This is a genomic window from Methylocystis sp. ATCC 49242 (genome assembly GCF_000188155.2).
Classification (GTDB): Bacteria; Pseudomonadota; Alphaproteobacteria; order Rhizobiales; family Beijerinckiaceae; genus Methylocystis.
On sequence record NZ_KE124774.1, the window covers coordinates 1,687,312 to 1,742,978 of the forward strand.

Annotated in this window: 58 protein-coding genes, 1 tRNA gene and 6 pseudogenes (2 of these 65 only partly in view); 35 read left to right on the plus strand and 30 right to left on the minus strand. The window is 61.0% G+C overall.

Annotated elements, in window-relative coordinates:
• The 12 genes and pseudogenes from MET49242_RS10400 to MET49242_RS24925 form a co-directional block, all read right to left on the minus strand.
• Positions 1–601, minus strand: the 5' portion of a protein-coding gene (locus MET49242_RS10400) for an IS5 family transposase (protein WP_036279258.1). The gene continues 212 nt to the left of window position 1, outside the view; the window shows 601 of its 813 coding nt (coding positions 1–601); the start codon lies at positions 599–601; its stop codon lies beyond the left edge, outside the window.
• Between the two features lie 117 nt (positions 602–718).
• Positions 719–1,531: pseudogene (locus MET49242_RS10405) on the minus strand (IS3 family transposase); the annotation flags it as partial.
• 17 nt (positions 1,532–1,548) lie between these two features.
• Positions 1,549–2,735, minus strand: a protein-coding gene (locus MET49242_RS10410; protein WP_371212548.1) for an IS3 family transposase whose coding sequence is annotated in 2 segments (ribosomal slippage) — positions 1,549–2,483 and positions 2,483–2,735 — 1,188 coding nt in all. Because the reading frame shifts where the segments join, the coding sequence is not laid out codon by codon here.
• Positions 2,736–2,795: 60 nt separating this feature from the next.
• A complete protein-coding gene (locus MET49242_RS10420; protein ID WP_036282797.1) occupies positions 2,796–3,005 on the minus strand; it encodes a hypothetical protein in 210 nt (69 codons plus the stop codon).
• Positions 3,006–3,198: 193 nt separating this feature from the next.
• The gene (locus tag MET49242_RS24195) at positions 3,199–3,774 is read right to left on the minus strand and encodes a phospholipase D-like domain-containing protein (RefSeq protein ID WP_158497282.1); all 576 of its coding nucleotides are present in this window, start codon (positions 3,772–3,774) and stop codon (positions 3,199–3,201) included.
• Positions 3,737–6,322, minus strand: coding sequence for a DEAD/DEAH box helicase (locus tag MET49242_RS10430; protein WP_158497283.1), 2,586 nt, complete (start codon positions 6,320–6,322; stop codon positions 3,737–3,739). The genes MET49242_RS24195 and MET49242_RS10430 overlap by 38 nt, the downstream gene beginning before the upstream one ends.
• Before the next feature lie 74 nt (positions 6,323–6,396).
• Complete coding sequence (locus tag MET49242_RS10435) at positions 6,397–6,714, minus strand: hypothetical protein (protein ID WP_144259565.1); 318 nt, start codon at positions 6,712–6,714, stop codon at positions 6,397–6,399.
• 18 nt (positions 6,715–6,732) lie between these two features.
• Positions 6,733–7,545: an IS5 family transposase gene (locus MET49242_RS10440; RefSeq protein ID WP_036279258.1), complete on the minus strand. Its 813-nt coding sequence runs from the start codon at positions 7,543–7,545 to the stop codon at positions 6,733–6,735.
• Positions 7,546–7,563: 18 nt separating this feature from the next.
• Positions 7,564–7,758, minus strand: coding sequence for a hypothetical protein (locus MET49242_RS10445; RefSeq protein WP_036282802.1), 195 nt, complete (start codon positions 7,756–7,758; stop codon positions 7,564–7,566).
• 59 nt (positions 7,759–7,817) lie between these two features.
• A protein-coding gene (locus MET49242_RS24200; protein WP_144259518.1) for an IS5 family transposase occupies positions 7,818–8,652 on the minus strand; the annotation gives its coding sequence in 2 pieces (ribosomal slippage) (positions 7,818–8,265 and positions 8,264–8,652; 837 coding nt in all).
• A gap of 121 nt (positions 8,653–8,773) precedes the next feature.
• Positions 8,774–9,076 (minus strand): hypothetical protein, encoded by a 303-nt coding sequence (locus tag MET49242_RS10460; RefSeq protein WP_036282803.1) that lies wholly within the window; start codon positions 9,074–9,076, stop codon positions 8,774–8,776.
• 354 nt (positions 9,077–9,430) lie between these two features.
• Positions 9,431–9,766, minus strand: a complete 336-nt coding sequence (locus MET49242_RS24925) for a tyrosine-type recombinase/integrase (protein WP_144259566.1) — start codon at positions 9,764–9,766, stop codon at positions 9,431–9,433.
• A gap of 25 nt (positions 9,767–9,791) precedes the next feature.
• Between MET49242_RS24925 and istA (MET49242_RS10470) the strand changes: the two genes are divergently transcribed.
• From istA (MET49242_RS10470) to MET49242_RS24205, 3 genes and pseudogenes are all read left to right on the plus strand, one after another.
• The gene (istA, locus tag MET49242_RS10470; protein WP_051134120.1) at positions 9,792–11,330 is read left to right on the plus strand and encodes an IS21 family transposase; all 1,539 of its coding nucleotides are present in this window, start codon (positions 9,792–9,794) and stop codon (positions 11,328–11,330) included.
• Positions 11,327–12,169 (plus strand): IS21-like element helper ATPase IstB, encoded by an 843-nt coding sequence (istB, locus tag MET49242_RS10475; RefSeq protein WP_036282401.1) that lies wholly within the window; start codon positions 11,327–11,329, stop codon positions 12,167–12,169. The genes istA (MET49242_RS10470) and istB (MET49242_RS10475) overlap by 4 nt, the downstream gene beginning before the upstream one ends.
• 301 nt (positions 12,170–12,470) lie before the next feature.
• A pseudogene (locus MET49242_RS24205) lies at positions 12,471–13,315 on the plus strand (IS5 family transposase).
• A gap of 344 nt (positions 13,316–13,659) precedes the next feature.
• Here MET49242_RS24205 and MET49242_RS24930 read toward each other — a convergent pair.
• Entirely contained in the window at positions 13,660–13,881 is a 222-nt protein-coding gene (locus MET49242_RS24930; RefSeq protein WP_144259568.1) for a hypothetical protein, read from the minus strand.
• 58 nt (positions 13,882–13,939) lie between these two features.
• Here MET49242_RS24930 and MET49242_RS10490 point away from each other — a divergent pair, with 58 nt between their 5' ends.
• From MET49242_RS10490 to istB (MET49242_RS10520), 7 genes and pseudogenes are all read left to right on the plus strand, one after another.
• Positions 13,940–14,752, plus strand: coding sequence for an IS5 family transposase (locus MET49242_RS10490; RefSeq protein WP_036279258.1), 813 nt, complete (start codon positions 13,940–13,942; stop codon positions 14,750–14,752).
• 136 nt (positions 14,753–14,888) lie between these two features.
• Positions 14,889–15,137, plus strand: a complete 249-nt coding sequence (locus MET49242_RS10495) for a hypothetical protein (RefSeq protein ID WP_144259569.1) — start codon at positions 14,889–14,891, stop codon at positions 15,135–15,137.
• 788 nt (positions 15,138–15,925) lie between these two features.
• Complete coding sequence (locus MET49242_RS10500; RefSeq protein ID WP_227967846.1) at positions 15,926–17,953, plus strand: methanol/ethanol family PQQ-dependent dehydrogenase; 2,028 nt, start codon at positions 15,926–15,928, stop codon at positions 17,951–17,953.
• 194 nt (positions 17,954–18,147) lie between these two features.
• Positions 18,148–19,686 carry an IS21 family transposase gene (gene istA / locus MET49242_RS10505; RefSeq protein WP_051134121.1) on the plus strand — a complete coding sequence of 513 codons (1,539 nt, stop codon included), beginning with the start codon at positions 18,148–18,150 and terminating at the stop codon, positions 19,684–19,686.
• Positions 19,683–20,525: an IS21-like element helper ATPase IstB gene (gene istB, locus MET49242_RS10510; RefSeq protein WP_036282811.1), complete on the plus strand. Its 843-nt coding sequence runs from the start codon at positions 19,683–19,685 to the stop codon at positions 20,523–20,525. Before istA (MET49242_RS10505) ends, istB (MET49242_RS10510) begins: the two co-directional genes overlap by 4 nt.
• 132 nt (positions 20,526–20,657) lie before the next feature.
• Positions 20,658–21,200: pseudogene (locus MET49242_RS10515) on the plus strand (IS21 family transposase); the annotation flags it as partial.
• Between the two features lie 14 nt (positions 21,201–21,214).
• On the plus strand, positions 21,215–21,943 hold the full coding sequence (istB, locus tag MET49242_RS10520) for an IS21-like element helper ATPase IstB (protein WP_036282815.1): 729 nt from the start codon (positions 21,215–21,217) through the stop codon (positions 21,941–21,943).
• A gap of 388 nt (positions 21,944–22,331) precedes the next feature.
• Here the strand turns inward: istB (MET49242_RS10520) and istB (MET49242_RS10525) are convergent, their stop codons facing one another.
• Positions 22,332–23,174, minus strand: coding sequence for an IS21-like element helper ATPase IstB (gene istB / locus MET49242_RS10525; RefSeq protein ID WP_036282401.1), 843 nt, complete (start codon positions 23,172–23,174; stop codon positions 22,332–22,334).
• Complete coding sequence (istA, locus tag MET49242_RS10530; RefSeq protein ID WP_051134086.1) at positions 23,171–24,709, minus strand: IS21 family transposase; 1,539 nt, start codon at positions 24,707–24,709, stop codon at positions 23,171–23,173. The genes istB (MET49242_RS10525) and istA (MET49242_RS10530) overlap by 4 nt, the downstream gene beginning before the upstream one ends.
• A 228-nt stretch (positions 24,710–24,937) precedes the next feature.
• On the opposite strand from istA (MET49242_RS10530), the gene MET49242_RS10535 reads away from it, so the two are divergent.
• Positions 24,938–26,233 carry a glycoside hydrolase gene (locus MET49242_RS10535; RefSeq protein WP_036287673.1) on the plus strand — a complete coding sequence of 432 codons (1,296 nt, stop codon included), beginning with the start codon at positions 24,938–24,940 and terminating at the stop codon, positions 26,231–26,233.
• Positions 26,234–26,622: 389 nt separating this feature from the next.
• Here MET49242_RS10535 and MET49242_RS10540 read toward each other — a convergent pair whose 3' ends face one another.
• The gene (locus tag MET49242_RS10540; RefSeq protein WP_202804163.1) at positions 26,623–27,537 is read right to left on the minus strand and encodes a M55 family metallopeptidase; all 915 of its coding nucleotides are present in this window, start codon (positions 27,535–27,537) and stop codon (positions 26,623–26,625) included.
• A gap of 226 nt (positions 27,538–27,763) precedes the next feature.
• On the opposite strand from MET49242_RS10540, the pseudogene MET49242_RS24210 reads away from it, so the two are divergent.
• From MET49242_RS24210 to MET49242_RS24935, 5 genes and pseudogenes are all read left to right on the plus strand, one after another.
• A pseudogene (locus MET49242_RS24210) lies at positions 27,764–28,686 on the plus strand (IS3 family transposase); the annotation flags it as partial.
• Between the two features lie 239 nt (positions 28,687–28,925).
• On the plus strand, positions 28,926–29,666 hold the full coding sequence (locus MET49242_RS10550) for a DUF4239 domain-containing protein (RefSeq protein WP_036282816.1): 741 nt from the start codon (positions 28,926–28,928) through the stop codon (positions 29,664–29,666).
• 295 nt (positions 29,667–29,961) lie between these two features.
• The gene (locus tag MET49242_RS23325; RefSeq protein ID WP_158497284.1) at positions 29,962–32,019 is read left to right on the plus strand and encodes a carbohydrate porin; all 2,058 of its coding nucleotides are present in this window, start codon (positions 29,962–29,964) and stop codon (positions 32,017–32,019) included.
• 36 nt (positions 32,020–32,055) lie between these two features.
• Positions 32,056–32,262 (plus strand): annotated as a pseudogene (locus tag MET49242_RS10560) (IS4 family transposase); the annotation flags it as partial.
• A 295-nt stretch (positions 32,263–32,557) separates the two neighbouring features.
• Positions 32,558–33,115 (plus strand): hypothetical protein, encoded by a 558-nt coding sequence (locus tag MET49242_RS24935; protein WP_144259570.1) that lies wholly within the window; start codon positions 32,558–32,560, stop codon positions 33,113–33,115.
• A 21-nt stretch (positions 33,116–33,136) separates the two neighbouring features.
• Here the strand turns inward: MET49242_RS24935 and MET49242_RS10570 are convergent, their stop codons facing one another.
• Positions 33,137–33,412: a hypothetical protein gene (locus MET49242_RS10570; protein ID WP_036282821.1), complete on the minus strand. Its 276-nt coding sequence runs from the start codon at positions 33,410–33,412 to the stop codon at positions 33,137–33,139.
• A 1,069-nt stretch (positions 33,413–34,481) separates the two neighbouring features.
• Between MET49242_RS10570 and MET49242_RS10575 the strand changes: the two genes are divergently transcribed.
• Complete coding sequence (locus tag MET49242_RS10575) at positions 34,482–34,805, plus strand: hypothetical protein (protein ID WP_144259571.1); 324 nt, start codon at positions 34,482–34,484, stop codon at positions 34,803–34,805.
• A gap of 233 nt (positions 34,806–35,038) precedes the next feature.
• Here MET49242_RS10575 and MET49242_RS10580 read toward each other — a convergent pair whose 3' ends face one another.
• Together MET49242_RS10580 and MET49242_RS10585 are read right to left on the minus strand one after the other, a co-directional pair.
• Entirely contained in the window at positions 35,039–36,229 is a 1,191-nt protein-coding gene (locus MET49242_RS10580) for a site-specific integrase (protein ID WP_036282826.1), read from the minus strand.
• On the minus strand, positions 36,226–36,876 hold the full coding sequence (locus tag MET49242_RS10585) for a hypothetical protein (RefSeq protein WP_036282828.1): 651 nt from the start codon (positions 36,874–36,876) through the stop codon (positions 36,226–36,228). Before MET49242_RS10585 ends, MET49242_RS10580 begins: the two co-directional genes overlap by 4 nt.
• Before the next feature lie 145 nt (positions 36,877–37,021).
• On the opposite strand from MET49242_RS10585, the gene MET49242_RS10590 reads away from it, so the two are divergent.
• The 4 genes from MET49242_RS10590 (at position 37,022) to MET49242_RS10605 (ending at position 39,875) form a co-directional block, all read left to right on the plus strand.
• Complete coding sequence (locus MET49242_RS10590; RefSeq protein WP_051134123.1) at positions 37,022–37,252, plus strand: helix-turn-helix domain-containing protein; 231 nt, start codon at positions 37,022–37,024, stop codon at positions 37,250–37,252.
• Positions 37,253–37,369: 117 nt separating this feature from the next.
• Complete coding sequence (locus MET49242_RS10595; protein WP_144259572.1) at positions 37,370–37,630, plus strand: hypothetical protein; 261 nt, start codon at positions 37,370–37,372, stop codon at positions 37,628–37,630.
• A 110-nt stretch (positions 37,631–37,740) separates the two neighbouring features.
• Positions 37,741–38,511: a toprim domain-containing protein gene (locus tag MET49242_RS10600; RefSeq protein WP_158497285.1), complete on the plus strand. Its 771-nt coding sequence runs from the start codon at positions 37,741–37,743 to the stop codon at positions 38,509–38,511.
• Positions 38,512–38,534: 23 nt separating this feature from the next.
• On the plus strand, positions 38,535–39,875 hold the full coding sequence (locus MET49242_RS10605; protein ID WP_210162335.1) for a primase-helicase family protein: 1,341 nt from the start codon (positions 38,535–38,537) through the stop codon (positions 39,873–39,875).
• 135 nt (positions 39,876–40,010) lie between these two features.
• Here the strand turns inward: MET49242_RS10605 and MET49242_RS24940 are convergent, their stop codons facing one another.
• The 4 genes and pseudogenes from MET49242_RS24940 to MET49242_RS24955 form a co-directional block, all read right to left on the minus strand.
• Entirely contained in the window at positions 40,011–40,523 is a 513-nt protein-coding gene (locus MET49242_RS24940) for a hypothetical protein (protein WP_144259574.1), read from the minus strand.
• Positions 40,523–41,086, minus strand: coding sequence for a helix-turn-helix transcriptional regulator (locus MET49242_RS24945; RefSeq protein ID WP_144259575.1), 564 nt, complete (start codon positions 41,084–41,086; stop codon positions 40,523–40,525). The genes MET49242_RS24940 and MET49242_RS24945 overlap by 1 nt, the downstream gene beginning before the upstream one ends.
• 479 nt (positions 41,087–41,565) lie before the next feature.
• A pseudogene (locus MET49242_RS24950) lies at positions 41,566–41,673 on the minus strand (IS1595 family transposase); the annotation flags it as partial.
• 805 nt (positions 41,674–42,478) lie between these two features.
• Positions 42,479–43,024 carry a hypothetical protein gene (locus MET49242_RS24955; RefSeq protein WP_144259576.1) on the minus strand — a complete coding sequence of 182 codons (546 nt, stop codon included), beginning with the start codon at positions 43,022–43,024 and terminating at the stop codon, positions 42,479–42,481.
• Between the two features lie 18 nt (positions 43,025–43,042).
• Here MET49242_RS24955 and MET49242_RS24960 point away from each other — a divergent pair, with 18 nt between their 5' ends.
• Positions 43,043–43,240, plus strand: coding sequence for a hypothetical protein (locus MET49242_RS24960; protein ID WP_144259577.1), 198 nt, complete (start codon positions 43,043–43,045; stop codon positions 43,238–43,240).
• Between the two features lie 247 nt (positions 43,241–43,487).
• A complete protein-coding gene (locus MET49242_RS10625; protein WP_144259578.1) occupies positions 43,488–44,204 on the plus strand; it encodes a hypothetical protein in 717 nt (238 codons plus the stop codon).
• On the opposite strand, the gene MET49242_RS10630 is transcribed toward MET49242_RS10625, so the two are convergent.
• Together MET49242_RS10630 and MET49242_RS24965 are read right to left on the minus strand one after the other, a co-directional pair.
• Positions 44,120–44,932, minus strand: coding sequence for an IS5 family transposase (locus MET49242_RS10630; RefSeq protein WP_036279258.1), 813 nt, complete (start codon positions 44,930–44,932; stop codon positions 44,120–44,122). The genes MET49242_RS10625 and MET49242_RS10630 overlap by 85 nt on opposite strands.
• A gap of 58 nt (positions 44,933–44,990) precedes the next feature.
• On the minus strand, positions 44,991–45,227 hold the full coding sequence (locus MET49242_RS24965; RefSeq protein WP_144259579.1) for a hypothetical protein: 237 nt from the start codon (positions 45,225–45,227) through the stop codon (positions 44,991–44,993).
• 282 nt (positions 45,228–45,509) lie between these two features.
• On the opposite strand from MET49242_RS24965, the gene MET49242_RS10640 reads away from it, so the two are divergent.
• The 8 genes from MET49242_RS10640 (at position 45,510) to MET49242_RS10675 (ending at position 49,619) form a co-directional block, all read left to right on the plus strand.
• Complete coding sequence (locus tag MET49242_RS10640; RefSeq protein WP_036282838.1) at positions 45,510–45,854, plus strand: hypothetical protein; 345 nt, start codon at positions 45,510–45,512, stop codon at positions 45,852–45,854.
• 13 nt (positions 45,855–45,867) lie between these two features.
• Positions 45,868–46,488, plus strand: a complete 621-nt coding sequence (locus tag MET49242_RS10645; protein ID WP_144259580.1) for a hypothetical protein — start codon at positions 45,868–45,870, stop codon at positions 46,486–46,488.
• 134 nt (positions 46,489–46,622) lie between these two features.
• Complete coding sequence (locus MET49242_RS10650) at positions 46,623–46,916, plus strand: hypothetical protein (protein WP_144259581.1); 294 nt, start codon at positions 46,623–46,625, stop codon at positions 46,914–46,916.
• The gene (locus MET49242_RS10655) at positions 46,913–47,452 is read left to right on the plus strand and encodes an HK97 gp10 family phage protein (RefSeq protein ID WP_051134127.1); all 540 of its coding nucleotides are present in this window, start codon (positions 46,913–46,915) and stop codon (positions 47,450–47,452) included. Before MET49242_RS10650 ends, MET49242_RS10655 begins: the two co-directional genes overlap by 4 nt.
• A gap of 18 nt (positions 47,453–47,470) precedes the next feature.
• Positions 47,471–47,902, plus strand: coding sequence for a hypothetical protein (locus MET49242_RS23335; RefSeq protein ID WP_144259582.1), 432 nt, complete (start codon positions 47,471–47,473; stop codon positions 47,900–47,902).
• A gap of 327 nt (positions 47,903–48,229) precedes the next feature.
• Complete coding sequence (locus tag MET49242_RS10665; RefSeq protein WP_144259583.1) at positions 48,230–48,568, plus strand: hypothetical protein; 339 nt, start codon at positions 48,230–48,232, stop codon at positions 48,566–48,568.
• Positions 48,562–48,870, plus strand: a complete 309-nt coding sequence (locus MET49242_RS10670) for a hypothetical protein (RefSeq protein WP_036282846.1) — start codon at positions 48,562–48,564, stop codon at positions 48,868–48,870. Before MET49242_RS10665 ends, MET49242_RS10670 begins: the two co-directional genes overlap by 7 nt.
• Positions 48,871–49,346: 476 nt before the next feature.
• On the plus strand, positions 49,347–49,619 hold the full coding sequence (locus MET49242_RS10675) for a hypothetical protein (RefSeq protein ID WP_036282848.1): 273 nt from the start codon (positions 49,347–49,349) through the stop codon (positions 49,617–49,619).
• Positions 49,620–49,736: 117 nt separating this feature from the next.
• On the opposite strand, the gene MET49242_RS10680 is transcribed toward MET49242_RS10675, so the two are convergent.
• Positions 49,737–50,036, minus strand: a complete 300-nt coding sequence (locus MET49242_RS10680; protein WP_036282850.1) for a putative quinol monooxygenase — start codon at positions 50,034–50,036, stop codon at positions 49,737–49,739.
• An 87-nt stretch (positions 50,037–50,123) separates the two neighbouring features.
• On the opposite strand from MET49242_RS10680, the gene MET49242_RS10685 reads away from it, so the two are divergent.
• Positions 50,124–50,507: a hypothetical protein gene (locus MET49242_RS10685; RefSeq protein ID WP_036282852.1), complete on the plus strand. Its 384-nt coding sequence runs from the start codon at positions 50,124–50,126 to the stop codon at positions 50,505–50,507.
• A 439-nt stretch (positions 50,508–50,946) separates the two neighbouring features.
• On the opposite strand, the gene MET49242_RS10690 is transcribed toward MET49242_RS10685, so the two are convergent.
• Positions 50,947–51,020: transfer RNA gene (locus tag MET49242_RS10690), tRNA-Gln, on the minus strand.
• A 340-nt stretch (positions 51,021–51,360) separates the two neighbouring features.
• Between MET49242_RS10690 and MET49242_RS10695 the strand changes: the two genes are divergently transcribed.
• From MET49242_RS10695 to MET49242_RS10705, 3 genes are read left to right on the plus strand one after another with little or no spacing between them, the layout of a single operon-like run.
• Entirely contained in the window at positions 51,361–52,401 is a 1,041-nt protein-coding gene (locus tag MET49242_RS10695; RefSeq protein ID WP_051134129.1) for a Ppx/GppA phosphatase family protein, read from the plus strand.
• Between the two features lie 52 nt (positions 52,402–52,453).
• Complete coding sequence (locus MET49242_RS10700; RefSeq protein WP_244430787.1) at positions 52,454–53,743, plus strand: divergent polysaccharide deacetylase family protein; 1,290 nt, start codon at positions 52,454–52,456, stop codon at positions 53,741–53,743.
• A complete protein-coding gene (locus tag MET49242_RS10705) occupies positions 53,740–54,246 on the plus strand; it encodes an RNA pyrophosphohydrolase (RefSeq protein WP_036282853.1) in 507 nt (168 codons plus the stop codon). Before MET49242_RS10700 ends, MET49242_RS10705 begins: the two co-directional genes overlap by 4 nt.
• A gap of 9 nt (positions 54,247–54,255) precedes the next feature.
• On the opposite strand, the gene MET49242_RS10710 is transcribed toward MET49242_RS10705, so the two are convergent.
• From MET49242_RS10710 to MET49242_RS25530, 3 genes are all read right to left on the minus strand, one after another.
• Positions 54,256–54,924 carry a CatA-like O-acetyltransferase gene (locus tag MET49242_RS10710; RefSeq protein ID WP_036282855.1) on the minus strand — a complete coding sequence of 223 codons (669 nt, stop codon included), beginning with the start codon at positions 54,922–54,924 and terminating at the stop codon, positions 54,256–54,258.
• A gap of 204 nt (positions 54,925–55,128) precedes the next feature.
• Entirely contained in the window at positions 55,129–55,545 is a 417-nt protein-coding gene (locus tag MET49242_RS10715) for a hypothetical protein (protein WP_144259584.1), read from the minus strand.
• Positions 55,546–55,593: 48 nt separating this feature from the next.
• Positions 55,594–55,667 carry the end of a hypothetical protein gene (locus MET49242_RS25530; RefSeq protein WP_158497286.1) on the minus strand. Its footprint extends 91 nt past the window's final position, so the window shows 74 of its 165 coding nt (coding positions 92–165); its start codon lies beyond the right edge, outside the window — the gene reads right to left on this strand; the stop codon is at positions 55,594–55,596.

The window sequence follows — 55,667 nt, forward strand, 5'->3', positions numbered from 1 at the left end:
GCTCGGCGCCCTGCGCCTTTGCGGCCTCGGACGCCTTTTCGCCGGTGTAGCCCTGATCGACATAAACGAGTTCGACGCTTTCGCCTGTCACATCCTGCACGGCTGCGATGAGCTTGCCGACCTCGGCGCGGTCATCGACATTCGCCGGCGTGACATGCAACGCCAGCAAATGGCCCAATGTGTCGACTGCCATGTGCAGCTTCGAGCCGCGCTTTCGCTTCGCGCCGTCATAGCCCGCTCGTGGGCCGCTCTCAGGGGTCGAGCGCAAGGTGCGGCTGTCGATGATCGCCGCCGTCGGCTCCGCCGCCCGCCCGGAAGCGACGCGCAACTGGGCGCGCAGATCCTGCGCAAGCGCCTCGAACACGCCCGCCGACAGCCAGCGCTGCGATTGCTGATACACGGCGAACCATGGCGGCAGATCGTTGGGCATGGCGCGCCAGGCGATGCCGTAGCGCAGCACGTAACGCAGGCCGTTGAACAGCTCGCGCAGCGAATGTTGACGCTGCGGCGCGCCTTCGTCCATGAGCGTCAGATAAGGCGCAACCAGCGACCATTCTTCGTCGCTGACGTCAGACGGATAAGGTTTGCGAATCGGAGACATCCGATTCTACTAAGACAATCAATCACCAAAGTACATAACACCCTCTAGGTCCTGTGGACACTTACCTTAACCAGAGGACGATGGCTGTGAGCTGCTGCCGGTTTCGTGGACACCGAGTTAAGTTACTCCCACCTTCTTTTCGAACTCAACCGGGCTGACGTAGCCGATCGTCGAATGCCTGCGGACGGGGTTGTAGAACCGCTCGACGTAATCGAAGACGTCTGCCCGGGCGTCGTCAGGCGTGCGGTAGAGTTTCTTCCCGATCCGCTCCGTCTTCAGTGAAGAGAAGAAGCTCTCCATCGCCGCATTGTCCCAGACATTGCCGGATCGGCTCATCGAGCAAACGACGCCATTGTCGGCCATGAGGCGCTGGAACTGCTCGCTCGTATATTGGCTGCCCCTGTCGGAGTGATGCAGCAAGGCGTCCGGCTTGCCGCGACGCCAGATCGCCATCATCAATGCATCCGCGACAAGACCAGCGGTCATCTCGGCTTTCATCGACCAGCCGACGACCCTTCGCGAGAACAGGTCGATGACTGCGGCGACGTAGAGCCAGCCTTCCGCCGTCCAAATATAGGTGAAGTCGGCGATCCACTTCTGGTTCGGCGCTTGCGCGGCGAACTGCCGGTCGAGAACATTCGGCGCGACGACCGCCGACCTTTGTCCGTCGTCCTTCGGCTGACCCCGGCGACGCGGTCGCGCCCGCAAGGCGTTTGCCCGCATCAACCGTTCGATCTTGTGCAGGCCACAGGAGACGCCTTCGGCTAGAACGTCCCGCCAGACGCGGCGGGCGCCGTAGGTTCGGGCGCTGCCCACGAAGCTCGCGCGGATTTTCTTTGTCAGCTCCTCGTCCGCGACCGATCGGGCGCTCGGCCCGCGACGCAGCCAGGCGTGAAAGCCCGATCGGGACACGTCCAGCGCTTCGCAGATGACCTGCCCCTGAACTTTCATCCAGCGGCGGGTTGAGTCCTTCCGGTTGATACGCCCGAGGGCGCGAATGGAGCAACAGGCGATCGGCGGAGTTGGTCCTGGTTGCGCAGCCGATCGCCTGTTGCGGTGAGATTGGCCGCGAAGGTCGCCGGCGTCGCATAGCCGAGGGCCGAATGCGGGCGGCGGTGATTGTAGTCCTGGGCCCAGGCGCTGATCTTCTCCCGGGCATGGTCGAGCCCGAAGAACAGCGTCTCGTTCAGCAGTTCGTCACGCATGCGCCGGTTGAAGCTCTCGCAGAAGCCGTTCTGCATCGGCTTGCCCGGCGCGATATAGCGCCACTCGATCCTGTTCTCGCTCGACCACGACAGCACGGCGTTCGAGGTGAACTCCGTGCCGTTGTCCGAAACGATCATGCCGGGCCTGCCGCGCCGTGCGATCAGCGCCGACAGTTCCCGCGCCACGCGTTGGCCCGAGATGGATGTGTCGGGGATCGCCGCGAGGCATTCACGCGTCACGTCGTCGACGATGTTCAGGATGCGGAACCGGCGTCCGCAGGCGAACTGGTCATGCACGAAGTCCAAAGACCAACGCGCATTCGGCCGCGCCTCGACAGGAATGGGCGCCCGCGCGCCGACAGCCCTTCGGCGGGCGCGCCGCTTTCTCACCGTCAGCCCTTCCTCGCGATAGAGCCAGTAGATGCGGTTCTTGCCCGACGTCTCGCCCTCCTGCCGCAGCAGCACGAACAGCCGCCGATAGCCGAAGCGCCGGCGCTCGTTGGCGAGTTCCCGCAGCCGCTCCCGTAACGGCTTGTCGGTCGGCCGCTTCGAGATGTAGCGGACGGTCGCGCGATCGACGGCGACAATCTGGCAGGCCCGACGCTCCGACAGAGCCATGGCGGCTCGCAGATGCGCAACGGCTGCGCGCTTGGCGGCGGGCCCTACCATTTTTTTGACAAAAGCTCCTTCAGCGCCGCGGCTTCCAGCATCTGATCGGCCAGAAGCTTCTTCAGCCGCGCATTCTCTTCTTCGAGCGCTTTCAACCGCTTGGCCTCGGAGACGTCCATGCCGCCATATTTGGCCTTCCAGTTGTAAAGCGTCGTCTCCGACACAGCATATTTGCGAGCCAGATCCGCCGCCTTCGCGCCCGCCTCGTGCTCCCGCAAAATCCCGATGATCTGCTCTTCCGTGAACCGCTTCTTCTTCATCTCGTCCGTCCCGATATGGCCGGACTCTAATCGCATCTGGTCGAGTTTCTCAGGGGCAGGTCACTGCCATGCAAAGGACAAATGTTCGCCGAGATTAAACAAGGTCATCAGGCTTTCATGCACCCCGTAGAAATAGCCGACAACGAACGTCAAGGACGCTGCCGTAACCGCGGCTGTTGCCAAGCCAATGAGCTTGCCAATCTCTTCGATCGTCCAGTTTTGCACGATGGCCACAGCGGCGCTCGTCTTTTCGTCCTTCGTGGCTTTCATTGAAATTTCTTCCGAAATGTATCGCGAGCCTGGCGTGGCGCACATCGAACAAGGATTTGCCAAACGCGTCCAAACATCTCCGAATTTCGGGCTGCAAAGCAAGCCAGAGCTCTCGCAGCGCCTCCCCATCTCACGCATGATTACGTTCTTTATCATGCGTGAACGCGCAAAGCGCGGAAGCCCCGCGCTGGACTTAACGCAACGGCCGCTTGAGCACAAAGGAACCGGGCACCTCTCTAAGCTTGGCTTCTGCGATAGGATCGATCACCTCCTTCATATAGCCATCTGCCGTCGATTGGGATTTTACCGGTGCATGCGGAAAGCCCTCTTGCGTTGCCTCATCCCAAATGACCTGCACTTCGTCCATGAGCCCAATCGCACTTACCACAGGCCCACGCAGCACAAGTTCCCGGCTTTCCTCCAAGCTGAAGCGATACCAATTGGCGCTTCCGCAATAGACTACTTGCTCATCGATAATCACTAGCTTCGCATGGAGATTGGCGAGCACTCTTACCGTTGTGTTCGGCCGCTCGTCGAGGCGAGCGCGAGCAGCAATCCCGTGTTCGCGGAAACTCGAACTCGCTTGATACGGTGGCCGTGTTACAACACGCAAATCGACTGCGGCCGGCAGCGAAAGAAGCACCTCCGCGAAAAAAGCATCTATCCACGGACCCAGCACCCAAACGCTTGACGACGCGCTCGTTAAGTCCGGGCGAAGGTAGCCGAGAACTTTACCCGTTCCAAGCGTCTGCCAACTGTTGGACGACATCCGCAATCTCCTGCGCAGCGACATTTGAGTCGACTCGATATTCTTCTGCAAGAAATCTGCGAAAAGACTCTTTCGACTTACGGCCTTGCGCTGCAATCTGATTAATTGCAGGTTTCCACGCCGTCGCGATGCGGTCGCCACTCAACAAAGCCTCACTGAGCCCGTTCCCACCAGGAGTGCTATCGACGACCCTGATTTCGCCTTGTGGCTCAAACGTGACTTGTAAATCATTGGGCGAACATTCCACGGCGTCGCAGAAGAACGTCTCGAGAAGCGGACCCAAGATGGGCGCGAGTTCCTTTCGTTTCTGCTCGTCGACAACACGAGCGACGAGCCAGCTCCATCCTTTGGTTCGGTATGAGAAATTATGAAGGAAAGGGAACGATTCACCTTCGTTTACCGCCGCCCTGAAGCGCTTCGTTACATCAGCGAGCGAAACATATTTCGGCTTTTTCAGTCCGTTAAGATCGATTTCCTGATATCCGTCGAACTTGCGCAGGAACGTAAAAATACCAAAGTGCAAAATCCCTTTGGCTGGTTTCTGGCAACCGCTAGTCAATTCCTGCTGCTCTTCAAGTCCGAACGTATCCTTCCAACGACCGCGAGTGGCGATAGCTTGCGTTTTTTCCTTACTCACCACGATGTGATCTAACCCCTTGAGGTATTTACCAAGAATAACGCCCTCTGGGCTTTCCCAGGTTCCGACCTCCCATTGGCCGACGTACCGCTTGACGCGGTAGCTGACGCCTAAATGATTCAAATAGACGCCTTCAGGATGAGCATCTCGGAAAATGGCGATGTCGTCGATTAGCGCAACCTGTTTTCCCGTCTTTTCGTCGATGAGGGGGCGCTTCCCTTGTGAAGCGCTCACTCGAAACCCCCTATAAACCCAAAACGGGTCGTCGAAATCGACGAGACCGCTTAGAACCTCCCCCAGCTGCTGCCTCAGGTCACGATAGTGCGGTGCTTCGCCAAAATAGCGGTTGAGTGCGCTGTTGAAGTCGCCCCAGGATGCATTCTTTTTTTTGAGTCTTGGCATCCATTCCTTGAATGCCGCAGCCATTGCCAGTAACCGAACCGATTCAAGGTGCAACGGCAGAGATAAAGGCTTCGTGTTGCGAAAATCAACGGCCGCCAATGGCTCTTCGATCAGTCTCTCGTCGGCAGGTGAGTAGCCCAGGCACAACACGCCAAGCCCAGGCCGCTCGAAGGAGCGGCCCACTCTACCAAGTCGCTGGAGCAACTCGCACCGTCGGGGAGGAAGTTCGTCCATCACCACCACGTCTAGGCTCGGGAGGTCTACCCCCAGCTCCAAAGCACTTGTGCCGATGACAATCTTTGCCTTTCCGCTAGGCTTAAAAATCATCCTTTCAATCTGCCGCCGTTTGTCGTTCGGGAGATCGGCGTCATATGCAATCACGCTTCTACTCGGAAGGTCTATTTCTAATTTTTTTTGGAGTCGATGACCGACAAACTTGCTTTGGACAAAACAGAGAACATCTGCTTTGTCCCCTAGCAGTTTTGATTCGCCAAGAATTTTATCCGCTACAAGTGGCTTGGTTTCCGGTTTGATGAGTAAGATGTACCTGCGCAGCAACCCGGGCTCTGCTTTCTGAGCCAGCAAAGCAGGGACTTTTTCCGTTGCTACCAACGACGCCGTTGCTGTTCCCAGATCGCTCACTTCCAGAAATGGGGAGGAACTCACTCCCGTTAAGTCTTCGGCGAACACGGTCGCTTCCGCCAACGTTGCGGAGGCCAGAAAAAAAGCCGGATGCTGCTTGCATCCCAGAACATCCATTGACAGGTGCAATCGATCCAGCATTCGTCGCACGTTCGCGCCAGATAGACCGTGCCAGGAGTGCGCCTCATCGATTATCAATCCACCAAGGTGGCGAAGAAAATCGGCTTGATCCTGGCCCATAAGGCTCCAGTGAACTTTGTCGAGTGTCGAGAGTCTTAGCCGAGCATTCTTAAATCCGGGTGTCTCAACGTGGTCCGCCATTTTCCGATCACCGTGCACGCCGTACCAGACAGACCATGGTAATTCGACACCGTCTATTTCGATGCGCCCGCTGAACTTGCCTTGCTCGGCCTCGACCCCTTTCACTCGCGCCTCCAGCGCCGCGAGCCGGTCCGCTTGCCCCCACAAGAGCGCCTGAGTTGGAAAAGTCGCGATGACCGTTGCTTTCGGGTCTCTTCTTAAAATTTCAAAGGCCCATGCCAAGAATGCCAGGCTCTTGCCCGAGCCTGTTGTTGTAGTCATCAGAACATTGGGTACAGCATCTCCGTTAAGGCGTTGGACTATAGAAGCTTGATGCTCATACAATCCGTGCTCGACAATGCGAGGCTCATACGCTTTGAGGAATTCTCGGAGAGCCCGCGATGGTTTGCCCTTGTCGAGCGGCACCAGTTTTGAAACGGGCGTTGTCAGACAGATTGACTTGCTATGCAGCCGATCCCCGAATGTGCGAATCAGGTTTGTGGATACCTCAGATGAGGGTGGTGGAACGATTCGCTTTGATTGAATTTTTGCTGACACGCGGGGCATCAGATTCCTCGATCTTAACGACACGTGGCTTTGGCGGAATCTGGTCTCGCCCATCGAGGGCCGAGGCCGTTGTTTCATAATTCAGACGGTTCGAACGACAAAAGTTTCACGAAGTCGCCCAGCTTCTGCGCCTCTTTTGCAGTGATATCAGCAGGAAGTGTGATCTTGATCGTCTTGCCGGGACGCAGGACGAATTCGTGCCTCACATCGTCGTCAGAAAGCTCAGGGCCATCAGCGTCGTCTCGTCCGATCAGCTCTGCCCCTTCATCGCTACGCGCGACCTTCCCGATGCTATCGAGACGGAACGTCCAGGTGATGTGAGGCTTTTTGCCGCGAGCGGATTTGACGACTTGGCCCGCGCCGATCCGTTCGATCCATTCGGCGAAAGCCATCACGTCTTCTAGAGGGTGTTATGCACCTTGGATCATGAAATCTGCTGCGCGCTTGAGCATGAGACATGCGAAGGCGACGACGTGGAGTCCTGCGAGGGTCTGAGCATAGCGCTCGTAGTCTTTGACGAGCCGCCTGCATCGCGTCGCCCAGGCGAATGAACGCTCGACCACCCAGCGCTTGGGCAGCAACACGAAGCCCTTCTTCGCTTCGGCAAGTTTGACGACGCACAGTTCGGCGCCTTGCGCCTTCGCCGCCTCGGACGCCTTTTCGCCGGTGTAGCCCTGATCGACATAAACGAGTTCGACGCTTTCGCCTGTCACATCCTGCACGGCTGCGATGAGCTTGCCGACCTCGGCGCGGTCATCGACATTCGCCGGCGTGACATGCAACGCCAGCAAATGGCCCAATGTGTCGACTGCCATGTGCAGCTTCGAGCCGCGCTTTCGCTTCGCGCCGTCATAGCCCGCTCGTGGGCCGCTCTCAGGGGTCGAGCGCAAGGTGCGGCTGTCGATGATCGCCGCCGTCGGCTCCGCCGCCCGCCCGGAAGCGACGCGCAACTGGGCGCGCAGATCCTGCGCAAGCGCCTCGAACACGCCCGCCGACAGCCAGCGCTGCGATTGCTGATACACGGCGAACCATGGCGGCAGATCGTTGGGCATGGCGCGCCAGGCGATGCCGTAGCGCAGCACGTAACGCAGGCCGTTGAACAGCTCGCGCAGCGAATGTTGACGCTGCGGCGCGCCTTCGTCCATGAGCGTCAGATAAGGCGCAACCAGCGACCATTCTTCGTCGCTGACGTCAGACGGATAAGGTTTGCGAATCGGAGACATCCGATTCTACTAAGACAATCAATCACCAAAGTACATAACACCCTCTAGATCACCGCCTCCCACCGCGTGAATGCTTTCGAGCGTTGTTTCCCATCGATATCTTTGGCGATTTGCCGCCCAGTTGTAAAATTTATATTCATCGAAGTTCGATTCGCGCTGCGCGGAATAAGTCTTCTGCAGCGTCTCCTTGACGGCCTCGCTGTCAATCGTCATGGCATTTCATCCTTAGTAATGACGGCCTCTGCTATCTAAGAGTCCGTCCCAGAAGTTAGTCAACAATTGCAGAGCTTTCGTAGCATGAGCCGAATCGACGCGAAACGCAGGAACACGAGCGCTGTGATATTGAGGTTTTCCCAATCCTTGGCCAGTCTTCTACAGCGGTTTAGCCAGGCGATTGATCTTTCGACGATCCAGCGCATGGGCAATTTCACGAAGCCCTTCGCCTGATCGGATCGTTTTATAATCTCGATTTTGAGACACGGTAGGATTTTGCCCGTTGCGTCGGCGAAGATCGGTCCCTGATAGGCGCTGTCAGCCAACAGCTTTTCAAGAAAGGGAAACCGCCCATGCAACGTCGAAAGCAGCAAGACGCCGCCGTCTCGGTCCTGAATGTCGGCGCCGTGAACGACGGCGCCCATCAACAAACCTTGCGTATCGACGAGTACGTGGCGTTTCTTGCCTTTGATCTTTTTGCCGGCGTCATAGCCATGCGGATCAATGCGCGCCCCCTTTTTCCGCGCTCTTCACGCTCTGACTATCGATGATCGCCGCGGTGGGGCTCGCCTCTCGTTCCGCTCGTTCGCGACACATGACGTAGAGCGCGTCGTGCATGCGATCCAGAACGCCGCACCAGGCCCAATCGCAAAAATAACGATACACTGTGCTCTTCGGGGGAAAATCCTTGGGAATGTACCGCCATTGGCATCCCGTGCTCAGCACATACATGATGGCGTTGAACACCGCCCGCATGTCCACTTCACGCTTGCGCCCGCCACGCTTGGCCGGAGGAATAAGCGGCGCCACATGCCCCCACTCCTCGTCCGTCACATCACTCGGATAACGTAACCTGTCGCGATTGTATTTCGCCCGGTTTGCCTTCGTCCACATCGACGGCCTCCTACGAATCAGACCGCCTCCCATCCATCACAACAGATTCATTCGATTCAACATCTTTCAGGACGGACACTAACGCTTAGCCGTGATTGCGCCGGCAAATTTTGTGTCGCAGTTAGCTCACCAACGCGCGCCGCTCGGCGCGGCGCAGCAACCAGCGCTCCTTACCTGCATTAGCGTGGTAGGCGGTGACGATCGTATCGCCATCGACGACTACCCGTTTGCCCACAAGGCGTTTGGCTTGATCTCTCAAGTGTCTCAATTCGCGGTCTAAAACTTGAAAATCCTTCTGTCTCACGAGATATCCGCCCTCGACCTCGGTGCCAATTCTCTTGATCAATTCCAGGTCATTGGGCGCGATCCCTCGCTGAGCAACCCGTTTCGTGGCGTGCGCAGTGAGGTGAGTGAGACTGTTCATGGCGTCATCTCCGTTAGCAGCGACGGAAGTTGCTGCCGTCTGTTAGGTAAGAGTTAAAAATGCAAATAGCAAGCTAAAATAGCGAAAAAAAACTTAGCTGCTGCTTGTTTCGAATCCTAAATGGGTTGCGGCCTTTTAGGCGCAAGCGCCCCGATGGCAAAGCTCAAGGAGTCAAGGGGGATGCGCCGGCGGCTCGCGAACGATTGGCTCCCGAAACCCCGTGTCCTCCACACCCTTGGCCGCGCTAACGCTTTGCCGTCAAAACCACGAGGTGGGAGCAGTATGCGGGAATTTCGCTCGTACGGATCTGTGCGGAGGACGCTCCGTAATGCGCGTCCCGCAATCAGTAACGCATCAAATCGTGATCCGCTCGACCTCGTCGAGCGTGATCTCGTCTCCCGTGCGATCATAGAGCTTCGTGGTGCGCGGACTTTCGTGCGCCGCCATGGCCTGCGCGTTTTCAAGCGTGCCGCCGGCTTCCAGATAGGCGGTGATGCCCGTGGCGCGGAATGTATGGCAGCCGATCCTACCTCGCGCGCCGAGATCGGCGGCGCGGCGCTGGATCATGCGGTAGGCGTCGATCTGGTGTATGAACAGCGGCGGCAAAGTGTACCACTGAACCGGCTTTGGGGGCTGCTTTGACGGCGGCGCAAAAGTGTACCGGTCCTGATAGGCCGAACTCGATGTCATCGACTGGCATGGAGAGGCCGAAAGGATGTTCACAGTGGAACTCTATGCCCGGGTGAGACGCGCGGTGATGGCGGAAGGGCTGAGCCGGCGGGAAGCGGCCAGGCGCTTCGGCGTGCACCGCAATACGATCACGAAGATGCTTCAATATTCGGTTCCGCCGGGGTATCGGCGTCGGGAGCGGCCGATCTCGAAGAAGCTGGGGCCGTATATGGCCTGGATCGACAAGGTCCTGGCGGATGATCGGCTTGTTCACGCCAAGCAGCGTCATACGGCACAGCGGATATTCGAACGGCTGCGGGACGAAGAAGGGTTTTCCGGCGGCTACACGATCGTCCGGGAATATGTCGCGCAGGCGCAGTTGCGGTCGCGCGAGATGTTTATTCCACTCAGCCATCGACCGGGGAATGCGCAGGCGGATTTTGGCGAGGCGGACGCCTATATCGCCGGCAGGAAGGTCCGCTTTCATTATTTTTGCATGGACCTGCCGCATTCGGACGGCTGCTTCGTCAATGCCTATCCGGCGGAGACGGCGGAAGCCTTCTGCGACGGCCATGTCGCGGCCTTCGCCTTCTTTGGCGGCGTCCCCCAGTCCATTCTTTACGACAATACGCGTCTCGCGGTCGCCAGGATCGTGAAGGGTGGAGAGCGTCTGCGTTCGCAAATGTTTGCGGAACTCCAGAGCCATTACCTTTTTGCTGATCGCTTTGGCCGGCCCGGCAAGGGGAATGACAAGGGCAAGGTCGAGGGGCTTGTCGGCTATGTCCGGCGCAACTTCATGACGCCACTGCCCGTGGCGGAGAGTTTCGAGGCGCTGAACGCGAGGTTCCTGGACGCCTGCACGAAACGACGGCGGGCGATCCTGCGCGGCCAGTCGACGCCGATCGGCGAACGCATGCAGGCGGATATGGCGGCATTCCTGCCGGCGCCGCCGGCTCCCTATGACGCCTGTCACAAGGTCGCGACGCGCGTGTCGTCGATGGCGCTGGTGCGCTACCGCAACAACGATTACTCGGTCCCGATGCGCTTCGGCCATCGGGAGGTGCTGGCCAAGGGCTATGTCGATCGGGTCGAGATTGTCTGCGGCGGGGAGACCATCGCCGTGCATGCGCGCAGCTACGGCAAGGCCGAGTTCATCTACAACCCGCTGCATTATCTCGCTTTACTCGAACACAAGAGCCGCGCGCTCGATCAGGCCGCGCCGCTCGACGACTGGCGGCTTGCCGACTGCGTGCATCGTCTGCGGCGGCTGATGGAGGCGCGCATGGGGAATAGCGGGCGCCGCGAGTTCATCCAGGTGCTGCGGCTGATGGAGGACTTTCATCAGCATCAGGTCGAACAGGCGGTCGCGGAGGCGCTGCGTCTTGGCGCGATCAGCTTTGACGCAGTGAAGATGCTGCTGCTGGCCAGGCTGGAGAACCGGCCCGCGCGGCTCGATCTGACATTCTACCCCTACCTGCCGGCGGCTACGGTCGGCGCGACGGATCCGCGCGCCTATCTCGGGCTCGTCGCCGGCGCGAGCGTCATCGCGGGCGTCATGGACTCGAACGCGGGGGGGCCGGCATGACCATCTCGCATGAGCCAGGTTCGCAGACGATCGTCGCGCCGCAGGTGCTGCTGGGTAATCATCTCAAGGCGCTGAAGCTTCCCACCTTCGCGCGCGAATATGAGAAGGTGGCGCTGGAGTCGGCGCAGGACCGCGCCGATTACCCGCGCTATCTGCTACGCCTGTGCGAACTGGAGCGCATTGATCGCGAGCGGCGCAATGTCGAGCGCCGCATCCGGCTGGCGCGCTTTACGCAGGTCAAAAGCCTCGACACATTTGACTTTACCGCCCAGCCTTCACTCAACAAGCCGCTCGTGCTGGAGCTAGCGCGGTGCGAATGGATCGAGAAGCGACAGAACTGCATCGCCCTTGGGCCAAGCGGAACGGGGAAGACCCACGTCGCGCTCGCCCTGGGGCTCGCCGCCTGCCAGAAGGGGTTCAGCGTCGCGTTCACGACCGCCGCGGCTCTTGTGCACGAACTGATGGAGGCGCGCGACGAGCGCCGCCTGCGCGCGCTGCAAAAGCATCTCAACACCGTCAAACTGCTGATCGTCGACGAACTGGGCTATGTGCCGTTCACGGCGGTCGGCTCAGAGCTGCTCTTCGAGGTCTTCAGCCAGCGCTATGAACGCGGTGCGACGCTGGTGACCAGCAATCTGCCCTTTGATGAATGGACGTCGGTGTTTGGCTCCGAGCGTCTCACCGGCGCATTGCTCGACCGGCTCACCCATCATGTCCACATTCTGGAAATGAACGGCGAGAGCTATCGGCTGGCGACCGCAAAGAAAGCGCAACGGCGAAACCGCGATCTCCCCGACGCGCCCGCAATCGACAAAGGAGGCGCCGACACGACGAACTGATCGCCGTCGCGCGCGTTGAACCGCGCTGCGCTACGCTCCGCGCGCCTCAACGCCCGCGTCAACTAAACTACAAGGGCCGTGCGGCCCTTTTCTCGAAACCAGACCGGTACACTTTTACCCCGCCTTCATGCACATTTTGTCCCCGCCATTGACAAACGCCCAACTTCGAACGTGACACCGACCTCAAAGCATACCGCGCTTGGCAGGCGAAGAAAGATCGCCACCCATACTGAGTTAAGGCCTATCCGCTCGGCGGACAAACGTTTGCAGACGTCCGCGCCCGCCGCTTTGTCCGCTGAGCGTGGACGCTAGGTCCTGTGGACTCTTGGGGGGATTCCCGAATCGGGGTCGAGATGATTCAAGGCTTTCTTTTGAGGAGGAAGCCTTGGGCGTCTCGGAGCGACTGGTTCTTACGGATCCGCAATGGGCTCGGATATCTGGCTTGATCATTGGCCGCCCGGATCAGCGTGGGTCCACGGGGCGCGACAATCGCATGTTCGTTGAAGGGGTTCTGTGGCTGGTGCGCACGGGTTCGCCCTGGCGCGACCTTCCCGAAGCCTTTGGTGAATGGAACAGCGTGTTTCGGCGTTTCAGCCGCTGGAGCGAGAAGGGCGTATGGTTTCGGTTGTTCGAGGCCTTGGCTGACGATCCCGACTTTGAATATCTGATCGTCGACTCCACCATCGTCCGGGCGCATCAGCACGCCAGCGGCGCAAAAGGGGGGCTCAAAATCAGGCCATCGGCCGCTCGCGCGGTGGCCTGAGCACGAAAATCCATCTCGCCGTGCGCGGGCTCGGTTGTCCTGTTCGCTTTCGCCTCACCGCCGGGCAGTCGGGCGACGCGCCGCAAGCCCTCGCCCTTGTCGAAGGTCTGCAAGCGGACCTCGTCATGGCCGACACAGCCTATGATTCCGATGCGTTCCGCAAAGCGATCGCAGCCAAAAATGCGACGGCCGTCATTCCCAACAACCCATCCCGGGCCATAAAGCATCCGCTCGACGCGCATCACTATGCGCAGCGTCACCTCGTCGAGTGCTCCTTCAGCAAGCTCAAGCAATTCAGGCGCGTCGCCACGAGATATGAAAAAACCGCGAAAAACTACCTCGCAGTTGTGACAGTCGCAGCCATCGTCCTCTGGTTAAGGTAAGTGTCCACAGGACCTAGCTAGGCGGCCTCTCATGTGAGGACGTTTGACCGGGACCGCCGCGCGATCAACGCGGCTCGCTTCCCTCGCTTTGCCCGGTTGCAGCTCCGCCCCACTCTACGGCGCGCCTGAAGGCACGGCGTTTGATCCCCCGCTCTCGGGTCCCGGTCCCCCTGCCCCCACTCCCGCGGCCCGGCGAGCAGGGGAACCGCCATGAAGAGCGAACGCTTCGACACTCACCGGCACATCACCAACCAGATCATCGCCGCGATCAAAAAAGCGCGCAGGCGACTTCTGTCTTCCCCCGACATCGGTCGGCCGGCAACATGGTGCGCCCGGGCGGAAGCTCAGGAACACTCATCCGTATGGACGCGGACGCTACCGTCAGATTGGGTTTTGCCCTTATCATATTTGTCGCTGGCGACCTTTTCTACCCGAGACATTCCATAATCTTGAATCGCCATGTGCGAAGATTTAACAACGACAGGCTTTCCTGTTGCCGCGTCCGTTGCTTGGATTGAAACGCCGTCTGGACTTTCGACCCGTTTGCCCGTGAAATTTAAAGGCATTGGCGAACTCCTAGAGGGTGTTATGTACTTTGGTGATTGATTGTCTTAGTAGAATCGGATGTCTCCGATTCGCAAACCTTATCCGTCTGACGTCAGCGACGAAGAATGGTCGCTGGTTGCGCCTTATCTGACGCTCATGGACGAAGGCGCGCCGCAGCGTCAACATTCGCTGCGCGAGCTGTTCAACGGCCTGCGTTACGTGCTGCGCTACGGCATCGCCTGGCGCGCCATGCCCAACGATCTGCCGCCATGGTTCGCCGTGTATCAGCAATCGCAGCGCTGGCTGTCGGCGGGCGTGTTCGAGGCGCTTGCGCAGGATCTGCGCGCCCAGTTGCGCGTCGCTTCCGGGCGGGCGGCGGAGCCGACGGCGGCGATCATCGACAGCCGCACCTTGCGCTCGACCCCTGAGAGCGGCCCACGAGCGGGCTATGACGGCGCGAAGCGAAAGCGCGGCTCGAAGCTGCACATGGCAGTCGACACATTGGGCCATTTGCTGGCGTTGCATGTCACGCCGGCGAATGTCGATGACCGCGCCGAGGTCGGCAAGCTCATCGCAGCCGTGCAGGATGTGACAGGCGAAAGCGTCGAACTCGTTTATGTCGATCAGGGCTACACCGGCGAAAAGGCGTCCGAGGCGGCGAAGGCGCAAGGCGCCGAACTGTGCGTCGTCAAACTTGCCGAAGCGAAGAAGGGCTTCGTGTTGCTGCCCAAGCGCTGGGTGGTCGAGCGTTCATTCGCCTGGGCGACGCGATGCAGGCGGCTCGTCAAAGACTACGAGCGCTATGCTCAGACCCTCGCAGGACTCCACGTCGTCGCCTTCGCATGTCTCATGCTCAAGCGCGCAGCAGATTTCATGATCCAAGGTGCATAACACCCTCTAGCCGCTGGCCTCCGCCCGAAGATTACGTAACATGGCGCTGTCGAGAAGTGGATGCGGTTTATCGCCGCCCAGCCGCGCACGCCTTGCGCCGCGGCAAGCAGGCATTCGCGGGGAGGAGGAACAGAAAATGACGGCGCTGGGACGTAAGCGTTGCATTGAACTCCGAATGGACAGGGAAACCGCTTGGGCGATGCGTCGCGTACTGTTACGATTCCACAGAGGCGCTGCGCTTGCCTATGAAGGCCGAGCGCTATCGGCTAACGAGGAGCGGCAAAAACATCTCGAATATGCCTTGGCCGATACCATCGAGCAGGATGTTATCAAGTTAATGCGAATCTGCGGGTGGGAAGAGGAAGACGACGCCCCACGCGAGTGACCTGTGTGTGTCGAAAACCTCATCCGCGCTGATGTGGCGACGAAATCGGCTGAGCTGGCGAGATGATCGCGCTAATCCGGTTATTGCTGGCCATCCCGGCGTCGCTGTCCCTGCTCAAAAATCTATCCCCGGCCTACTCGCCTCCGTATTTTCACTTATGGAAACGGATAGAGCGGCGTCCGATATCTTAAGGATCTCTCCAATGTTTCCTTTGTCCATTTTGGAGGGCAACTAGGCCGCCCGACACTCTCGGAGCGGCCTTTTTTAAGCGCTGGCTTTTATGGCCGAGTTGGTCAGCCCTCATGTTTTGGCGATGGGCTTCGCAAGCCGCACGTCCGACCCCGTCCCTATCTTTCGCCCTCGGGCGAAAGATAGCCAGCGCAAATCAAGCTCTAGGGAGGAATCCACGATCCGCCTGCGGGCGACTCATTTCTGCGTATTTCCAATGAGTCAGGGTATAACAGGCCCGAGGGGAGCAAACTGCGCGGCGCCGCCCGCCCACGATCCATGCCAAGTGGGCGACGCAGCAACCGCTGAGGCGACGACACACGCAAGAATCCGGGCCGGGGCGGCGGAAGTCGTGCGAATGTGAAGCCAGGGACAGGAGCCTGTCCGCTGGACCCATTGTGGCGAACCCGAGAAGTCGCCAAGGGCAATTTTGTTGACGTTGACAAAATCCGGACGAAGGGCGACAGCGCTTTGCACGTGTCGTCGCCTTCATTTCGCCAAGCGAGCGGTAAAATTGGGGCGCGCGGGAACAAAATCGCCTCATTCACTGGGAGGAATGCATGAATACGGCTACGCGAAATCTTCTCGCCACCACTGCGGTCATATGGCTTGCCGGCGGGGGCGTTTATTTCCTGGGCAACTCCTTGCAAGACGCAAAGGGCCCCTCGACTCACGAAAACGCAGGCGCTGGAGAATCTTCGCCGTCCAAGCCCTCTGACGTGGCGGCCGCCCCGGCGACGCCCGCCCCGGCCGCCGAGCCGGCTCCGGCTGCGCCGGCGGCGCCCGCTCCGGTGGCCGAGGCCGCGATCCCGACTGCCGCCGCGCCCGGGTCTGCCGACGAGTTGCTGGCGCTTCAGAAGGACCCGAAGCAGTGGGTCTCGCCGACTGGCGACTACGCGAATCTGCGCCATTCGGCTCTCAAGCAGATCACGGCTGAGAACGTCGGCAAGCTTGCTCCGGCGTGGCAGTTTTCGACCGGCGTGCTGCGTGGCCACGAAGGCGCCCCGCTCGTCGTCGGCGACGTGATGTATCTCCACACGCCGTTCCCGAACAATGTTTACGCGCTCGACCTGAAGGATCCGGATCACAAGATCCTCTGGAAGTATGAGCCGAAGCAGGATCCGTCCGTCGTTCCGGTCATGTGCTGCGACACGGTGAACCGCGGCCTCGCCTATGGCGACGGCAAGATCTTCCTGGCCCAGGCGGACACGACGCTTGTCGCGCTCGACGCCAAGACCGGCAAGCTGGTCTGGTCGGTGAAGAACGGCGACCCGGCGAAGGGCCAGACCTCCACCGCCGCTCCGCACGTCTTCAAGGACAAGGTGTTCGTGGGCATCGCCGGCGGCGAGTTCGGCGTGCGCGGCCACATCACCGCTTACGACATCAAGGACGGCAAGCTGGCCTGGCGCGGCTACTCCATGGGCCCCGACAGCGACACGCTGATGGACCCGGAGAAGACCACCCATCTCGGCAAGCCGGTCGGCAAGGACTCGGGCATCTCGACCTGGCAGGGTGACCAGTGGCAGATCGGCGGCGGCACCACCTGGGGCTGGTACAGCTATGATCCGGAACTGAACCTCGTCTATTACGGCTCGGGCAACCCCTCGACCTGGAACCCGAAGCAGCGTCCGGGCGACAACCGCTGGTCCATGACCATCTGGGCGCGCGACCTCGACACGGGCAAGGCCAAGTGGGTCTACCAGATGACCCCCCACGACGAGTGGGACTATGACGGCATCAACGAGATGGTTCTCGCCGACCAGAACATCGGCGGAACGACCCGCAAGACGCTCGTCCACTTCGACCGCAACGGCTTCGGCTACACGCTGGACCGGGTGACGGGCGAGCTGCTCGTCGCCGAGAAGTTCGACCCGGCCGTGAACTGGGCGACCAAGGTCGACATGGACAAGAACTCCAAGACCTATGGCCGTCCGCTGGTCGTGTCGAAATATTCGACCGAGCAGAATGGCGAGGACACCAACACCCAGGGCGTGTGCCCGGCGGCGTTGGGCGTGAAGGACCAGCAGCCGGTCTCCTATGACCCGGCGACGGGTCTGTTCCTGGTGCCGACGAACCACGTCTGCATGGACTACGAGCCGTTCCGCGTGTCCTACACCGCGGGTCAGCCCTACGTCGGCGCGACGCTGGAAATGTATCCGGCGGGCAAGGTGCTCGGCGACGGCACCAACAACACCGGCAACTTCATCGCCTGGGACGCCAAGGTCGGCAAGATCGTCTGGTCGAACAAGGAGCAGTTCTCGGTGTGGTCGGGCGCGGTGTCGACCGACGGCGGCGTGACCTTCTACGGCACGCTCGAGGGCTATCTGAAGGCCGTCGACACGAAGACCGGCAAGGAGCTTTACAAGTACAAGACTCCGTCGGGAATCATCGGCAACGTCATCACCTATGAGTCAGGCGGCAAGCAGTATGTCGCGGTCCTCTCGGGCGTTGGCGGCTGGGCCGGCATCGGCCTTGCGGCTGGTCTGTCGAAGAGCAATGAAGGTCTCGGCGCGGTGGGCAACTACGCCTCGCTCGCCAACTACACCGCCCTCGGCGGCGTGCTGACCGTCTTCGCTCTGCCGAACTAAGCGAGACGCTTGGCGCATAAGCAAATCTGGCGCTCGGCGCACCCCTCGGTCGGGTGTCGCCGAGCGTTATGAACAGCGGCGGCAAAGTGTACCACTGAACCGGCTTTGGGGGCTGCTGTGACGGCGGCGCAAAAGTGTACCGGTCCTGATAGGCCGAACTCGATGTCATCGACTGGCATGGAGAGGCCGAAAGGATGTTCACAGTGGAACTCTATGCCCGGGTGAGACGCGCGGTGATGGCGGAAGGGCTGAGCCGGCGGGAAGCGGCCAGGCGCTTCGGCGTGCACCGCAATACGATCACGAAGATGCTTCAATATTCGGTTCCGCCGGGGTATCGGCGTCGGGAGCGGCCGATCTCGAAGAAGCTGGGGCCGTATATGGCCTGGATCGACAAGGTCCTGGCGGATGATCGGCTTGTTCACGCCAAGCAGCGTCATACGGCACAGCGGATATTCGAACGGCTGCGGGACGAAGAAGGGTTTTCCGGCGGTTACACGATCGTCCGGGAATATGTCGCGCAGGCGCAGTTGCGGTCGCGCGAGATGTTTATTCCACTCAGCCATCGACCGGGGAATGCGCAGGCGGATTTTGGCGAGGCGGACGCCTATATCGCCGGCAGGAAGGTCCGCTTTCATTATTTTTGCATGGACCTGCCGCATTCGGACGGCTGCTTCGTCAAGGCCTATCCGGCGGAGACGGCGGAAGCCTTCTGCGACGGCCATGTCGCGGCCTTCGCCTTCTTTGGCGGCGTCCCCCAGTCCATTCTTTACGACAATACGCGTCTCGCGGTGGCCAGGATCGTGAAGGGTGGAGAGTGTCTGCGTTCGCAAATGTTTGCGGAACTCCAGAGCCATTACCTTTTTGCTGATCGCTTTGGCCGGCCCGGCAAGGGGAATGACAAGGGCAAGGTCGAGGGGCTTGTCGGCTATGTCCGGCGCAACTTCATGACGCCACTGCCCGTGGCGGAGAGTTTCGAGGCGCTGAACGCGAGGTTCCTGGACGCCTGCACGAAACGACGGCGGGCGATCCTGCGCGGCCAGTCGACGCCGATCGGCGAACGCATGCAGGCGGATATGGCGGCATTCCTGCCGGCGCCGCCGGCTCCCTATGACGCCTGTCACAAGGTCGCGACGCGCGTGTCGTCGATGGCGCTGGTGCGCTACCGCAACAACGATTACTCGGTCCCGATGCGCTTCGGCCATCGGGAGGTGCTGGCCAAGGGCTATGTCGATCGGGTCGAGATTGTCTGCGGCGGGGAGACCATCGCCGTGCATGCGCGCAGCTACGGCAAGGCCGAGTTCATCTACAACCCGCTGCATTATCTCGCTTTACTCGAACACAAGAGCCGCGCGCTCGATCAGGCCGCGCCGCTCGACGACTGGCGGCTTGCCGACTGCGTGCATCGTCTGCGGCGGCTGATGGAGGCGCGCATGGGGAATAGCGGGCGCCGCGAGTTCATCCAGGTGCTGCGGCTGATGGAGGACTTTCATCAGCATCAGGTCGAACAGGCGGTCGCGGAGGCGCTGCATCTTGGCGCGATCAGCTTTGACGCAGTGAAGATGCTGCTGCTGGCCAGGCTGGAGAACCGGCCCGCGCGGCTCGATCTGACATTCTACCCCTACCTGCCGGCGGCTACGGTCGGCGCGACGGATCCGCGCGCCTATCTCGGGCTCGTCGCCGGCGCGAGCGTCATCGCGGGCGTCATGGACTCGAACGCGGGGGGGCCGGCATGACCATCTCGCATGAGCCAGGTTCGCAGACGATCGTCGCGCCGCAGGTGCTGCTGGGTAATCATCTCAAGGCGCTGAAGCTTCCCACCTTCGCGCGCGAATATGAGAAGGTGGCGCTGGAGTCGGCGCAGGACCGCGCCGATTACCCGCGCTATCTGCTACGCCTGTGCGAACTGGAGCGCATTGATCGCGAGCGGCGCAATGTCGAGCGCCGCATCCGGCTGGCGCGCTTTACGCAGGTCAAAAGCCTCGACACATTTGACTTTACCGCCCAGCCTTCACTCAACGAGCCGCTCGTGCTGGAGCTGGCGCGGTGCGAATGGATCGAGAAGCGACAGAACTGCATCGCCCTTGGGCCAAGCGGAACGGGGAAGACCCACGTCGCGCTCGCCCTGGGGCTCGCCGCCTGCCAGAAGGGGTTCAGCGTCGCGTTCACGACCGCCGCGGCTCTTGTGCACGAACTGATGGAGGCGCGCGACGAGCGCCGCCTGCGCGCGCTGCAAAAGCATCTCAACACCGTCAAACTGCTGATCGTCGACGAACTGGGCTATGTGCCGTTCACGGCGGTCGGCTCAGAGCTGCTCTTCGAGGTCTTCAGCCAGCGCTATGAACGCGGTGCGACGCTGGTGACCAGCAATCTGCCCTTTGATGAATGGACGTCGGTGTTTGGCTCCGAGCGTCTCACCGGCGCATTGCTCGACCGGCTCACCCATCATGTCCACATTCTGGAAATGAACGGCGAGAGCTATCGGCTGGCGACCGCAAAGAAAGCGCAACGGCGAAACCGCGATCTCCCCGACGCGCCCGCAATCGACAAAGGAGGCGCCGACACGACGAACTGATCGCCGTCGCGCGCGTTGAACCGCGCTGCGCTACGCTCCGCGCGCCTCAACGCCCGCGTCAACTAAACTACAAGGGCCGTGCGGCCCTTTTCTCGAAACCAGACCGGTACACTTTTACCCCGCCTTCATGCACATTTTGTCCCCGCCATTGACACTTGCCTCGTTCGCTTCGACAGCAACAAATACTCGGTGAAGGCCAGCGCCGTTGGCCGGCCCGTCGAAGTTCAGGCCTATGCCGACCGCATCGTCATTCGGCAGGACGGGAGTGTCGTCGCTGAACATCCCAGACGCTTTGGCCGAGACGAGACGACCTACGACCCCTGGCATTACGTGCCCGTCCTGGCGAGGAAGCCGGGCGCCCTGAGGAACGGCGCGCCGTTCAAGGACTGGGTGCTGCCATCCGGCATGGAAAGGATTCGGCGCAAGCTCGCGGGCTCCACCGACGGCGATCGGCAAATGGTGAAAATCCTCGCCGCGGTTCTCGACGACGGGCTGCCGGCGGTCGAAGCCGCCTGCGCCGAGGCCATGGATCAGGGCGTCCATTCCGCCGACGTCATTCTCAACATCCTCGCGCGCCGCCGCGATCCCGGACCGCCGCTGACCATCCTCACGCCGGACGCTCTGAAGCTGCGGCACACCCCTCTCGCCGATTGCGCAAGATACGATCAACTGAGGAGTTCGAGCTGATGATGGAACGCACGCAAATCTTCGATCTCATGGGAGAACTCAAGCTCTATGGCATGAGGAGCGCTTACGACGAGGTGATCGCCGCGGGCGTCAAGCGGCAGCACGAGCCGCCGCAGATCGTGGGCGACCTTCTCAAAGCCGAAATCGCCGAAAAACACGCCCGCTCGATCAAATATCAGATGACCATCGCCAAGCTGCCCTTAGCGAAGGACATTGACGACTTCGACTTCAACGGCGCGACTGTCAACGAGACGCTCGCGCGCGACCTTGCAAGCGGCGGCTTTGTCGCTCAGCAGCGCAACATCGTTCTCGTCGGCGGCACGGGAACCGGCAAGACGCATCTCGCGATCGCCATTGCGAGAAGCTGCATTCGCGCCAGCCTGCGCGGGCGCTTCTACACCACGGTCGATCTCGTCAATCGGCTCGAGGCGGAAACGCGCGCCGGACGGCAGGGACGGCTCGCCGATTACCTCACCCGCCTCGACGTCGTCATCCTCGACGAACTCGGCTATCTGCCCTTCGCGCAGGCGGGCGGCCAATTGCTGTTCCATCTGATCAGTCGGCTCTATGAGCGCACCTCGATCATCGTCACCACCAACCTGGCTTTCGGCGAATGGCCGAGCGTCTTTGGCGATCCGAAGATGACGACCGCGCTGCTCGACCGCCTTACCCATCACTGCGACATCGTCGAGACCGGCAACGAAAGCTGGCGCTTCAAGAACCGCGCCTGAGCCTGTCCACTTCGTCAGGCCGCTGCCGTTATCGGCATGACAGCGGTCGGGCTATGCCCTCCCGCCGTCATACCAATAACGGCAGAAAACTCGCGCCAAGACAGGGGTCCCTTTTGGATGAAAAACTGGGGTCCCGATCCAATGGCGTTTGACAGGTAGACCTCGCCGCCGGCGTCCACACACACGCTTCTGGCGAACTGCCTCTTGGTGCTATTCTCGCCTTGTGCGATTAGTTGTCAATGGCGGGGACAAAATGTGCATGAAGGCGGGGTAAAAGTGTACCGGTCTGGTTTCGAGAAAAGGGCCGCACGGCCCTTGTAGTTTAGTTGACGCGGGCGTTGAGGCGCGCGGAGCGTAGCGCAGCGCGGTTCAACGCGCGCGACGGCGATCAGTTCGTCGTGTCGGCGCCTCCTTTGTCGATTGCGGGCGCGTCGGGGAGATCGCGGTTTCGCCGTTGCGCTTTCTTTGCGGTCGCCAGCCGATAGCTCTCGCCGTTCATTTCCAGAATGTGGACATGATGGGTGAGCCGGTCGAGCAATGCGCCGGTGAGACGCTCGGAGCCAAACACCGACGTCCATTCATCAAAGGGCAGATTGCTGGTCACCAGCGTCGCACCGCGTTCATAGCGCTGGCTGAAGACCTCGAAGAGCAGCTCTGAGCCGACCGCCGTGAACGGCACATAGCCCAGTTCGTCGACGATCAGCAGTTTGACGGTGTTGAGATGCTTTTGCAGCGCGCGCAGGCGGCGCTCGTCGCGCGCCTCCATCAGTTCGTGCACAAGAGCCGCGGCGGTCGTGAACGCGACGCTGAACCCCTTCTGGCAGGCGGCGAGCCCCAGGGCGAGCGCGACGTGGGTCTTCCCCGTTCCGCTTGGCCCAAGGGCGATGCAGTTCTGTCGCTTCTCGATCCATTCGCACCGCGCTAGCTCCAGCACGAGCGGCTTGTTGAGTGAAGGCTGGGCGGTAAAGTCAAATGTGTCGAGGCTTTTGACCTGCGTAAAGCGCGCCAGCCGGATGCGGCGCTCGACATTGCGCCGCTCGCGATCAATGCGCTCCAGTTCGCACAGGCGTAGCAGATAGCGCGGGTAATCGGCGCGGTCCTGCGCCGACTCCAGCGCCACCTTCTCATATTCGCGCGCGAAGGTGGGAAGCTTCAGCGCCTTGAGATGATTACCCAGCAGCACCTGCGGCGCGACGATCGTCTGCGAACCTGGCTCATGCGAGATGGTCATGCCGGCCCCCCCGCGTTCGAGTCCATGACGCCCGCGATGACGCTCGCGCCGGCGACGAGCCCGAGATAGGCGCGCGGATCCGTCGCGCCGACCGTAGCCGCCGGCAGGTAGGGGTAGAATGTCAGATCGAGCCGCGCGGGCCGGTTCTCCAGCCTGGCCAGCAGCAGCATCTTCACTGCGTCAAAGCTGATCGCGCCAAGACGCAGCGCCTCCGCGACCGCCTGTTCGACCTGATGCTGATGAAAGTCCTCCATCAGCCGCAGCACCTGGATGAACTCGCGGCGCCCGCTATTCCCCATGCGCGCCTCCATCAGCCGCCGCAGACGATGCACGCAGTCGGCAAGCCGCCAGTCGTCGAGCGGCGCGGCCTGATCGAGCGCGCGGCTCTTGTGTTCGAGTAAAGCGAGATAATGCAGCGGGTTGTAGATGAACTCGGCCTTGCCGTAGCTGCGCGCATGCACGGCGATGGTCTCCCCGCCGCAGACAATCTCGACCCGATCGACATAGCCCTTGGCCAGCACCTCCCGATGGCCGAAGCGCATCGGGACCGAGTAATCGTTGTTGCGGTAGCGCACCAGCGCCATCGACGACACGCGCGTCGCGACCTTGTGACAGGCGTCATAGGGAGCCGGCGGCGCCGGCAGGAATGCCGCCATATCCGCCTGCATGCGTTCGCCGATCGGCGTCGACTGGCCGCGCAGGATCGCCCGCCGTCGTTTCGTGCAGGCGTCCAGGAACCTCGCGTTCAGCGCCTCGAAACTCTCCGCCACGGGCAGTGGCGTCATGAAGTTGCGCCGGACATAGCCGACAAGCCCCTCGACCTTGCCCTTGTCATTCCCCTTGCCGGGCCGGCCAAAGCGATCAGCAAAAAGGTAATGGCTCTGGAGTTCCGCAAACATTTGCGAACGCAGACGCTCTCCACCCTTCACGATCCTGGCGACCGCGAGACGCGTATTGTCGTAAAGAATGGACTGGGGGACGCCGCCAAAGAAGGCGAAGGCCGCGACATGGCCGTCGCAGAAGGCTTCCGCCGTCTCCGCCGGATAGGCCTTGACGAAGCAGCCGTCCGAATGCGGCAGGTCCATGCAAAAATAATGAAAGCGGACCTTCCTGCCGGCGATATAGGCGTCCGCCTCGCCAAAATCCGCCTGCGCATTCCCCGGTCGATGGCTGAGTGGAATAAACATCTCGCGCGACCGCAACTGCGCCTGCGCGACATATTCCCGGACGATCGTGTAACCGCCGGAAAACCCTTCTTCGTCCCGCAGCCGTTCGAATATCCGCTGTGCCGTATGACGCTGCTTGGCGTGAACAAGCCGATCATCCGCCAGGACCTTGTCGATCCAGGCCATATACGGCCCCAGCTTCTTCGAGATCGGCCGCTCCCGACGCCGATACCCCGGCGGAACCGAATATTGAAGCATCTTCGTGATCGTATTGCGGTGCACGCCGAAGCGCCTGGCCGCTTCCCGCCGGCTCAGCCCTTCCGCCATCACCGCGCGTCTCACCCGGGCATAGAGTTCCACTGTGAACATCCTTTCGGCCTCTCCATGCCAGTCGATGACATCGAGTTCGGCCTATCAGGACCGGTACACTTTTGCGCCGCCGTCAAAGCAGCCCCCAAAGCCGGTTCAGTGGTACACTTTGCCGCCGCTGTTCATATATTGACGTCGTCGAGTGGGCGGGGCGACGCATGGCCTGGATGGCATCGCTTGTAATTGGCTACGGCAAAGCCGTTCGGCGGCGGCAACGGGAGGCGAGGATTGGCACGAATAAAAATCGCCTATGTCGGAGGCGGGAGCACTCGCGCCCCTGGAACGTTGGCTGCGCTCATCAACCAGGGTGAGAACTTCGCCGGCTCGGAGATCGTCCTCATCGACCTTGAGGCCGATCGCCTCGCCGTGGTCAAACTCCTCGCCGAGCGCATGGCGCGGTGCCGGGGTCTCGAGTTGACGATCTCGGCGACGACTGAACGCCGCGGTGGGCTGATGGACTGCGATGTCGTCCTCACCTGTTTCCGGCCTGGTGGCTTCCAGGCGCGCTACCTCGACGAGAGCATTCCTCTCCGGCACGGGTTCGTCGGCCAGGAGACGCAGGGGCCAGGTGGCCTCTTCCTGGCCCTACGCTCGGTCGCGGTCATGAAGGAGATTATCGCAGACTTAGAACGCGTCGCCCCGCGGGCAATGATCATCAACTACACGAACCCCGCGAATATCGTGTCGCAAGCTGTATCCGAGAACACGACGATCCCAATCGTCTCACTCTGCGGGGGACCGATCTCCGACCCAGCTGAGTTAGCGACAGCGGCGGGGCTCGACCCCGCGCGGCTCGACGTTCGCTCAATCGGGCTGAATCACGCTTCTTGGTCGATCCGCCACCGCTACGATGACCAAGACATCATGCCGCTCCTGGCTGCGGCGTGGAAGGAGCGCCGCGACGACGCGCAGATCAAGCCGGCCCTGCGCCGGATGTGGCGGATCGCGCTCGCCACTGGATCGATCCCCAGCAAGTACGCGATGTATTACTACTTCACGGACGAGATCCTGGCCGAGCTACGGGCCAAGCCGACGACCCGCGCGCAGGACATCATGGGCGCGATACCTGACTACTGGGCGCACTACCTCGAGCAAGCCAAGTGCGACTGCCCGGAACTCGATCCAAACCGCTCGCGTCGCCCCATCAAACTGGCGATCGACGTAATTGACGCCATCTTCAACGATCGCCGGGCGCTTCTCCCAGTCAACGTCCCGAACCGGAGCGCGATCCCTGGTTTCCCCGACGAGCTTGTGGTGGAGACGCTCGGGGTAGCCGATGCCTCTGGCGTCGCGCCATTGGCGATGGGCACCGTGCCGGTGCCAGTGACTGGCCTGGTCCACGCCCTGGCCGAGTACCAGATGCTCGCCGCCCGGGCGGCTTGGGATGGGAGTCGCCGGGACGCGATCCAAGCGCTCCTGGCCAATCCGCTTTCCATGAAAATGGGGAGAGTCGAGGCGCTTTACGACGAAATGGTGGCCGCACATAAGGAGTACGTGCCGGAGCGCCTCTTGAATGATCGGTAACGGCATGGCGGTCGATATTACGTGCGTTCTTGAGGCACACCGTTGCGAGTGGTTGCGACGGTGGGTGAGACGGTCCGTTTGGCCTTCCTCAGCGTAGATGGCGCAAACAAGAAGACGGGCGACGCGTTCCCGCAACCGGATAGCAAAATCCGGTCGCGGGCTGCACCGGGAACTCAACATGTAAAAAAAGCGTCGTATGAAGTGGATCGCTAGCGCTCGCCGTCGATTCCGTTCGACGAGGCATAGCAGAGACGGGGGCTCCGGCAGTGCGTCAAAGTCCATTTTGAATATTGCAGCCATCCGATAGCGCTCGGTCCATACTAGCGTAGCCAGAGGCATCGAAAGGGGCACCGCTGGCGACTGCATGGCACAGCTGACGTCGATCGGGATTACGGCGGCGTGCGAATCGTTGCGCACCGCATGATGGCGTTAAAGGTATAGATGAAACGCTCGCCGTCCTCTGGGACCCAGGCCACGGTTCGCACGCCCGCGCGGGACACGCCGGGAACGAGGGCAGCTTGATCGGCGTGCGCTTGGTGATCGAACTCCAATTCGACGACGCAACCTGTCGGCAGCGTGAAGGGCCGCGCCGCCTCGAGGCGGCGCACGGCCTGCTCCGCGGCCTCCCGAATGAGCGCCTGGGCTTTGCGCGGGTGGAGGTGGAGGGCGGCGTAGGTGCTGATCGCCTCCTTGACAACGACGCCGATGACCTGCTCGCCGAGGAGCGCCTGAGTCTGGGCTACCGCCTTGTCGTCGCCGGCAATGAGGATCACCGGGATGCCGAAGTGCCCAGCTACGACCGCGTTAATACCGAACTCACCGGTCGAGACGCCGTCGATACGGACATCATTCAGCCACCTCGACCAGGTGTGCGCTAGGGGGGCGGAGGTGCCAGCCTTGGCATGGTAACCGGTGTAGAAGACGCCGGCGATTCCCTCTAGATCAACCCCCTGCATCATCCTCAGCGGCATGTCGCTGCCGCTGAGGAAGCGGACCGCCGGGTGGAGTTCTTCCGGGATCAGATTTCGCTTCCCGTCGTGGCCGTCGTTGACAATGACCTCTTCGGCACCTCCTGCCAGCGCACCCTCGACCGCCGAGTTCACCTCGGCCGTCATACGCCGTCTGGTACGAAGGTAGCGGTCCTGCGAGTGTGGCTCGGAACCGCCGACCACCTCAGGCGGCATTACCTGAGTCCAGGAGACAACCCCACAGGTTCCTTCCATGTCGGCCGAAATGAGAATCTTTCCAACCATCAGGCGCGTGTCCTTTAACTGGCCGATCGTTTGATACTTTGGCGTCGGCAACGCGTGATCCCATCACGCATTCCCGCGGTCGAATGAAAGGTTCCCAATTCTTGTCTACCTTGACCTTCCGAGTGCGAGGTCTGTGGACAGGCGTTCTAAGAGCGATTTAGGTCTGGCTAGGGCTGTTTTGTCAAGTTCCCAAACCACAAGCATTGCTGGGTGGTCTGGCCTGCTGCCAGTTTCATGGAAGCCGAGCAACGTTGTTTCATGAGGCCGGAGGTTGGTTATGGCGAGACGGATATTCAGTCGGGAGTTCAAGGTAGAAGCCGTTCGGCTGGTTAAGAAGCGCGGCATCTCCGTCGCGCAGGCCTGCCGCGATCTAGATGTGCATGAGAACCTGTCGCGGCAGGAGTTGACGGCGCATCCAGCGCAGGCCTTTCCCGGGCGCGGCCAGCAGACGCCCGGGCAACTGGAGATCGAGCGGCTGCGCCGTGAAGTCGCCAAACTACGGGCGGAGCGCGACACCCTAAAAAAAGGCCGCAGTCTTCTTCGCGAGCGAAGCGAAATGAGGTGCACTTTCATCGCGAAGCACCGGAGCGTCTGGCCGGTGGCGTGGCTCTGCGAAGCGCTGGACGTCCCCCGGTGGGCTTTCACGCCTGGCTGCGTCGCGGGTCGAGCGTCCGGGCGTTCGCCGACTGGCGGCGAAAATACGCGGGAGCTTTGGGCGGCGCCCGCACCTATGGCGCCCGCCGTGTCTGTCGGGACGTCCTGGCGGAAGGCTTCTCCTGCAGCCTGCACACGATCGAACGGTTGATGCGGGCGAACGCCTTCCGGGCGCGACCGCGTCGCCGTAGCCTGCCGAAGGACGACGGACAACTCGTCACGGATGCGTTGATGATGGCGCTCTGGCGGCGCGGCAAGCCGGACGCCCTGCTCCGTCACTCCGATAGGGGCAGCCAATACGAGCGAGCAGTTCCAGCGCCTGATGGGCGACAATGGCGTCGTTTGTTCGGTGAGACGATCCGGCAATGTCTGGGACAATTCGGCAATGGAGAGCTTCTTCTCTTCACTGAAGACCGAGCGGATCGGAAAGAAAATCTACCGCGTGACGACGCGCGCGCCGATGTCTTCCATTACGTCGAGCGGTTCTACAACCCTGTCCGCAGGCATTCGCCGATCGGCTACGTCAGCCCGGTTAAATTCGAAGAAGTTGGGGGTAACTTAACTCGGCGTCCACGAAATCGGCAGCAGGCCAATCAGCGGTGCTGGCAGGTTAATTACATTAACCCATATTGTATCCAAACTGCAGCCTCGCGATAAGGCCCAGTCGGCGGAAGAGGGTTTTAATTTTGAGGGGGCATCGACAAAGAGCGTTTTTTCTGCCTTGGCCATTCCCCCACCCCTCTGTAAAAGTTTCAGCAATCTTTGAGGGGGGAAGAGGAGGCTCAATGAATTCGCTATCCGTTGCTGCCGTCGTGCTCGGCAGCGCATCCGGCACTGCACTTGTTGGCCTGCTTCTGCATGCCAGATTGCAAAGCCATTTGGACCCAGATTCAAAGGAGGTTATCAAGCTTGTGATGGGTCTGATCGGCACCATGTCAGCGCTGATCCTTGGTCTGCTTATAGGCTCGGCGAATAACTCCTACAATACGCAGAGGAATGAGTTGCAATCGGTCTCAGCCAACATTGTCTTGCTCGATAGACTGCTGGCATCCTATGGAACGGAGACCAAAGGGGCGCGCGACGAACTACGAAGCGCGGTCAAGGGGGCCCATGACCGAATCTGGTCGCGGGGAGGCCCGCGACCGGCAAATGTTGACTCAGCCATCAAATTTATAGAGCAGCTCCAGGGTCTAACTCCCAAGACCGAGACTGGGAAAATCTTGCATCGTCGAACCATGGAGGTGGCGGCGGGTATTCTGCAAACTCGACTGTTGATGGCAGAACAGGCCGAGGACGCGCTCCCCAAACCGTTCCTGGCGGTGCTAATATTCTGGATAGGCGCGCTCTTCTTGGGCTTCGGCCTCTTTACTCGTTGGAATGGCACGGTGATAGCAGCTCTGCTGTTGGGCGCGATTTCTTTCTCGGGCGCTATTTTTCTTATCATTGAGCTGAGCATGCCCTTTGAAGGGATCATGCGACTCTCCGACGCCCCGTTGCGCCACGCGCTGGCGCAAATCGGTGGATAAGACCAACGCGATTTTTCTGGGAAGGAAGGGAGGATGGCGCACGCATCCTTTGCGGCTTTGTTCTAGATGGCCGCCACGGTTTTGGCCAATGCAAGTGCGAAGAGGTTCTTGGACGAGAGGTTATCCAACGCGGCGTAAGCAACGACTGAGTCAGCGAATGGTAAATTGGTGAAGTTCAAGGCTGATGATCGAACGCCTTAGTCCACTTCGGAGCGCAGCAACAACGGCGATCGTGCTCGTCCTGGGGCTGACGCCTGTTCCAGGCACCGAGCCCGGCGCGATGGAGGGAGGACAGTTGGCACCGCCTTCCGTGTTCACCTGGACCGGCCTTTACGCGGGCGCCAACTTCGGCCACGCTTGGGCCTCGAAAAACGCGATCGGGCTCCGCTCGACCAATCTGGTCGATCTCACGACCATTGGCTTCGGCCCTGCTTCAGCTCTGAGCGCTTCCGGCGTCGCTGACGCAAGGCTCAACGGATTATTCGCCGGCGGACAGGTTGGCTATAATTGGCAGTTCGCCAAGCAGTTTGTCGTGGGCGTAGAGGCTGATATTCAGGGTGCCAGCGTCGATGGCGGCGGCGGCCTCGCCAATGTGGCAGCGGCCCGCCTCGCGCCGCCCGCCTGGGCGGTGACCAGCGCGTCGCTCCGACGCAACCTCGAGTATATTGCCACGCTTCGCGGACGGTTCGGCTATGCCGCCACGCCAACCCTGTTGCTCTATGCGACGGGCGGCATCGCCCATGGCCGGGCGCGGGCTGGGATCGAACTGGAGCAGAGCCTGACGTCCTCGGATTTCGACGACGCCGAGGTCGAGGGTGAACATTACGGCAATCTGATGGGCTTTGTCATCGGCGGCGGGCTCGAGGCGGCGTTTGGAAGGCACGTCAGCGGGAAGCTTGAATACCTCTATTACGACCTCGGGACGCTGCGGCTCGGTACCCCTCGGATCGATCGGCTCGCCTATTTCAACTCCGCCTCCATGATCGACCTTCTCGCCGTCACGCGCCTATCGACCCGTTTCAATGGCCATCTGCTCCGCGCGGGCGTGAACTACCGCTTTGAGTGGAGCCGACCGCAAACCTATAGCTCGGCGGCCGCTCCGCTCTTCGCAATCAATGACGACGCTGCGGAGCCAGACGAATCGCATCACGGAAACCCTCTTCAGGGATCGCCAAACGACGTCTCCCAGCAGCTCGCCGAGGCGAAGGCGCGACCCGCGTCGCTGTTGCCCTTCGGGCCGCTTTCGCCCCTTCACGAGGCTTGGAAACTGCTGGACAAACGCCTGCAGGAAGAGATCGGGCTCGACCTCGGGCTCAATTATACCTCGCTCTACCTGAGCGCGAACCGCATGCTCTCGCTCACTCAAAAAATCGAAAACGAGGACCGGCCGCTCAGGCCCGCGCAAAACGAAGGGGCGAGCGGCGATCTCGATTTCTTCGGAAGGCTGCGGCTAAGCCCGCCCGGCGCGCGCTGGCCGCGGGCGATCGCCTTCGCCACCGAATGGCGCCATCCCTTCACCCTTGTGCCGCCCGGACGGCTCGGAGACGAAATCGGCTCCATCTGGGGGACCGCGAACGGATTCAACAAATACGCCTATTCGCTCACCGAGCTTTATTGGGAGCAGGGGTCTCGCGAAGACGGGCTGATGTATCGGATCGGCCGCATGAAGCCGTCGAATGTCTGGAAACGGGGGCGTTTCGTCAGCTCCAATGATAGCTTCCTGAACACAACGCTCTCGAGTACGCCGGCCATGGCGCTGCCCGGCGCGGGCTTAGGTGCGGCCGCCGCCGTCGCGCTCCCAGAAGACGTTTACATTCTCCTGGGCCTAAATGACGCCAACGGCTCAAATTATCAGCCGGGACATCCCGAACGCGGCGAGTTCTTTTATGGGCTCAGCCTGGGCGTCAAGCGGGGTAAGAGCAAGACCGGCACGGGACATTACTTCGTTACGCTTTGGCACCGGGATCGGCTGAAACTCCAAGATGTGCCAAGCGGCCAGGGGATCGCCTTTCACGTTGAGCAGGAAGTCGACTCGGAGACTAAGATCGTCCCGTTCGCGCGCTATTCCTATGGCTATGGGGCAGGCTTGCGCGTGCGTCAGTCCCTTGCGGTCGGGATGGGCGTGGAAAAGCCCTTTGACCGACAATCGGATCGCTTTGGGCTGGCCTTTTCCTGGGCGGAGCCCGTTAGCAATCCCAAACGCGACCAATATGGGTTCGAGGCGTTCTATCGCCTCGCCCTCACGCCCGATACGCAGCTGACCCCAGATCTGCAAATCATCTTCGCTCCTGCTGACAATCCGCAGGCGTCGAGCGTGGTCGTCGGGGGCGTCAGGCTTCGTACGCTCTTTTGATCGCGGGTCGCGTTTTGGATTTGCACCTGTCCCTACTGGACAATGGAGCCGAGCTTTCGCGACACAAAGGACCCTCGCTTCGGCATGGGGTTAGGCATTCTTCGCATCGCCGATCCGCATCGACGCGACAGACTTCTTCTCTTAAACGCCTTCGCTATTTTACTTTTGACGCTGCTCGGCGCGGCAGGCGAAAGCCTCGGCATGGATCGTGATCTCAAGGTCAACACCACCAAGCGGAGAACGCATTTGTGAAGTTGCATGGAATAAGGACCCCGCTTTTGGGGTGATTTGCATCCAATCGGGCCCCCCGGGGCAAAGGGTCCACAGTGGCCTCCTGACGGGAGGGAGGCCGAGGTTGGGATGCTGGTTGTGGAAACGATTGCGAAGATTCGGCGCGTGTACGCGGCGGCGCAATACTCGAGCCAATGAGCGGCGCGTTGTGTGACCGCGTGGCGGCGTAAAACCCGGCCACTTTGGGGCTGAGCTTTTCCGGATTCGATTCGGGAGGGCGGCCGGGGATGTTTGCGGTGGAGTCATCGTGGCCATACAGCTTGATGTCGATTTCGTTCTGGGTGATCAGGCTGAGCGGCGTGTCGCGCGAAGAGTCGCCAGCCTTCATCTTGCCGCCAGCCGTTCATTCGTCGCTGCCATACATGCGCCACATGGCGGAGGTGAATGCAATCTCAGCGTCACGCTCCGGGTTAGCGCCCTCCTGCGCCAGATCACGATTGACAAGGAACGCGTGCCCGAGCCCGGCAACGTCCAGAACGCCGCCCATGATCGAGCAATACGCCGAGTAGGACGCGAGCGGTTCGCCCTTCCAACGCGGCTTGCCCTTGGCAATCCAGCCCTGAATGATCGTCAGGCAGTGCTTCACCAACTCCGGACGGTTTTCCTCAACCCAATTTTGAAGCTGCGGATGCTTGAAGGTGCGGCCCTTCTTCGGGTCGCGCTTCGCATCGAGCCGGATGACGAGGCGGCGGCGCGCAAGCAGATCAAGGACATTCCCGACGTCGGCAAAGTCGCTCTTGCGGAAGTCATGAAATACAAGGAAAAATTCACGCCGCCGAACAAGAGCTCGGGCGACGACAAGTAGTATCGCCGCCCGCGCTTCTTTTTAGCCGCTGAGCGCGCGCTTCATGACGCGCGCCGCCGCCACGTAGCTGCCAAGCCGTTCGTTGAACAGGCTGCAATAGTCACCTGGCAGTACGTCGCTACAGTTCCACACCAGACCGCACGCCTCTGTGAGCGTGATCTGACGCTCTTCGAACTCAACTGTCGGCTCGGGCGCGCCGGGCCGACAGTTGATGAACAGCTCGATCGCCTCGAGGAAAGCGTCACGGACGTGGCTCTTGGCGTGGCCGCCATTGCGGTCGTAGGCGTAATGTTTCATTTAAGCTCTGCCTTTCGTTTTGCTGATAACGAAAGGCCGGGCGGACGCCCCGATCTCGCTCGCGCCGCCTCGGCCTCATTTAGAGGCCATGCCATGCCTTGCCGCGTTACATCGCCGCTACAGCGCGGCAATGCACTTCGCGCCTGCGATCGGGTCGGCGGGAGGAATTATTTGTAGGCTCGCATGAAGGCGGCCCTTTGGCAAACTAAGCAGGCGCCCGATTTCGACTGGCGGCCGGTGCGATCAATGCCGACGGTGCGATCAACCGCCGCATGAAGTGCAGCGCCTTCCGCGCATATCCCGAGCCGCCCGCGAAAGGACGGGCGAAAGGGAGTGAAAACGATGAGCATTGGCTTTCAAGCGCTATTCCTGCTGGCGCTCTTCGCCGCCGTCGGCGCCATGTCGGCGATTCTCGTGCTGTAACTAGACAATCTGGCCGCGCGCATCGTCAAACCTTGACTTTACGCGCCGTGCGGCCAGATTTTGCCACTCCTGAATTAGACACGGTTTGCCCGCGTCCTGCGCCTCATACGGCGACGCGGTTGCTTCTTCCAGCGGACGCGCGGGCATTTCAAAAAGCGAAGCCGCAGAGCGCAGGAACGCTCCACGGCCTCTTGATCGCCCCTCCGCGCAGTCGGAAACGCCCCTTGTAGAACCTGGACGCCTCCCATGACACCCTCAATCGGCTCCTGCCGCCCTCCGGCCATATCGACCGCTCGGCCGTGCTCAAAGATGGGCATCGCCAGTATTGGTAGATGGAAGCCCACGGCTGGAGGTTCGGCCGCTGTCTGTCCTATTCATGGCACGTGAGCGGGCGATGCGCGATAGGGCCCAAGCGCCGCCCAGGCCGCGGGTCAGACAGCTGCTCGCGCGCCCTCCGTCAAGGGTGTCATGGCGCTCAATGTGTCGACACCATTCCGACACCAATCTGGCTTCCGACTGTGTACCCCCTGCTTGGGCCCAGTGACGGACTTCCTCACAGGCTTGACGCCATCCGTCAATTTGTTCTTTCTTTGTTCACATGGCGAGACGGCGCATCCCTGAGAACACGAGCGACTATTCCAGATGGTTGGCGGGCGAGATCTCGGATCGGTCGGCTGGCATTCGGCTGAGCCCGACGACCTCGCTTTTCGTCGGGATGGCGCTCGAGGGCTACGCCGAGTCGCTGGATCAGCGGGAAGCCGGCGAGTTGCCCTTTATCGTGACAGCCATCGATCCGGATGGTGGGTCCGAGGTCATTGCGGCCGCGAAGAACCTCCATGTGGCAACGGCCGCGTTTACTGCCTCTGTCGTCGCGCGTCCCAAAAGCCGAATCGTGCTTCGACACGGCGCAAGGGTTATTTCCGAGAATCGGGCGCAAGAAGCGACCTCAGTGACCAAGGCCATGGAGTGACGCGCCGATCGCAATTTCGGGCGGCTGAATGTGGGGATACGCGTCGACCATTTGGTGACACCGAAGTGACACAGGCGCAGGTGCGCCGTGACATGAATTTGCAAATATCTGATTTTATTAGAAAAATAGTGGCTGGGGGACCTGGATTCGAACCAAGATTAACGGAGTCAGAGTCCGGCCGTGATCATTGTTCTATAAGGGTTTTCTCAATCCGCGCCGCGCACGCGCCGCGTCTACTCGCCCTTTCCTAAGATCAAATCCGCAGCTGCCGCCAGTTCGTCCGCGTGATCATGCTGCGGGAAAAGATGGCCATATGTATCCAGCGTGACGCTGATGTTCGAATGGCCGAGCCGCTCTTGAACGATCTTCGCCGGGAGCGCGAGGCCGCCGTCTTCCTTTCGATTGATCATCCAAGAGGCGCAGAAATGCCGGAGGCTATGCAGCCCGGTATATTTCGCCCTGCCCTCCTTCGTGACGACACCGGCGGCGACACAAACGGGCTTTAGCCCACGGTTCACAATGTTCTGATGCAGCTCGATCGTCCCCTTCCCCGTAGGAAAGACGAGGTCGCCCGGCGGGCAGGCGACCTTCCATTCGCGCAGGACATTCACCAGGGCACGCGGGATTGGGACAACCCGCTCGCCGGCGACCGTCTTGGGCGCACCGATCGACTTGTAACGGTCTGCGCGCTGTCTGACGTGGATTTCCCCGCGCGATAGGTCGACGTCACCCCAATGGAGGCCACGCAACTCGGAGCTGCGCAGGCCGGCGAAAATCGCCGTCATCAGCAATGGCCGCCAGCGTCCTTTCGCGGCCGTCAGAATGGCCCGGATCTCATCCCGCGTGGGAACGTCCACCCCAACCTTGATCTTGCCGCGCTGGCGCGCCTCCGCCTGCCGCTCGATGCCGGCGTGGCGACGCGCGCGAACGTCGCGGACGACGTTTTTCGCGAGCAGGCCCCTTTCCTGGGCGTCGGAGAGCATCGATCCAAGGCTGCGCACGATCCTCTTTATCATCGCCGGCGAGCGGGGCTTGTCGAACGGGGCCGAGCCGGCTCGCATCGCGTCTTCGAACGCGCGGACCATCGGCGGCGTTATTGCCGAAAGCCTCGTCGTGCCCATCGCAGGGAGAATATGCAACTGAATGTGTTGCTCGTAAGCCTCAACGGTCGTTCGCTCGAGCTGTCGCCCTTCACAGCTCGAGATCCACAAGCGCGCTGCCTCACGCACGGTTATCGTCGCGCTGTCGGCGACGTGGACCCCTGCCCTAACGTCGACTCGGGCGCTCTCATGCCATCTGACGGCGTCGCCCTTCCGCTTGAAACTCTTCTGCCGCCGCACCCCACCGGCGTCGGTATAATCGGCGAGCCAGATTTCATATTCCTCGCCCTTGCGGGTGCGACGAGTGCGCTTGCGGACGCTCATTTTTCAATCTCCGCAAGCTCTCGTTCAACTTGAGCGACGATCTTCGAGAGATTCATTGTCGAAACGTGACGACTTCCCGAACCTTCCTCCATCGCCAAAATTGGGCCGATCACGTCCTTTCCGCGAACGCGAATAGCCCACACCTCTTGCAACGGATTGCCGACGTTAACGACCTTGCCCGGTCCCGATATTTCCCCTTGGATTGGGAATGTTGGCGCTGCGATCTTAAAGTTCTCGGCGCGCATTCCAATCTTTGGTTTCCAAACCGAAGACATGCAATTGAAGACCATAAAAAGGCGGAGGTGTTCGACTTCGTAAGGCCAGGCGTCCAGATTGCATTCCGCGGTCGTGGGCGACTCCCATTCTTCGCGAAACGCTGGACCTATCTTGCGCTCCCAATAAACATTCACGATGACCTGTATTTGCGCGGGCCCTAGGCCCATCTCGAATAGTTCCATGGCGAAAATGAGCGTGTAAATTTCGTTCCGTCCGTAATCCACCCTCCCGCCCTTACCAGGCTTATCGCCCCGCGGGATTCCGAGCTTTTGCAGATTTTGAACGCGCCCTCGAAGCGCGCCTTTAACGACATCGGGGTTTCCCCAGTAGAGCCGGCTTAGCAGTTCCATTGTCTGCGAATAGGTCGCCACGTCGCCAAACTCCTCAAGATCGGCAACGGCGTAACCACAGACTTGTGTTTCGTGTCAATTGCGATTAGGAAGATCAAAGCATAACCACAATGTTATGTTTCTAGACAATCCTGTCACGGTTTGGCTTTAGTCAAACGGAGGAGCAATGAACCAGAGCCCTAATTCGATCGCCGACGACCTCCTCGAGGGCGCTGACGAGATTTCCATTTTTCTCTTCGGAGAACACGACGACAAGCGCCGCGTCTATCATCTGATCGCCCGCGGCCATCTGCCTAGCTTCAGGATCGGCAAAAAGATTTTCGCGAGAAAATCAGCGCTGCTCAAGCATCTCTCTGATCTCGAGGCGAATGGCACGAAAGGCGGCAAGGCCGCGTAAACGAGAAAGGCCGGATCGGTGGCACGATCCGGCCTTTAACTCTGCCCGCAAGTCTCTGAAAACTTGCGGAATTCCCCCACCTGCTAAAATAGGGAACGCCTATGCGGCGTATTGGCAATGTCCAACAAAACAACAACCAAGTCAATCCAAAAAATCATCCCATTTCCAAGAATTAAGCCCGAATTTTTGGTGCTCGACCACCGCGAAAATCCAGACGGCTCGCGAACTTTCTGGCTTGAAACCGACGACGCCGACATGCCGGGGATCGTCGCGCAGTCGCGCGACTACGCCAAAATTCTGCAAGTCGCGGACGAAATTTTAGCGAAAGGAAACGCTCGCCTTTTCGATCTCTACGCGAGCGGACGCTTGTGCGAATGACGGCGGCGCAGATCTCCCGTTCGCTGCGCGGCTTCCCATCCGGCCACGGCTGGCTATGTCGCTGTCCATGCGATGACCACGGAAGGGGGCGCGGCGACCGCGCCCCGTCATTGTCCATTTGCGACGGCGACTACGGACGCCTGCTCGTCCATTGCTTCGCCGGATGTGAGCCCGTCGAAGTGCTTGACTCTCTGCGCCGGCGCGGCCTGCTCGATGACCGACCGGCGAGCCGCAATGAGCCGAAGCCGCGGCGCCCGGCGCCGGAACCGCTGCATGAGCCGGATGAACGCGCGCTGGCGCTGTGGCGCGAGGCTGTGCCGATCGAAGGGACGCCGGCAGAGCGCTATCTGATAGCGCGCGGCATCCGTTACGCGCCGCCGTCGCTGCGCTACCTGGCCGCTGCGGAATACATGCGGGGACGGGTTTATTTGCCGGCGATGATGGCCGCCGTGCAGGCGCCCGACCGTCGCCTTGTCGCGTGTCAGCTGACGTTTTTGGACCCGCGCGGCGATCGAAAGGCGCAGGTCGCGACGCCTCGCCGCACGTATGGCGCGCTCGGCGCTGGCGCCGTGAGGCTCGATCACGTCGACGAAGTGCTCGGGCTCTCCGAGGGCGTCGAGACGGCTTTGAGCGCGATGGCGCTCTATGGCGTGCCGACCTGGGCTTGCCTCGGAGCCTCGCGAATGAGTCGCGTCGCCATCCCGAAGAATCTGCGTCATCTGATTGTCTTCGCGGACGCCGACGAGCCAGGCCGCGCCGCTGCTGCGCGAGTCCGCGAGGCGCATCCCGACATTCGCGTATCCGTTCGTTTCCCAGACGCCCCGCACGGCGATTTTAACGACGTACTGCGCGCCGCCAACAGCGCGGAGGTGGCGGCATGAACGCGCCCGTCAGAAAAATCCGCGTGGCGGACGAAACCGTAACGATTGGCGGCGTCCTCAAGCGGGTAACGACGTTCGACGATCTCAACACGCGGTATGCGCTACTCCAGCAGGCGGGATCACCAAGCGTCTATGTCTCCCGCGAAGATTTCCTTCCGATTCAGGACGGCGATTTGAAGCGCCGCCTTGCCAGCGAAGTCGTCGTTGTAGGCGAAAAGGACGGCAAGCCTATTTATACGTCGGCGTTCAAATTCTGGACGGAGCACGCGCGGCGCCATGTCTACCGGCGCGCGGCGTTCACAAGCAAGGCAATACCAGATGACACGATCAATCTTTTCCGCGGGTTTGGCGTCGTCCCAAAGCCCGGCAACTGCGATCGCATCATCTCTCATATTCGCGAGGTGATCTGCTCGGGCAATGAAACCGACGCCGACGCGATGCTGAAGCTGCTGGCTTGGCAAATCCAGAACATTGGCGAGCCGTCGCGCATCATCGTCATTCTAAAAAGCGAGCAGCAGCAGGTCGGCAAAGGCGTCTTGCTCGACGGGGTAATGACGAAAATTTACGGGCAAAGCGGCTTCAGCGCCGCCCAGACTGATCAGATCCTCGGGCGGTTCAATTCCAAGATTCGCGGCTGCGCCTTCGTCTTTCTCGACGAAGTATTGTTTTCTGGGGATAGGAAAGCCGCAGACGGAATCAAAAGCTTGTCTACGGCGACCGGCACGGGGATTGAGGAAAAGGGCCTGCCGATCGTTCAATGCCCGGTCGCCCTAAATTTCTGGCTGGCGTCTAATCACGAGAACGCCGCCTTCATCGAGGAGCACGACGCCCGCTATTGGGCGCTGGAGGTAAGCCCGCATCGCGTCGGCGATGTCGCCTACTTCTCCACCTTGATGGAGGAGATCAATAGCGGCGGCCGCGAAGCCTTCGCGCATTACCTGCTCAATCTCGACGTGTCCGGCTTCGTTCCCTTCCGCGATGTTCCCAAGAACAACGCCGTAAAGGACAAAATGATCAGACTGTCGATTAACCCCTATGACGCACGCAAGTGGCTGGAGGAATGCTGTCATACGGGGCGCTTGATCGGCGCTATGCACCCCGATGAAAACAGATGGATTGAATGGGTCGAGGGCGAATCCTTTTCGTTCGCGACGCTGAGAGACGCTTACACGGAATGGCAAAAGAGCGTCAGGTCGCCAGTCGCACCGAAGCCGACGCCGATCGGCAATCTTGGCGAAGTATTTGGAAAAGCCGGGCTCGAACGATCACGCACTAAATCAGATCGGCGCTACGCACTGCCCTGTGTCGAGAGCTGCCTCGCGTCCATCTGGGCCCGCGATCGCGTTCAATCGGTCAAGCATTGAGGATGCGTCCCCTCCCCACCGAGGGAATGGGTGAGGGCCACCCGTGCTGTAAGGCCATCAATTACCGGATTGTGCAGGCTATACGGATGCAGGAAAAGCGGGGGCGTGTCTCAGGGATGGGAAAGCGCAAAGGTATCAGGATTTGGTCTGTTGGCTCGCATCGGCTAGAAGTGCTTTAGATTCATCTTCTTTCGCCTGCCTTATTATTAAGGTGCCAAGCCTTACAACCTCATCTCCTACCGTTGCTCTTACTTTTATTCTGCCTCCGCTGTTTATAAAAACAGGAGATAGTAGGAATGGCACTGTGATCGAGACCATCGGCACAACATCGTCGCCATTGTGCATAGGCATTGCTTCGTCAATCGGCGTAGATGCAAATGCGGATCTTGGGATTGTCTTCGATATAGATTGCGGCCTATCTGCGTCACTTGGCATGTGAACAGAAAGTATTACATCAGACGAAAACTTAGTATCTGCGCGCTCATAATATTTAACTACTATCCCGAGCTTTGGAATAATGAGCGGGAAATTCCCTTCAAATATTAAATCAGAAGCATAAACCCCAATGATGCTATACTTGCCATGCAGTTCCTGCCGTATGTCGTCACAAAAAATAGAAAACCCCCAAGCTGGCGGAGTTGGTAGCATCAGAAAGACTCTCTTTTTATGCAAACATTTGAAGTTAGGTTTCTTTTTGCGCTTGCCGTAGCTCGATTATAAATGCCGTCAACATGCGGCCAGTTTTCGTTTACGATCAGGATAGCTGGGCAGAATTTGTGAGCCACCCCGTCTATAAGGTCGGCATATATGTCGTAATTCTCCATGCAGGATTCACGCGGCCTCACCTCAACATGAAGCTCGCCGTCCATGGCCTCAACAAGAGCGCCAACGGTCTCCAGGGTCCAATTCCCGGGGCCAGCCAGCGCTCGCGTGATCTGGGAAGGATGGTAGCCGATAGCCTCGGCAAGGTCCTTTTTCTTCACCCCTTCAAGCTGGCGCTGCTGCCAAAGGCTATCGACCGCATCAAAAATCGCTTCACGCACGCGCGCAAAGCCAAGCGTGCGGCGCTCTTCTGCCTTATGCTCTGGCGTTAATGTCTCTGACATTTGCGGTGACGTAATCATGAACGGTTTCCCCTGAATGCGGCTCCAAACCAGTGAAATATTTGTCCCATTCAGCCGCGCATTGCGCCATGGCGTTCCTCCACTCATTGGAAGTCTTGCCACCCAATAGGCGCTTGGTGTTCATTCCTGTGACGATGATGAAGTCAGGGCGCGCGAACCGGAAGAAGACCCTGACTTGGTTCACAGGTTCCGTTATACGGAATTCCCATATCTCCCCCTCCGCTGGGTCAAGGCGCGCTAAGCTTGCCCCTGGCTTGGTTCCAGATAGCCGCACACGCATCGGAGCGCCAATAACCCATCTTTCGAGTGCCACCTGAACGTATGGCCTAAGGCCCAATACGTTGATTGCAGAGTTCCCGTCGTCGACAGCGCGCTGTGCTAGAGCCGTCAGAAATGCCCCTCTCTTGGCGGCATGCCCTTTTGGAGGCCACACCCTTCGGAGCGCCCCGGTATCCTCATGCGTCTTCAGATATTGCACGATTGACATAAAAGTCAATTCCTGGGGCCAAGAGATAGGCTCAAATCATTTCTCAACCCCTAACGTATCTGATGCTGATAGGATTGCGTCAATCGGCGGAGCGCTGCCAACAACCCTTCCACTGACGCGACGCAGGATGCGTCAGCGCGGCATTAGCAACCATCAGATGTTGCTCGCCATTGCTGACACGGCGACTGCGGCAGACCGGTGACAGGGTGACATCCAGTGACACCCCGATGACGCCCCCATGACGCCCCCGGTGTCACCTATTAAGATACTGAAAATAAGAAAATAAGTCGCCGAGTGACAGGGGTGACACCCAAAACCGCTCAGTCGGCTCTCACCCACAGATTTTTATACGGTTTTATCCATTTACCCTGTCACCCTGTCATCAGAAGATATCGATAAAATAAAAACAACGTGCCAGCGGGTGACACCCCCGTTTCGCCACCCTGTCACCCCCTGTCACCCCCTGTCACCATGAGCTTTAGCGTAACGAGTGAGCCAGACGGGGGGAAATGCCCGCCTCACACTTCCGCCCACGCTACGAAATTTTCCTCGGGTCACGACCTTTGCCGTTTGGCCACAAACTTGCAGTCCCGGCTTCCCTTCGTTCGCGGGAAACCAATCGACGCCCGGAAACGCGGTTATAGAGCCCGCCTGATGCGGTTTCCGTCTCGCGGCTTATAGTGGCTCGGGCATAGGTTAGACGCGCCAGCGGGCTTCTCTGGCAATCCTGCGCGCTGTCTGGTCTGGAGGGTGAAGGCCGCCCACCGAGGGGCGGGTAGTGGGCGGCCCACCGGTCGGGGCGTCGGTTAGCGGTCAAGCCCTGACGCCCCGAAGATCGTGCATAACGGCGGCGGCGCCGTCTGCGATAAAGTCACGCTCCACGGCCATTCGCTGCCTCCGCGATCGGATCAGCGCCCGACAGTTCGGCATGGTCGGAAAGCGACGCCGCTCGTTTCCTGCGCGGACTGGCACGCCACTGCCAATCGGCATCGTCACCGGCGGTCGAATTTAGCACCACGGATCTTGCGTGTGCTGGGCCGTGGCATCCTGCGGGAGATTTCGCGTCGAATTACATTGTAAATCGCCGCAACCCCCGCATTTCCGGGAGATTCCGCGCGATTGCAATTTATGACAACGCGCAATTTTACAAAGTCGCGAGCGAGAGAAAACGAACGTTTGAACGCGTTTCCGAACGATTGCAGCTTAGAAAACAGATATTTACGCGAAAATCGGCGGTTTTCGGAATGAGCCGATCCTGCGAGCGCAATGCGCGAACAATCTGCGAACATATTGCACATTCCAAGGATGTGGATTATTTTCCAAATCACATTCATTTGGTGTGACATATGACCAACACAGCTGAAGCAGGCGGGGCGAAGAGGAAGCGGAAGCAGTTCGGCCGGCACGGGAAGCCGCATCGGATTGACGGGCTGGACCTTCGCACAAGCGCCGGGCGGAGATATTCGGCCCACTTCCGCGCCCTCGTGGCCGAGTTCGGCGACGCCGATATCCCGCGCCTGAAAGAAGTCGCCGCACATAGGGCGACCCTTGAGCAAATGCAGATCGAGGCCCTTGGCCTTGATTACTGGAAGGCCGCAAAGGCCCGAGACGGAATTGTCTCGCTCGCCCGCCTGATCTCCAAGCAGGAAACAGTGTTGCGCGCAGCGAAAGAGGCGAAGGCCGCCGAGCCGCAGAAGCCGCAGACGCTCGCCGACTTCCTCGCCAATCGCCCAAAGGCGGCCGTAGATGCTTAATATCGTTGAGGCGATGGATGACCCCGCGCTTTTCGGCCGATGGTTTCCGGGGGCTTCGTGGGATCCGTGGCGCGTCGTTTTGAAGGCGGCTCATGGCTTGCCAATGACGGAGGCGGAGGCGGATTTCTTCCGATCCGTGGCTGACCGAGACCCGCCCTCGAGGCGGGCGCGGGAGTTGTGGGCCGTTTGCGGCAGGCGCGCCGGCAAGGACTCGATTGCCTCTGCGATCGTAACCTGGTCGGCGGCAATGTTCGACGGCGCGGACCGGCTGCGGCCTGGCGAGCGCGCTTTGTGCTTGTGCCTCGCCTGTGACAAAGACCAGGCGCGGATCGTGCTCTCTTACGTGCGCGCATACTTCGCGGAACTCGAGCCACTGCGCGCGATGGTGACGCGCGAGACGAAGGACGGGCTCGAGTTGAGCAACGGCGTAGACATCTACGTCGGCGTAAACGACTTCCGCGCCGTCCGAGGCCGGACCATCCTTTGTGCAGTTCTGGACGAAATCGCATACTGGCGCGACGAAAATTCAGCGTCGCCGGACCTCGAGCTTTATCGCGCGCTCAAACCTGGCATGGCGACGCTGCCCGAAGCGATGCTGATCGGCATTTCCAGCCCCTACAGGCGCGCTGGGCTGCTACACGCGAAGCATAGGCAAGCCTACGGCCGGGACGGCGACACGCTCGTGATACGCGCCCCCAGCGCCGTTATGAATCCGACGCTGGACCAGGCCGAGATTGACCAGGCGATGGCTGAAGACCCGGCGGCGGCGCGGGCGGAATGGCTCGCGGAGTTTCGCGACGACATCAGCGGGTTTCTCGGTCTGGATCTGATCGAGGCGGCGGTTGACCCGACCATCGTCACCCGGCCGCCTAGAGGGTGTTATGCACCTTGGATCATGAAATCTGCTGCGCGCTTGAGCATGAGACATGCGAAGGCGACGACGTGGAGTCCTGCGAGGGTCTGAGCATAGCGCTCGTAGTCTTTGACGAGCCGCCTGCATCGCGTCGCCCAGGCGAATGAACGCTCGACCACCCAGCGCTTGGGCAGCAACACGAAGCCCTTCTTCGCTTCGGCAAGTTTGACGACGCACAGTTCGGCGCCTTGCGCCTTCGCCGCCTCGGACGCCTTTTCGCCGGTGTAGCCCTGATCGACATAAACGAGTTCGACGCTTTCGCCTGTCACATCCTGCACGGCTGCGATGAGCTTGCCGACCTCGGCGCGGTCATCGACATTCGCCGGCGTGACATGCAACGCCAGCAAATGGCCCAATGTGTCGACTGCCATGTGCAGCTTCGAGCCGCGCTTTCGCTTCGCGCCGTCATAGCCCGCTCGTGGGCCGCTCTCAGGGGTCGAGCGCAAGGTGCGGCTGTCGATGATCGCCGCCGTCGGCTCCGCCGCCCGCCCGGAAGCGACGCGCAACTGGGCGCGCAGATCCTGCGCAAGCGCCTCGAACACGCCCGCCGACAGCCAGCGCTGCGATTGCTGATACACGGCGAACCATGGCGGCAGATCGTTGGGCATGGCGCGCCAGGCGATGCCGTAGCGCAGCACGTAACGCAGGCCGTTGAACAGCTCGCGCAGCGAATGTTGACGCTGCGGCGCGCCTTCGTCCATGAGCGTCAGATAAGGCGCAACCAGCGACCATTCTTCGTCGCTGACGTCAGACGGATAAGGTTTGCGAATCGGAGACATCCGATTCTACTAAGACAATCAATCACCAAAGTACATAACACCCTCTAGGCTCGGCTACTCATACGTTGGTTTCTGCGACCCGGCGTCGGGCACGGGCAAGGACAGTTTCGCGCTCGCGATTGCTCACACCGAGAACGACGTTGCCGTTGTCGACGTCGTCCACGAGGTCCGGCCCCTTTTCAATCCGCAGGATGCAGCTGCTGAGTGTTCGTCGATTCTCAAAGGCTATGGCGTGCGTTCCGTCACTGGCGACCGATACGCGCCCGGCTTCACGGTCGAGGCCTTCGCGCGCCATGGGATTCGCTACGAATTCAGCGAGCGCGATCGATCGCAGATTTATATCGAGGCCTTGCCGCTATTCACGAGCGGCCGCGTCCGGCTGGTCGACAATCGACGCATGGTCTCGCAGTTCGCGGCCTTGGAGCGTCGCACGGCGCCGTCTGGCAGAGACCGCATTGATCACCCGCGCGATGCGCATGACGACCTTTCGAACGCGGTTGCCGGCGCGATGGTTGCCGCGGTTGTTCGGCGAGGGTGCCGCATGGTCGTCGAACCCCTGCAAATTTAGGAGAACCACATGACGACATTGGCAGAGCTACTCAACGCCCGCGAAGTCGCCGGCGCGAGATACGCGGCGGCAGCGGCGGAACTGCAAGCCGCATGGATCGATTTAGCCGCGCTCGACGCGACGCTCCAAAACGGCAACGTGCGCGGATTGGCCACCCCGCCAACAAATCCTGACGAAACAATGAACGGCGCGCATTTCGGCCAGGGCCCGAGCGACATTCGGACGTTTGGCACGGCTCCGCCATCCGCCGGCGCGCTGGCGCACCCCACGTATTTCCCGAATGACGGGATTGACTGGTTTGGGGCGATCAAGGCGGCCACGGCCAACTATCTCGCTTCGTTCACCGCCGATTAAATTGGAGCGCAAAATGAACCCCAAGGCTGAAATGTTTATCGGCAGATTGCCCGCGGGACACCCCGTCGACCTCGCCGACCTTATCCCGAGTGCATTTGGAGTTGTGGACGGCTTTCGCGAGAAAGCCCGGGCGATTCGGGCTGACCCGACGCTGAGCAAGATCGGCGCGGACGCCGCAGTTGAAAAGGCGCTGAAGTCGGGCCCGGTCGCGCATCTCTCGCAGATGAAGGCGAGCGTCGACAAGCGGCTTGCTGACGCGGTGAAGCAACGCGGCGTGCTGCGTGATCGTGTTTTGAAGGCGGAGAATTTCCCCGAGGCGCGCAAGACCGAAGTCAGGACGTGGCTTCGCAGCCTGCCCGAGATTGAGCGCTTAAAGCTCGTCAGCTCGACGAATGACCCGCTGATCAGCGAGGCCGTGCTGGGCGCGCCTCACTATCTTTCGGGGCTCCCGCAAGATGTATGGTCGCGCGCGGCTGATGCGGCCGTCGAGGCGGCCTATTCCGAGCCGCTGGCGCAGATTGCCATGCTCGAGCGTTCCTACTCCGAGGCGCGGGCCGCGCTGCAGGTGGCGGCGGATGACCTGCGCCGGGAGTCCGGATTCGACACTAAAGATTTCGAAAAACTCGCCGCGTGATTTGAAGGGCGGCTTCCCCGGAGGAAACCGGGCGAGCGCTGGATGGCGCCGAGGCCGTTCTGGATGAGGGGCCGCGTTTCCGGTTCCGCGGCCCCTAGCGGGAGAGTAAGGACGTGACGAGCGCCAAGCAAAAGATGGATCCGCCGTTCACCTCGCGGGAGTCGAAAGAGGCGCTCGAGCATGTCAAGGCGTTCGTGTTGGCGAATTTGGAGCCGGGCTACATTGATTTGCAGGCGCTGCGCCTGGTCGGGGAGCCGCGCGACGTGATCAACCGCGATATCGAAGCGCAGCGCATCGGATTTGTTGGCGAGCTGGAGAAGCACGCAGGATTTTCCCGGGCGCGCGTTGTGGCTTTTGGCGTCGCCTTCGCGAGCCTCATCGCGGATCGTGTTGCCGATCTTGAAACGCACGAAGGAGGCCGGGCGTGAAGATTTCGCTTGGCGAGATGGCCGCTCGGTTGATCACGATGGATCGCGACGTCGGCGCGGCGATGGAAGCCGCCGTCGTGAAGGGCTGCAAAATGATCGAGAGGAAGGCCAAGGCGCAAATTGGCCATCTCCAGCCTTTTTGGCCGCCTCTCGCCCAGTCGACGCAGGATGAGCGCGTTCGGCTTGGCTATGCAGCGAATAAGCCGCTGTTGCGCACGGGCGAGCTGAAGCGGTCGATCCAGATGGCCGCGCCCTATCGCGACGGAAATCGAGTCTTCGGCTACGTCTTCTCGGACAGCGAGATCGCGGTCTATCAGGAGCTCGGAACGAAGACGATCCCGCCTCGCTCATTCATCAAGACCGCCGCAGATGGGCAGGCGCACCTTGTCGCGCAAATGGCCGCGAAGATGGTTGTGCACGCCATGGTGCATGGCGGCAAAGAATACCACCTGTGGAAGCACGTTATGCATTCATTCCACAGGGCCGGCGAGAAGCTGAAAGAGGCGATTCCGGACGACGGCGACGGCGAAGAGTAAGACAGCGGAGAAAAGTCTGTGGCGATCGACACACTCATCCTCGGGCCGGTGACCTTCACGGACTTCTCGCCACCGTCGCACATGCCATTCGGCGGCCAGCAGGCGATGGTTGTCCACCGCCTGCCGGGCGGCTCGCGCGTCATCGATACGCTCGGGCCCGACGACATGGACATCCGCTGGAACGGCCGGCTGTGGGGCGACGACGCCTATGCGACGGCCCTGCAGCTCAACGCGCTGCGTCGCGCCGGCCTGCCGCTGCCGCTGATCTTCGGCGGGCAGTTCTACATGGTGCTGATCTCCGACTTCAGCTGCGAGATCGAGCGCCTGCCGCTCGACTGCCTTTACGAGATCACCTGCGTCGTCACCGACATCAACACCTTCTCGCCCCTGTCCAGCGCGGCGCTGGCGGCGGCGGACCTTGCCGCGGCGGCCGCCATTGGCAATTCATGAGCGGCGGGGGCATACTCCCCAAGACAGCGCATCCCACTGTCGCGGCGCCCCGCGTCTCCGAGGCCGCTCTCCGCAAAGGGGCGGCCTTTCGTTTTTGGCGCGTCGCGGCATAGCTACTGCCAGTAAAGACCAGCGGGCTTCATCAACTTTTCCGCGCCAATGTTTGCTTATACCAATATTATACTTTCAAGCTGCTTCAATTTGCTTCACAAGACTGTTTACATCGCGGAATTCGCGCGTATGCTTTCCGGCGCTCAATCGAGCGGGCGACCGAGGCGCGGCAACGCCAAGGTCGCCCTGACCAAAGCGAAAAGAAAGGTTTTCGCTATGACCAAACAGTCACATACCACACCGTCACGCGCGTTTCCGCTTCCCTACCAGTCCCACATTCACCCGCTCGCGGCCTGCGTTTCGGCGCTTTGCGAGGATCTTCAGACTGACGACGATGAGGCGCACGCCGACGCCGTGGATAAGCTGGAGCACCTCGTGCCGGTGCTGATGCACGAAACGCCGCATTCGCGAGACGAATTCCGCGTCAAGGCGGCCGCGCTGGTTCGCGTGATCGCGGCGCGCTGGTCCGAGGAAGACGAGCATCATCCTTTCGTTCTCGAAGTGAAGGAGATCCTGCACCTTGACCTACAGTCCGTAGGGGGCAGCCCATGCTGACCACAACCGGAAGGATCGACCGCTCCGCGATCATGAAGGACGCCCACAAACGCTTCAGAGACGGGCGCCGCCTCGGGCTCGATTGGACCTTCGGCCAATGCCTGCGGACGGCCTGGGCGGCGGCGAAGATGCGGCGGGCAGGCGCCGCCCAAGAAATGAAAAACCTCCCGGATTTCTCCGGGAGGCTTTCTGTAAATCCCGGCGACATCCGTGAGGGGCTGGGGTGTGGCGACAGGATTTACTCGACGGAACTCTCTCACATTCTTCCTGAACGGGCCATGTCCGCGCCGTTCATCTTCTAGTCAGGAAAGCCCCGCAGGAGCGCGCCGGGCTGAAGATGGCGGCGTGATCGGCTGGCAGAAAGATTGCATCAGCCAGCGTAGAAGCTGACGATGCCAATACCCCTCTCGATCGTCAGCGAGGACGGCCCGCCTCCATAGCTCCCAGGCGGGCCGTTTTGCATTTAGGTTCGTCGCGATCACGAGAGCAGCGGCGCGAGCCATCCTTGTTGGCGACGGGGTGTTTTGCTTTTCTGGAAATGCGTGGACCAATTGTGCAGCCGGATTTTCGCGTCCGTGGTCTGCGTCAAAACGCCCGCCTTGGCTACGCTTGAATCTGTAAACCCGGTGAAAGAGCATCCCGCCGCCGTCGAGTAGACGCCTCTCCTCTTCGGTAAGCCCGAGCGTCGATTCGTCCCGGCGCTCGGGCCGATTTTGCGGCATCCATAGTGACAAAATCACAGACTGCGGCCGATACGCGAATTTAAAAAAGAAGCATCATGGACACTCAAATTTTCTCGGCTCTGGAGGAATGGGCGCGTCTCGAGTCCATGCACCATGAGGCCAAAATCAAACAAGAAGGCGAAGCCGTAGATTTGGATCGGTCTATGGTTTCAGCCAAGGAGTTGGAGATCTTAGAAATGCGCCCGCAAACAAAGGCGGGCGCGCTCGTGCAATTGCACTTCTGCGCGACATTCTTGGAAAGAAATAGCGAAAATGGACATTTAGCCGCGCGCGCGATCCGCGGTGCGACGAGTGTATTTGGTTGGTGAGAAACCTCCTAGCCTTGCCTTCTTGGAATCAGTGGCCTAGCCTCCCATTAAGTCGGCCCGCGGGTCCGATAATTGAACGCCCCGACCGTGGATGTAACGGCGGGGCGTTTTTGCTTTTCAACTGAGCTTCGACGCCAACACGTCCACCCGTTCAATTTCCGGGGGACCATCGAAAAGCTCTGGCGCTCTTGCCATAAGTGCCTTCGCCACTTCGCCGCCCAGATGCGCGTCCCTGGCCTTTTGGTCTGGAAACACGTCAAATATGGCGAAACTCGTGGGTGTAAAACGCACCGCGAACCACGCGACCGTGCCGGGCTCGGCCTGCACGAGCGGCAGCGCCGATTTCAGAAAGGCTGCGACTTCATCCTCTTTTCCCGGCTTTGCCTCCATAGTCGCCAAAATCCCGAAATTGACCATTGCGACCTCCTCGAGAAATACGGCCTCCCGCCCCTTAGATTGCCCTGAATTGCCAATTTTCCACGATAGCCGGACGGGCAGTTCGCTATGCCCCGTTACATCAACCCGACAACGGACATCGCCATGATGCGCATCCACGGTGCTCGCTCGACGCCAGGCCTGCGCGGCTCTATCGTCCCGGCGATGCAGAAGCGGAACTGGCGCCGGACCTCATTCCGCCGGCTCGACGGGACGGTCGACGTCGCGACCGACGACTGGTCGTTGCTCGACGACGCGGGCCGGCCACTGGCGCGCATCTATCTGCAAGACGGCGGGCCGCAGGGCGGGCGCTGGGCGTGGTTTGTCCAAGTCGCGCCGGACGGGACGCCCTGGAATGGCGGGACCGGCTATGCGGCGTCAGGGCGCGAGGCTCGAGAGATAAGCGAGCAGCTTGTCCCGCCTGGCACACAGGAACGCCGAGCGCGGATGTAGCGCCGGGCCATTTTGTTATGGCCATACCGCGACCACGGCGTGAGCGAGACCGACGGCCATATGAGCTGCAAAAGCGGCCGCCGCTGCGAGACAGATAATCTTGAGCAATCCAATGTCGTCCGGGTTCATCGCCATAACCCTTGAGCGGGACCGCATCGCGTAGCCTCAATGCAAGATGCTCCACGAATGCGGCAGGAGCTTCAAGAGAATTCTCAATTTTATGGTTTTCGCTGGATCAAGACGCCCCGCAACCGGCCCCAGCATCGGGCGGCGGGAATGGGGAGGCGAGGGGCGTTCCCGCGCCGCATCTGCGCCGCGTGGAGCAAACGGCCCCACGTTGGAAACCGTTGTAAATCAAGGAAATCAGTTGTAGCAGATTGCGGCGCGGAAATGGCCCATTTTGAGGAGGCCGAAAGCCAGAAAGTCTTTTGAAATCAAGTGGCTGGGGGACCTGGATTCGAACCAAGATTAACGGAGTCAGAGTCCGCTGTTCTACCGTTGAACTATCCCCCAACGCGCGATGCTGGCGACGGGGCGCTGCTTCGCTCGTGAGCGAGAGGTGTCTAGTAAGCGCCGCGGGCGCTGTCAACCGTTTGACACGCTTCTATCGACGACTTGTGCGGCCCGGCGAGGGGAGAGAGCGGACGAATCCCGTCCGTGGCGCGGAAAACGCCTTGCGGGACGGGCGGCGTTCCGGCATGAAAGAAAGTTAAAACGCGAACAGGGTCGCGGAAGCGGCGTGATGCGCGACTCAACGGATTACTGCGGGAGCATTGCCTTGGCAGGGACCGAACGGCCCACACATACAGGGCCGGGTCTGGATGCGAGAGACTGCGGCGGCGGTCCGGGGGCGATGACGCTCGCCGCGCCCACAATGGTCGCGCGCCCCCTCTCCTCCTGGAGCCAGCACACCTACGCCGCGCTCGATCTCGGCACCAACAATTGCCGCCTGCTGATCGCGCGGCCGGACAGGCGTCCCCGCCGGCGCAACGGCGACTTCCTGCGGGTCATCGACGCCTTCTCGCGCATCGTGCGTCTTGGCGAAGGGCTCGGCCGCGCCGGCCGGATCAGCGAGGAGGCCATCGAGCGCACCATCGCCGCGCTGGAAATCTGCCGCGACAAAATGGAGGCGCGCGGCGTCACCAGGGCTCGGCTCGTCGCGACCCAGGCCTGCCGCGGCGCCGAAAACGGCGACGAATTCGTCGAGCGCGTGCGCGAGCGGACGGGTCTCGAGCTCGAAGTCATCGACCGGGAAACCGAAGCGCGCTTCGCCGCGCGGGGCTGCGGGTCGCTTGCCGATCCCCACGCCGAGAGCGTGCTGCTGTTCGACATCGGCGGCGGCTCGACTGAACTCGTCTGGCTGACCCGCCCGTCGCACCGCCCCGACGCGCGCGGCCTGCACAGCTGGACGTCGCTCGAACTCGGCGTGGTGACGTTGGCCGAGCATTTCGGCGGCAAGAGCGTCGACGCCGCGACCTTCGCCGCCATGAAAAGTCACGCGCAGGAGGCTCTGGCGCATTTCGTCGAGGCGACTACTGGGGTGCGGCGCTGCTCGCGTTTCCATTTGCTCGGCACCTCCGGCACCGTCACGACCCTCGCCGGCGTCCATCTTGGCCTCGAGCGTTACGACCGCTGGCGCGTCGACGGTCTGTGGATGAGCGACGAGGACGCGACTCGGGCTATCGAGCGGCTGCGCGACATGAATTTCGAGCAGCGCGTGGCGAACGGCTGCATCGGCCCCCAGCGTGCGGACCTCGTTCTCGCCGGCTGCGCGATCTTCGAAGCGATCCGCGAGATGTTTCCGGCGAGTCGCACCCGCATCGCCGACCGCGGCCTGCGGGAAGGGATGCTGCTCGAACTGATGGAAGCTGACGGAGCGCTCGCCCGCGCCTGATCGACTGCTGCGCCCTCGACGACGGGGCGCGCAGTCGGCAGAATGGCTACGCGTGCGATTCGGATTCCGGCTGCGCGCGCTTTCTCTTGCGACCGGCTCAATGACCGACGAACTGAACGCACCTCTCGGAAGCGGCGCTTCCCGACCGAAGCCGGCCGTCGCGAAACCGCGGCGCGCTTTTGGCGCGGCGGCGGGCGGCCTCGTCGCCATCGGGGCGCTCGCCCTTTATCTTGCGCCGCGCGACCCCTACGGCGGCGAACCCCACGCCGTCGCCCGCATCGAGCCTGCGAAGGCCCCGGAGCCCGCGCCGCCGCTCCCGCCCGTCGCCGTCGCCGCCGCCGGGGAGCCCGCCCCGCCGCCAGCCGGCCGCGAACAGATTTCCACCGTCAGTGAATTCGAGCAACTCTCGGGCGTGAAGGTGACGCGCAGCGGCGCCTCGGAGGGCGGAACCGCCCGCATCATCCGGATCGAGCCGCCGTCCGGCGTCAGGCTGACGCCGGCGCCGGACCGCCGCGTCGTCGAAAAGGGCCGTTACGGGCTGCTGCCGAAGATCGGCGCGGACGGCGCGCGGCCGATGGACGTCTATGCACGGCCCTTCGTCACCGCGCCGTCGCTGAAAGCCGATGCGCCGCGCATCGCGCTGGTCATCGGCGGCCTCGGGCTGAACGCCGCCACCTCGGCCGACGCGATCGACCAGTTGCCCGAGGGCGTCACCCTCGCCTTCGCGCCCTATGGGGCGGAGCTCGACCGTCTCGTCGCTTCCGCCCGCGCGCGCGGTCACGAGGCGCTGTTGCAGGCGCCGATGGAGCCCTTCGACTATCCGCAGAACAACCCCGGCCCGCATACGCTCGTCACCGGCGCGCCGGACGGCGGCGCCGACGATCTCCAGTGGCTGATGAGCCGCTTTTCGGGCTACGCCGGCGTCATGAACTATCTTGGCGGCCGCTATACGGCCGATGAGCAGGCGCTGTCCGGCGCCCTCGCGGAGATCGCGCAGCGCGGCCTTTTCTTTCTCGACGACCGCGCCGCGCCGCAGTCTCTCATAACGGCTCTCGCGCCGAAATTCTCGCTTCCGCACGCGAAGGTGGACGTGGTGATCGACGCGCGAAACACGCCGCAATCCATCGACGCGGCGTTGGCGCAACTCGAAACCCAGGCGCGCGACAAGGGCGTCGCCATCGGTTTCGCCAACGCCGTGCCCGCGACGATTTCCCGCGTCGCCCGCTTCGCCCGCGATCTCGAACGACGCGGCATTGCGCTCGCTCCTGTTTCGGCTGCGCTCGCGCCCAGGGGCGCCTCTGGCGGCACGGCTGCGGACGCCGGCCGGGGCGCACGCCGATGAGCGGACCGAAGCCCCATTACCGCCCCTGCGTCGGCGTGGCGCTGCTCAACGCGCAGGGCCTCGTCTTCATCGGCCGGCGGCGCGGCAAGGGAACGTTCGACGTCGTCGCCCCGCCCTTTCTGTGGCAGATGCCGCAGGGCGGCATCGACGAGGGCGAGACGCCCTATGAAGCTGCGCTGCGCGAACTCCATGAAGAGACCAATGTGTCGAGCGTGGAGCTGATCGCCGAGGCGCCGCGCTGGCTGAGCTATGACCTGCCGCCGGAGGCCAACAAGCGCTGGACCGGCAAATATCTCGGCCAGACGCAACGCTGGTTCGCGCTGCGCTTCACCGGCGACGAGAGCGAGATCGACATTCATTATCCCGGTGGGGGCAAACACAAGCCGGAATTCGACGAATGGCGCTGGGAGAAACTCTCGCACTTGCCCGAACTGATCGTGCCGTTCAAGCGTCCTGTCTATATGGAAGTCCTGAGAGAGTTCGCGCGTTACGCCAAGGCGTGACGTTTTTGCTCACGCGCGCAGCGCTGATTCCGGATCGGCGCAAAAGGCGGTGAAAAGCTCGACGAAGCGTCCGATGTGATAGCCGTCGACGAGCGCGTGATTGGACTGCAAGCCGAGCGGGACTTTCGCTTTCGACCCTTCCTCGTAGACCTTTCCGACGCTGAAAAGGGGGATGGACGCATTGTGTCGCGAATAGGGATGATGAATTGACGTAAAACTGAACCACGGCACGTTGGTGATGAAAATCTGACACTGCCGCTCCGGCGCGTCGCTCTGGTCAAGCCCCCTCTTCGCCCGCTCGATCCGATCGATATTGACCGCGTAATCCGTCGTGAAGCAGCCGCTGTAAACGCCCTTGGCGAAATTCAGGACGTTTTCATGGTCCAGCACCGTGAAAGAAGGCAGCACCTTGTCGAACTCCACCAGAATCTCGTCTTCTATCCTGTGCCTGAGTTCGGGAATCTCATTCGCCGCCCTGGTCAGCAGAAAGCTGAGGGTGACGAAGAAACGCAGTCCTTGCGCCGAGACATGGCGCCGGAGCCGCGTGATGTCGATCTGCACGGTTCTCGAGTTCACCGGCACATCGAAGGCGCGAAAGTAATCGTAATGCCTCCGGCGCGGATAGGTCGCAAGATCGATCGCTCTGCAAACCGGCGGCTCTTCATGTCGCCCCGACATGGTTCATTTCCTCTCGACCGTCGCGCCCCGGGAGCGAACGCAATTTACAAAACTCGAGCGCGTTCAGAAAAGCTTCGACGACGGCGCGGATGTCCGCCTCCTGCGTGCTGGAGACCGCCACAAAATGGCGATCTCCGTCTTCAATTCGAGAGAAGCTCACGCTTGTTGAAGCTCGCCTCCCGCGCATGATGTAACGTGTTCGATCTACACCTTCTTGAGGTTGATGACATAGACCGACACATTGGCGTCCGGGAAAGGTGTAATGTCGACGAGGGTCATGTCGTTGCCGCTGACGCTCGAAGTGTATTGATACAGTCTGCCATTCGCCTTCAGCCTCCCGACGCATGTATTCGCGTTGAAGACATTATCCGCCGCCGCGAAGTTGACGTTCACGTTGAGCGGTCCGATCGTCGCTTCGCCGGACTGGGTGAAGTTTCCATTGCCGCCCGCGGCAAATGTAATCGTCTGGGTAAGCGCAAACTTGACCGTAGCCTTCGTCTGCGTGTTGTAAATTTCTCCAGCGGCGGATCCGACGAACTTGCCGACGGGCTTGGTGCAAACGGCATAGGCGGAGCTCGACCAAAACATCAGTGCGCCCAGCGTCATGAGAAGCTTTTTCATTCCAATCTCCATGAATTGTCGACATTATCATTTCAATGATACCGAGTATTACTTGAAAAAGTCAAAAACAACCGAATGCATCGGCGCCAACCATAGTCGCGGATAGTTCAGTCGCCGGATCG

Coding starts and splice junctions, on each gene's coding strand:
- MET49242_RS10420 (WP_036282797.1), bottom strand. CDS start 3,005: ATGAAAGCCACGAAGGACGAAAAGACGAGCGCCGCTGTGGCCATCGTG.
- MET49242_RS24195 (WP_158497282.1), bottom strand. CDS start 3,774: ATGTCGTCCAACAGTTGGCAGACGCTTGGAACGGGTAAAGTTCTCGGC.
- MET49242_RS10430 (WP_158497283.1), bottom strand. CDS start 6,322: ATGCCCCGCGTGTCAGCAAAAATTCAATCAAAGCGAATCGTTCCACCA.
- MET49242_RS10435 (WP_144259565.1), bottom strand. CDS start 6,714: ATGGCTTTCGCCGAATGGATCGAACGGATCGGCGCGGGCCAAGTCGTC.
- MET49242_RS10440 (WP_036279258.1), bottom strand. CDS start 7,545: ATGTCTCCGATTCGCAAACCTTATCCGTCTGACGTCAGCGACGAAGAA.
- MET49242_RS10445 (WP_036282802.1), bottom strand. CDS start 7,758: ATGACGATTGACAGCGAGGCCGTCAAGGAGACGCTGCAGAAGACTTAT.
- MET49242_RS10460 (WP_036282803.1), bottom strand. CDS start 9,076: ATGAACAGTCTCACTCACCTCACTGCGCACGCCACGAAACGGGTTGCT.
- MET49242_RS24925 (WP_144259566.1), bottom strand. CDS start 9,766: ATGACATCGAGTTCGGCCTATCAGGACCGGTACACTTTTGCGCCGCCG.
- istA (WP_051134120.1), top strand. CDS start 9,792: ATGTTCACAGTGGAACTCTATGCCCGGGTGAGACGCGCGGTGATGGCG.
- istB (WP_036282401.1), top strand. CDS start 11,327: ATGACCATCTCGCATGAGCCAGGTTCGCAGACGATCGTCGCGCCGCAG.
- MET49242_RS24930 (WP_144259568.1), bottom strand. CDS start 13,881: ATGCCTTTAAATTTCACGGGCAAACGGGTCGAAAGTCCAGACGGCGTT.
- MET49242_RS10490 (WP_036279258.1), top strand. CDS start 13,940: ATGTCTCCGATTCGCAAACCTTATCCGTCTGACGTCAGCGACGAAGAA.
- MET49242_RS10495 (WP_144259569.1), top strand. CDS start 14,889: ATGACGGCGCTGGGACGTAAGCGTTGCATTGAACTCCGAATGGACAGG.
- MET49242_RS10500 (WP_227967846.1), top strand. CDS start 15,926: ATGAATACGGCTACGCGAAATCTTCTCGCCACCACTGCGGTCATATGG.
- istA (WP_051134121.1), top strand. CDS start 18,148: ATGTTCACAGTGGAACTCTATGCCCGGGTGAGACGCGCGGTGATGGCG.
- istB (WP_036282811.1), top strand. CDS start 19,683: ATGACCATCTCGCATGAGCCAGGTTCGCAGACGATCGTCGCGCCGCAG.
- istB (WP_036282815.1), top strand. CDS start 21,215: ATGGAACGCACGCAAATCTTCGATCTCATGGGAGAACTCAAGCTCTAT.
- istB (WP_036282401.1), bottom strand. CDS start 23,174: ATGACCATCTCGCATGAGCCAGGTTCGCAGACGATCGTCGCGCCGCAG.
- istA (WP_051134086.1), bottom strand. CDS start 24,709: ATGTTCACAGTGGAACTCTATGCCCGGGTGAGACGCGCGGTGATGGCG.
- MET49242_RS10550 (WP_036282816.1), top strand. CDS start 28,926: ATGAATTCGCTATCCGTTGCTGCCGTCGTGCTCGGCAGCGCATCCGGC.
- MET49242_RS10570 (WP_036282821.1), bottom strand. CDS start 33,412: ATGAAACATTACGCCTACGACCGCAATGGCGGCCACGCCAAGAGCCAC.
- MET49242_RS10580 (WP_036282826.1), bottom strand. CDS start 36,229: ATGAGCGTCCGCAAGCGCACTCGTCGCACCCGCAAGGGCGAGGAATAT.
- MET49242_RS10590 (WP_051134123.1), top strand. CDS start 37,022: ATGAACCAGAGCCCTAATTCGATCGCCGACGACCTCCTCGAGGGCGCT.
- MET49242_RS10595 (WP_144259572.1), top strand. CDS start 37,370: ATGTCCAACAAAACAACAACCAAGTCAATCCAAAAAATCATCCCATTT.
- MET49242_RS24940 (WP_144259574.1), bottom strand. CDS start 40,523: ATGCTACCAACTCCGCCAGCTTGGGGGTTTTCTATTTTTTGTGACGAC.
- MET49242_RS24945 (WP_144259575.1), bottom strand. CDS start 41,086: ATGAGTGGAGGAACGCCATGGCGCAATGCGCGGCTGAATGGGACAAAT.
- MET49242_RS24955 (WP_144259576.1), bottom strand. CDS start 43,024: ATGTGCGGCGACTTCTTTCAGGCGCGGGATATCGGCGTCGCCGAACTC.
- MET49242_RS24960 (WP_144259577.1), top strand. CDS start 43,043: ATGCAGATCGAGGCCCTTGGCCTTGATTACTGGAAGGCCGCAAAGGCC.
- MET49242_RS10625 (WP_144259578.1), top strand. CDS start 43,488: ATGTTCGACGGCGCGGACCGGCTGCGGCCTGGCGAGCGCGCTTTGTGC.
- MET49242_RS10630 (WP_036279258.1), bottom strand. CDS start 44,932: ATGTCTCCGATTCGCAAACCTTATCCGTCTGACGTCAGCGACGAAGAA.
- MET49242_RS24965 (WP_144259579.1), bottom strand. CDS start 45,227: ATGGCGCGCGAAGGCCTCGACCGTGAAGCCGGGCGCGTATCGGTCGCC.
- MET49242_RS10640 (WP_036282838.1), top strand. CDS start 45,510: ATGACGACATTGGCAGAGCTACTCAACGCCCGCGAAGTCGCCGGCGCG.
- MET49242_RS10645 (WP_144259580.1), top strand. CDS start 45,868: ATGAACCCCAAGGCTGAAATGTTTATCGGCAGATTGCCCGCGGGACAC.
- MET49242_RS10650 (WP_144259581.1), top strand. CDS start 46,623: ATGGATCCGCCGTTCACCTCGCGGGAGTCGAAAGAGGCGCTCGAGCAT.
- MET49242_RS10665 (WP_144259583.1), top strand. CDS start 48,230: ATGACCAAACAGTCACATACCACACCGTCACGCGCGTTTCCGCTTCCC.
- MET49242_RS10670 (WP_036282846.1), top strand. CDS start 48,562: ATGCTGACCACAACCGGAAGGATCGACCGCTCCGCGATCATGAAGGAC.
- MET49242_RS10675 (WP_036282848.1), top strand. CDS start 49,347: ATGGACACTCAAATTTTCTCGGCTCTGGAGGAATGGGCGCGTCTCGAG.
- MET49242_RS10680 (WP_036282850.1), bottom strand. CDS start 50,036: ATGGTCAATTTCGGGATTTTGGCGACTATGGAGGCAAAGCCGGGAAAA.
- MET49242_RS10685 (WP_036282852.1), top strand. CDS start 50,124: ATGCCCCGTTACATCAACCCGACAACGGACATCGCCATGATGCGCATC.
- MET49242_RS10695 (WP_051134129.1), top strand. CDS start 51,361: ATGACGCTCGCCGCGCCCACAATGGTCGCGCGCCCCCTCTCCTCCTGG.
- MET49242_RS10705 (WP_036282853.1), top strand. CDS start 53,740: ATGAGCGGACCGAAGCCCCATTACCGCCCCTGCGTCGGCGTGGCGCTG.
- MET49242_RS10710 (WP_036282855.1), bottom strand. CDS start 54,924: ATGTCGGGGCGACATGAAGAGCCGCCGGTTTGCAGAGCGATCGATCTT.
- MET49242_RS10715 (WP_144259584.1), bottom strand. CDS start 55,545: ATGAAAAAGCTTCTCATGACGCTGGGCGCACTGATGTTTTGGTCGAGC.